The sequence below is a fragment of the Empedobacter sp. UBA7611 genome, from assembly GCF_002484365.1.
GTDB classification, from domain to species: domain Bacteria; phylum Bacteroidota; class Bacteroidia; order Flavobacteriales; family Weeksellaceae; genus Empedobacter; species Empedobacter falsenii_B.
Window position 1 is genome coordinate 1 of record NZ_DLJR01000003.1, and the last position, 57,671, is coordinate 57,671.

Below are 57,671 nucleotides of genomic sequence, written 5' to 3' on the forward strand. Positions count from 1 at the left end.
AGACAGCCTCTTTTTTATATTTATTTGCAAATTGTATTAATCACAATTTCCGTCTACATCACAAGAAGCACCATTTTGTGGTTGGTCCAAATGATCTTTTTCGTAAGCTTGTGTCAAAGCAGAAACGAAATACTCGACTGGTTGAGCACCAGAAAGTGCATATTTACGGTCAATTACGAAAAACGGAACGCCAGAAACACCAATATTACGCGCATCTAAAATATCCGAAGCAACTTCAAAAACATTTGCATCAGAATTTAGCATTTCAAGAACTTCGGTTTTGTTCAAACCAATTTCTTCTCCCAATTCAGCCAAAACTTCATAATCAGCTACATTTTTACCTTCTGTAAAATACGCTTTAAAAAGTCTTTCTTCTGCTTCCGAACCTTTTCCATTCGTTTGCGCAAAATGAATCAATCGATGAGCATCACCCGTATTGACAACTTTAGAATTTTGTTGTTGAAAATCAATTCCAACAGCTTTTCCCATTTCAGCCAATTGATTATTCATTGCCGAAACTTGTTCTTCCGAAATTCCTTTTGTTTTGATTAAATAATCATTGACAGAAGTAATTTCAGTTTTTGATAAATCAGGATTTAACTGAAAACTTTTCCATTCAACCTGTATTTTATCTTGATAAGGAATTTGCGTTAAAGCTTGTTCAAAATGTTTTTTTCCGATATAACAGAACGGACACATTACATCCGACCAGATTTCAATTTTCATTATAGAAATTTTTGGTGTAAAAGTTTGTAAAAATACGCTTTTTATTTGAATGGATTCGGTTATTTTTCGGTTAATTTTATCTTGAAAAATTATTAACAAAATCTTGAAAAATAATCGTGCTAAATTGAGTTTTAAATTTGTTTAAGACAAGGTTTAAATTACCTTTGCAGTGAACCAAGAAAAGATGATTAGTTTCATTTTTATTCCAAATCAAATAACGAACAAACAATATGTCAACACACGTAGTAGTCGGTCTTCAATGGGGTGACGAGGGAAAAGGAAAAATTACAGATGTATTAGCCGAAAAATCGGATTATGTTGTACGCTACCAAGGTGGTAACAACGCTGGTCATACGGTATATGTAGGCGATGATAAATTTGTCTTACACTTATTACCTTCTGGAGTTTTACAATGCAAAGGAAAATGTATTATTGCGAATGGTGTCGTAGTAAATCCTGAAGCTTTTTTTGCAGAAACTGAACAATTAGAAGCAAAAGGTTTATCTACAGATCACGTTTTTATCTCGAGAAGAGCGCATATCATCATGCCTTATCACATTTTGTTAGACGAATATCGTGAAGAATTTGCAGGAAAAGATAGTCAAATTGGTACAACAAAACGCGGAATTGGTCCTTGTTATGAGGATAAAGTAGCGCGCGTTGGTATTCGTGCAATTGATTTATTAAATCCTGAAGTTTTAGCAGAAAAAATCAAAGAAAATTTAGTGGTTAAAAATGCTTTATTCGAAAAATTATTCAATAAAGAACCATTAAAATTCAAAGACATTTACGAAAAATATTTAGCTTATGGTGAGCGTTTGAAAGAACGTATCTTAGATTCTGAGTTAGAAATTAACCACGCAATTGACGAAGGTAAAAATGTATTATTCGAAGGTGCTCAAGCATTAATGTTAGACATCGATTTTGGTACATATCCATTCGTTACATCATCTTCTCCAACAACAGGTGGAGTTTGTGTTGGTGCTGGAGTTCCTCCTACAAAATTGAAAAATTTGATTGGAGTTTCGAAAGCATATTGTACACGCGTTGGTAACGGTCCTTTCCCAACAGAATTGGACAACGAATTAGGAGAACAAATTCGTCAAGTTGGTCACGAATTCGGAGCGTCGACAGGTCGTCCACGCCGCACAGGTTGGTTAGATTTAGTTGCATTGAAACACGCTTGTATGATTAATGGAATTACACATTTAGTAATTACTAAATTAGATGTAATGTCGAATATTGATACAGTAAAAGTTTGTACAGGTTACAAAACAGAAGACGGAAAAATCATTGATTATTTCACTTCTTCTACAACTAAATTAGCTGATTACGAAGCGCAATACGACGAATTACCAGGATGGAAAGAAGATATTACAAACGTAAAATCTTTTGATGAGTTACCGCAAACAGCGCAAGATTACATTCACTACATTGAGAAATACTTAGGAATCGAAGTCTATTTAGTTTCGGTTGGACCAGAGCGTTCTCAAAACATTATTAGAACAACTTTATTTTAATAAATTAAATAGTATAGCCTGACTTTTGTTGGGCTATAACTTTATGAGATATTTTTATGAACGAGATTTTAGAACGATTAAAACAATTGAATTTAGGTATAGATTCTATCGTCCCGATGAAAGGTGGTGATATTAACGATGCTTTTCGATTAGAATCGTTTGATAAAAAATATTTTTTAAAGGTAAATTCCGCAAACAACTTTCCTCATCTTTTCAAGAAAGAAGCACGTGCTTTAGAAACCATCAAAAAGACCAAAACATTTTCGGTTCCGAAAGTGGTAAATGTTGGCGAAGCTGGAAAAGATTTTCAATATTTATTATTAGAATGGATGGAAACCTCTACTCCAACTGTTGTAAATTGGGAAAACTTAGGAAAAAATTTAGCAAAACTTCATCAAAATACTAGTAAACAATTTGGTTGGTCAGAAGATAATTACATTGCAATTGTCGTTCAACCAAATAGTTTAACAGATTCTTGGAGCGAATTTTATGCAAAAAATCGCATCATGCCAATGATGAAACTATTGCAAAACAAACAATTAATCAATTCAAAACAAATAAAATCTGCAGAGAATTTATGTAAACAATTGAATTCGATATTTCCAGAAGAAAAACCTGCTTTATTGCACGGAGATTTTTGGAATGGAAATATTTTAGCCAATAAAAAAGGCGAATTCTCGGTTATAGATCCTGCAATTTATTATGGTCATCGCGAAATGGATTTGGCTATTGCAAAGCTTTTCGGAGGATTTGATGATGTATTTTTTGATGCTTATCACGAAAATAATCCTTTAGCACCAAATTTCGAAGAGCGTTTACCGATTGCGCAATTATTTCCATTGCTGATACACGCTTACCTTTTCGAAGGTTATTATGTGAAAGATGTGCAAACCATTTTGAAAAAATTTTAAAAAACAAAACAAACAAATACAATGAACAAGTATCAAAATCCTTTAGAATCGAGATATTGTAGCGACGAAATGCTATATATCTTTTCTCCTGAGAAAAAATTTACAACATGGAGACAGCTTTGGATTGCTTTGGCAGAAATTGAAAAGGAACTTGGATTAGATATTACAGACGAACAAATTCAAGAGTTAAAAGATAACGCAACAAATATTGATTATGTTGTTGCTGCGGCTTACGAAAAGAGATTTCGTCATGATGTAATGGCTCACGTGCATACGTACGGAGATGTTGCACCAAGCGCAAAAGCGATTATTCACTTAGGTGCAACTTCAGCTTTTGTTGGCGATAACACAGATTTGATTCAAATTCGTGATGGATTTCAACACGTAAAAGGACAATTAATCAATGTGATTGATGGTTTAGCAAAATTTGCACGTCAATACAAAGATTTACCAACTTTAGGATTTACACATTTCCAACCAGCGCAATTAACAACAGTTGGTAAACGTGCAACACTTTGGTTACAATCTGTTTTATTAGATTTAGAAGAATTAGAATTCAGAATAGATACATTACGTTTTCGTGGAGTAAAAGGAACAACTGGTACAGCGGCTTCTTTCAAAGAATTATTTGATGGCGATTACCAAAAAGTAAAAACATTAGACAAAAAATTATCTGAACGTTTCGGATTCAAAAATGTTTTTGCAGTTTCAGGACAAACGTACGATCGTAAAATAGATGCACAAGCATTAGAATTATTATCAAACATTGCACAATCTGCACATAAATTTACAAACGACTTACGTTTATTACAAAATTTAAAAGAGATTGAAGAACCTTTCGAAAAAAATCAAATTGGATCTTCTGCAATGGCATACAAACGCAATCCTATGCGTTCAGAACGTATCGCTTCATTAGCGAAATACGTGATGTCTTTGGCAACTTCTCCTGCAATGGTTGCTTCTACACAATGGTTCGAAAGAACATTAGACGATTCTGCCAACAAACGCTTAGCAGTACCTCAAGCATTTTTAGCGATTGATGCAATTTTAATCATTTGGAACAATATTTTAGATGGTTTAGTCGTTTATCCTAAAATCATCGAGAAACATATCGCGGAAGAATTACCATTTATGGCAACCGAATATATTATTATGGAAGGTGTTAAAAATGGTGGAGATCGTCAAGAATTACACGAAATTATCCGTACACATTCTATGGAAGCTGCAAAACAAGTGAAAATGGAAGGAAAATCTAACGATTTAATTGAACGTATCATTGCCGATGATAATGTGAAAATTGATAAAGAAAAATTAGTCGAATTATTAGATCCGAAAAACTTTACAGGATTTGCTTCTGAACAAACAGAAGAATTCTTAAAAGATTTGGTTGATCCAATTATCGAAGAAAATAAAACACTTTTAGGCGCTCATACAGACCTTAAAGTGTAAACACGCTTAAGACAAACACATGAAACAAAAAAAGACTTCCGAATTGGAAGTCTTTTTTTAATTTTAACCTTTAATCAATTATAACCAATGAGAAAATTCTTTCTGTTTTTTGCACTTATTTGTTCTTTTCACGTAGTTGGACAAATCAAATATATCACGAACAAAGAATTTATTGTACAAGGAAAAGCCTTTGATAATACACCTTTTTACCATAGAATCGATACCAACAAATACGCAAATCTTCCTGAAAAAGTAAAAGGTTTGTTTACTGCTCCCGCTGGATTATATGTTACATTCAAATCGAATACTTCACAAATAAAACTGGATTGGACAACTCGTTCTACTTATTTGGGCGCGAATACAACTGGAATTATGGCGCGTGGGTTGGACTTGTATATCAAAGAAAACGGAAAGTGGATTTTTGCAGGTGCAGCTTTACCAAATCAACAAAATATCAAAAGTGAATATGATATCGTCAAGAATTTATCAAAGGCAGAAAAGGAATTCATGCTTTATTTGCCACTTTGGAACGAAATTACAGATTTAAAAATAGGAATTGATGCTTCTGCTAGTTTTATCAATCAACCGATTGCGTATAAAAAGAAAGTAGTAGTTTATGGTTCAAGCATTGTGCAAGGTGCTTCGGCAAGTCGTCCTGGAATGAATTATCCTTCTATTTTAACACGAAAAACAGGTTATGAATTCATTAATCTTGGTTTAAGTGGAAGTGCAAAAATTGAAATTGAATTGGCTGAAATGATTAAAGATATTCAAGAGGTTGATTTGTTTATCTTGGATTGTGTTCCGAACAGTTCACCCGAAGAAATCAAAAGTAGAACAATTCCGTTCGTCAAATTACTCCGAAAACATCATCTAAAAACTCCTATTTTGATGGTTGAAAGCTTAATTCGACCAATGAGTAAATTTGATTTAACCGCTCATGAAGATATGACAAGACAAAATCAAACCTATCGAACCCAATACGATACGTTGATAAAAGAAGGTGTAAAAGATTTGTATTTATTGAAAGGTGATAATTTAATCGGTTCGGATAACGAAGGTTCTACAGACGGAATTCATCCAAATGATTTAGGTTTTAGCAGATTATCAGAAGCTATTGAGAAAAAAGTAAATGAGATTTTGAGTAAGAAATAATTCAATACTTTATACCAACTTTTCTCAAAATAAAACCTAACAACCAAATAGGTCCAACCAACAAAAATTGTAAATCTTTGAGAAAACTTGGCTTTTTCCCTTCTATTTTGTGACCTACAAATTGTAAAATCCACGTGATAATAAATACTACCAGATAAACTAACCAAGATTTTGAACCGAATTGAAGATTGCACAACGAAATAAAATATTCCATAATCAACATCAAAAAAATCATAATGAAACCAACGACAACCGATAATCTAAAATAAAATATTGAAACAATAACCAATGCAATGAATGACTAAACTGATATAACAAAAGTTCTGAACATACAAATGCGGTGTTGGAATGTAGGAAATAAAACCAAGAATCGTCCAAAAGATTAATGGAACACATATCCAATGAATGGTTTTGTTTGTTCCATTTTGATGACTTTCTCCATATTCACTAAAAAGTTGTTCTATTTTTCTCATATTGGATGATTTTAACTTAAATATAGGTTGAATTTGAATAAATTATAAAATCTAATCGTTAAAATATTTTAATACCTTTAATTATTTCCACCACAAAAACTGATTATACCAAAAAGCCAACTTAAATTTAAGTTGGCTATTTTATTTACTTTGGATAAACGACTCGCGAAAAGAAACACGAAGTGTTGATCTATTATTTTTTAAATTATAATTATATTAAGCTTGCATCACAAAAATAGCAGGACGTTTATGAAAATCATACTTTTCATTTTTCCATTCTTTAATAGATAATGTTCGGATATCTTCGTCCTCTAATGTAATATGACACGCGACACAAATCTTAGTTTCGGCACGAAGAATCTTCGTTAAATCTTCCACCATTTGATTGTTACGATAAGGCGTTTCCATAAAAATTTGAGCAATTCCAGTCTTCGAACTTTCAGCTTCTAAATGTGCTAATTTCTTTTTACGTTCGGTCTTATCGATTGGTAAATAACCGTGAAAAGCAAAGTTTTGACCATTCATTCCAGAAGCCATTAACGCCAACAAAATAGACGATGGACCAACCAAAGGCACAACCTGAATACGTTTCTGTTGCGCAACTTTTACCAGCTGTGCACCTGGATCTGCAACCGCAGGTAAACCAGCTTCGGAAATAATTCCGATCGTTTTGTTTTGATCCAATAATTTGATCAAATCTAACATTTCTTCTGGCTCTGTATCTTTGTTTAGAATGTAAATATCTAAATCGGCTTGAACTTTTTCAGGGCAAACTTGTTTGATAAATTTACGAGCAGATTTTTCGTTTTCTACCACAAACGTATCAATTGCACGAATAACGTCAAGATTGTATAAAGGCAATACTCTACTGTGTTCGCTTTCACCTAAAAGTGAAGGAATCAAATAAACTTTAGCCGTTTTCATTGTATAATTTTAAAGATTGTATTTTTTGATGANNACATTTTGCGTTTGCCCTATTCCATCTTTCAAGATCAATTTAATTTTGCTTTGCTCTTCTTCGTTTCGAGTCAATTGTTGCAAATCGATTAAATTTTGTTCATCCATTGCAAAGATTAAATCAAACTCATCGAAAAAAACTGGATTGAAATGCATGGCACGTTGATCAGAAATATCAACACCATATTTTTTAGCAACCGCAACCGAGCGTCTATCTGGTTGTTCACCAACATGCCAATCACCCGTACCAGCAGAATCTACCAAATGATTGTCGCCAACCTTTGCTTGTAAAATTCCTTCTGCCAACGGAGAACGACAAATATTACCTAAACAAACCATCAAAATTTTCATTGAAAAAATATTTATAGATTAATCTGCAATTTTACGTGAAATATCTTCGATATAACCACGGAATTGCTTGTCCGTTTCTTGTAAATTCTTCACTGTTTTACAAGCGTGTAAAACTGTTGCGTGATCACGTTTACCAATTTGTGTTCCAATACTTGCCAAAGACGCTTTTGTATATTGTTTTGCAAAATACATTGCTAATTGACGCGCTTGCACCACATCACGTTTACGTGTTTTAGACTGAATATCTTCAATCTTCACTTTAAAGTATTCACAAACTGTTTTCTGAATATAATCAATCGAGATTTCTTTGCGAGCTGTTTGTACTAATTTTGATAACGTACGCGCAGTTAAATCTAACGTAATTTCACGTTTATTTAATGTTGCTTGCGCAATAATAGAGTTTAATGAACCTTCTAATTCACGCACATTTGTATCAATATTTTGTGCAATATAATCCATTACTTCATCAGGAAATTCGATACCATCGTTTTCTAATTTTTGTTTCAAAATAGAAAGACGTGTATTATAATCAGGATTTTGTAAATCGGCTGATAATCCCCATTTGAATCGAGAAATTAATCGATCTTCCATATCTTGAATATCTGCTGGAGATTTATCCGAAGTCAAAATGATCTGATTTCCTCTTTGATGTAAATGGTTAAATATATGGAAGAAAACTTCTTGCGTTTTTGCTTTTCCAGATAAAAACTGAATATCATCCATAATCAAAACATCAATCATTTGGTAAAAGTGAATGAAATCATTTTGATTATTATTTTTTACAGCTTCTATAAATTGTTGTGTAAATTTCTCAGTTGAAACATACAAAACAGTTTTATCTGGATGCAAATCTTTTACTTCTAAACCTATCGCATGCACCAAATGAGTTTTTCCTAACCCTACTCCACCATAGATGAATAGAGGATTGAACGAAGTCCCTCCTGGGCGTTTGGCAATCGCACGACCAGCCGCACGAGCTAATCGATTTGATTCTCCTTCGATAAAATTATTGAATGTATAATTATGATTTAATTGCGAATCAATTTTTAATTTTTGCAATCCTGGAATAACGAAAGGATTCATCATTTTACCAGCTTGCAAATTAATTGGCGCTTCTACCTCTTGTGGGCGAGGTTTTTCTTTGTTCGAACTTGGAATACGTACCGTAAATGGTTCACGTCCTTGCGACTTTTGATCCATCAAAATACTGTATACCAATTTTGCATCAGAACCTAATTCTTTTTGTAAGGCACTTTTTAAAATTTTGATATAATGTTCCTCTAGCCATTCGTAAAAAAATTTACTTGGTACTTGTATTGTTAAAACATTATTATTTAGTTTGCCCGGACGTATCGGTACAAACCAAGTATTGAAGGCATCTTCTGCAATGTTATCTTTTATAAAAGACAAGCATTTTTCCCACACAGAATTTGCAGTTATCGTCATAATATTGTCCAAAAGTGCTTAAGTTTTAATGTAAAATATTGAAAGTCAATGTTAAATTTTCATCAACACTTCTCTACAAAATTGTGAACAAATTTTGAATAAAAAAAATGATTTAGGTATTGATATATTAAAAAATACTTTGTATAATTCAAAATAATCAATAAGTAGTTTTAGACAAAATAAAAGTACTGCAAAGATAATCTTTTCGGACATATTTTGGCTTATAAAACTATTAATTCTTATTTTTGTATTACTATGGAAATTACACAAGAAAAAATTGACTTCGCAATTATCAAAGTAGAAAATCATTTAAATGATTTGGGCATCAAAAATAATTTTTCTCTTTTACGAATTGAACAAGGTGAAGAAGAAAATGTAAGGACTTTTTATTATGAAATAGCAAATCCCACTTTCAAAACGATTATTCAAATTCAATATGATTTTTTAAAAGAAGAGCAAAAAGATTCTTCGCAAACTTCTTTTAGTTGGATGGATTACAAAAAAATTACTGAATAGACTTTTTCATTTTTTATATAATTAATGATAAAGTCTTTTTTTTGTTCTCTACTTTTGAAGATTAAAATGATGTTTTAGAAAATTATGGAGAAGATAGAACAAACCGAACAATTAAATGTTTTTCGCACCAAAACTCGTATTCTATATAAACACACCGATCAAATGAAAGTGGTTTATTATGGAAATTATCCTGAGTTTTATGAAATTGGTCGTGTAGAATTGATGCGTGAGCGTGGTTTTCCTTATGCCGAATTGGAAGCAATGGGAATTCAGATGCCAATTATTGAAATGCATACCAAATATATTGGTAGCGCTTTGTACGATGAATTAATTGAAATTGAAACAACAGTTCATGAGCGCGACAAAGGTGTTCGCATTCGATTTGATTATAATATATATAATGAAGCGGAAAAAATAATTAATCAAGGATACACTATTTTATGTTGTATTGATGCCGAAACTCGTCGTCCTGTTCGTATTCCAGAACGTATTTGGACAAGTTTAGGTTTATAATATTATTTAGAATCATTAATTATTCGTTAAAACAAATTCTTGCAAATGATTTCTCATTAAATTTGTTCCTTAACAAAACATGATTAAAAACGAATGTCAACACTTCAAGAAAAAATCAATCAAACGATTGTAGACGTTATCGATTTTCCAAAAGAAGGAATTGTCTACAAAGACATTACTCCATTGTTCTTAAATTCTGAACTTTCGAATGAAATTGTAGACGCTTTTGTAGAAAAAGCAAAAGGTAAAGTGGATATTGTTTGTGGAATTGAAAGCCGTGGATTTTTGTACGGAATTCAGATTGCACAAAAATTAAAAGTTCCTTTTGTATTAATTCGTAAAGCTGGTAAATTACCTCCTCCAACAATTAGTCAATCTTATGATTTGGAATATGGACAAGCAACTATCGAAGTAAATTCGAATTACATCAAAGATGGCGCGCGAGTTCTAATTCACGACGATGTTTTAGCAACTGGTGGAACTGCCGAAGCTTGTGCTAAATTAGTAGAAAAATGTGGTGGAAAAACAACACAGTTTTCTTTTATTGTTGATTTGACTTTCTTAAACGGAAAAGATAAATTAACATCTTTTACAACTGATATTGTTACTTTAACAGAATATTAAACTAAAAACTCCGCTCAAAATTTTGAGCGGAGTTTTTTTTATTTTTTAGGCGCTAGAATCACTTCTGGCGCTCTTTCATTCCCAATATCCAACAAAGCTTTTATATTCGCTAAAATTTCTCTAAAACTCTGTTTACCTTCCGTTTTATAAGGTCCGCTATCCGCATTATATCCAATACAATCCAATCCGAAAACTTTTCCTAAGAAAAGCGCTCTTTTGAGATGATAAGATTGAGAAATTAAAATCACTTTATCAAATTGATAAATATTTTTGGTTCTGTAGATTGTGCTATATGTATCCAAACCTGCTCCATCTAGATAAGTATCTTCAATTTTGACACCTCTATCCAACAAGTATTTTTCCATCACATCAATTTCATTAAAATTTTCGTGAAGTTTTTCTCCAGAAAGTAAAATCACATCCACTTGATCTTCCTTATAAAGTCGAATTGCAGCATCCAAACGATCTTTTAGAAAACGCGTTGGTTGTCCATTAGCTTGCACTTTTGCACCAAAAACAACTGCCACACGATAATTTGACGGAATATTTCCTTGATAATTGTAAATGTAATACGAAGTAAAAACTTGAATAATCAATGCAACGATCAAAGTAAAAACCGCTATTAATCCAACGACAAACATACTTTTACGCATTACAAATCTTCCTATTTTGACAAGTTTACTCAACTATCTTTTGTTTTAAAAAATTTTAACATTCAAAAGTCTATAAGTTTAGTGATATTTAAAAATTATAAATGTGAAAATTATTTTAAATTTTTCATCGTAATTTTAGAAAATGAATGAGATTGAGTTAAGAACAGTTACCGTTGAACGCTATTTGCAACCTTTACGCGAAGGAGGTTCTTTGCCTGCACTAGCTGATGCAGATGACGGTTTTAAATATGTTTTAAAATTTAAAGGTGCTGGTCATGGTCCTCGCATGTTGATTTCCGAATTGTTAGGAGGAGAAATTGCACGTGTTTTAGGATTTAAAGTTCCTGAATTAGTTTTTGCAAATTTGGACGAATATTTTGGTCAATCCGAAGCTGATGAAGAAATTCAGGATTTGTTAAAATTTAGCGAAGGAACTAATTTGGCTTTGCATTATTTATCTGGTGCAATCAATTATGATCCTGCTGTAATGAAAATTGATGATAAATTATCTTCTCAAATTGTTTGGTTAGATGCTTTTTTGACGAATGTTGATCGTACTTTTCGCAATACAAATATGTTAATGTGGCACAAAGAATTGTGGTTGATTGATCATGGTGCTTCCTATTATTTTCATCATTCGTGGGACAATTGGGAAAAAGCAGCTCTTGCTCCCTTTACGCCAATTAAAGACCATGTTCTATTGAAAAATGCTACAAAACTTGAAGAAGCTGATGCAGAATTTAAAGTGATTTTGAATGATGAAATCATTGATAAAATTGTCGATTTGATTCCTGATGAATGGTTAGAAACAGAAGTTACACATGCTACTCACGAAGAAATGAGAACGGTTTACAAAACATTTATCAAAACACGATTACAACATTCCGAACTTTTTATAAACGAAGCGAATAATGCCAGAAAAAATCTTATATGAGTATGCAATTCTTCGTTTGGTTCCTAAAGTTGAACGCGAAGAATTTATCAATGTTGGAGTAATTTTATTTTCGAAAAAAGAAGATTATTTGAAAGTAAAATATTTTATTAATGATAGTAGAATCAATGCTTTTTGCCACGAATTAGATCTTGATTTTATTGACAGTAATTTGAATGCTTTGTCTAAAATTGCCGAAGGAATTCATCCCGAATCTGCTGTATCTAATTTCGAAACCCCTGAACGTTTTCGTTGGTTAACAGCTGTCAGAAGTTCGTCTATCCAAAGTTCTCGTCCGCATCCTGGTAAAACAACAAACCTTGATAAAACCTTGGATCAATTATATAAAGAACATGTTTTATAAAAGTTAAACGCTTAAAAACGAATGTTTTAAAAATATTTTCTTAAATTTGGTCATACATTAATTTTAAATTATTTATCGCCATGAGTACATTAAGAAACAAAGTTCAGCTAATTGGGAATGTTGGTAGCAATCCTGATGTTAAAACATTAGAAAACGAAAAGAAGTTTACAAAATTTAGTCTAGCAACGAACGAAAGCTACACAAATAGCAAAGGTGAGAAAGTTCAGCAAACGACGTGGCACAATTTAGTTGCTTACGGACCAATTGTAAATGTGATCGAAAAACATGTAGAAAAAGGGAAGCAACTTGCTATAGAAGGCAAATTGACTTACCGAGATTATCAAGATAAAGATGGTCAACAAAAAACGATTACAGAAATTATAATTGATGAAATTGTACTTCTTTAGCGTTTAAAATAAAAGGGAAACAGTGATGTTTCCCTTTTATTATTTTATAAGATTCCAAAATAAATTTGGAATATGAATTATCCTAACATTCGAATCGCGGTTTTTAGACCTTCAATAAATGTATCTATTTCTTCTTTTGTATTATAAACAGCGAATGAAGCTCGTACCGTTCCCGGAATATTGAAATGCTGCATAATTGGTTGTGCACAATGATGACCAGTACGAACAGCAATTCCTTTTTTATCCAAAATCATTCCGACATCAGATGAATGAACGCCGTCAAATTTTAAGTTGAAAGAAACTGCGCCAGAATGTTCTGCATCTTTTGCATAAATCTCCACTTCATCAAATTCTGATAGACGTTGAATTGTATAATCTACCAATTCTTTTTCGTAATCGTGAATCGTTTGCATTCCAATAGAATTGATAAAATCTACCGCAGCTCCAAGTCCGATAATTCCTGCAATATCTGGTGTACCAGCTTCGAATTTGAAAGGTAAACAAGCGTATGTTGAAACCTCCATTGTTACATCTTTTATCATCTCTCCTCCTCCGTGGAAAGGTGGTAATTCATTCAAAATATCTTCTTTTCCATACAAAATACCGATTCCAGTTGGACCGTACATTTTATGACCAGAAAAAACCAAGAAATCACAATCCATTGCTTGAACATCAATTGCAGTATGTGGAGCAGATTGTGCCGCATCAATCAAAACCCAAGCACCTTTTGCATGCGCTTTTTCGATAATTGTTTTGATCGGATTTACAACACCTAATGCATTTGAAACTTGATTAACACAAACTAATTTGGTTTTATCTGTCAATAAATCATCCAACTTCTCAATATCCAAAATACCTTCTGCAGTTAACGGAATATATTTTAGTTTAGCACCAGTTCGCTGACACAACAATTGCCAAGGAACGATATTAGAATGATGCTCGATTTCGGTAATAATAATTTCATCATCGGCTGATAAAACATTACGAAGTGAATTAGAAACTAAATTAATTCCTTCCGTCGTTCCACGCGTAAAAATAATTTCGTAATCGTGTTTCGCATTGATAAATTTCTGAATCTTACGACGCGATTCTTCCATCAAATCTGTTGCTTCTTGACTTAATGTATGAATTCCACGATGTACATTTGCATTGTACTTTTCGTAATATTCGTCCAAAACATCTAAAACAACTTTCGGTTTTTGAGAAGTTGCACCATTATCTAAATAAACCAATGGTTTTCCGTTGACTTCTCTATTTAAAATTGGAAATTGACTTCTTATTTGTTGAATATCTATTGACATTTTTTTAAGTTTTGAGTAATGAGTTATGAGTGATGTGTAATAAAAAAGTAAGTATTCAAAATAGTTTCAAATACTTACTTTATATTTCAAAATAAGTTCAACTTAAAACTTATTACTTATAACTCAGAACTATATTTTATAATTCGAAATCTAAACTAACTCCTAATTTTTTTGCAATTATAGAGTTAACTCGATTTGAGATTTGTGGAATTTGTACATGTCGCAAAGCGTCTGCAGCAAAGGCATACAATAACATTGCTTTCGCTTCTTTCTTTGGAATACCACGTTGTTGCATATAGAACAAAGATTCTTCTTCTAATTGTCCAACTGTACATCCGTGCGAACATTTTACATCATCAGCAAAAATCTCTAATTGAGGTTTTGTATTAATTGAAGCTCCATCAGATAATAAAACATTATTATTTTGTTGGAATGCATTCAATTTTTGCGCTTCTTTGTGAACATAGATTTTACCATTGAAAACTCCTTGCGCTTTCTCATCATAAATTCCTTTGTACAATTCGTGCGACTCACAATTCGGGAAATTATGCTCCACAAATGTATGATGATCGATATGTTGTTTTCCATCAATCACCGTAATTCCGTCCATTACAGAGTTACAATTTTCTCCATTTTGGAAGAAATTCAAATTGTTACGTACAATTTTTCCTCCAAAAGCAAACGTAAATACATTGGCACGAGAATCTCTTTCTTGATTGATGTATGTATTATCAACTAAAGAAGCATCGTTAGAATCATTTTGGAATTTGTACCAATGAATCTCAGAATTACGTCCAACATTCACCTCCGAAACAACATTTGTTAAGTTTGCTTTTTCGTCTAATGTTTGATGTCTTTCGATAATTTGAACTTGCGCATTATCTCCAACTACAACCAAATTACGTGGTTGATACATCGCTTCTTGAGAAGCTCCTGTTGAGAAATAAACAATCTGAATTGGCTTAGATAAAATTACATTATTTGGAACATAAATGTAAGCTCCATCTTTTGCAAAAGCTGTATTTAAAGCAACTAAACTTTCACCTTTTTTCGCAATTTTTCCGTAATAATTCTCAATTACAGCTTGATGAGTTGTTTTATGCATTGCGCTTGACAAGACACAAATATCAGCTTCATCATGTGTTGTATTTGACAAAAACGAAGAATATTTTCCATTAATGAATACGATTGTGTACGTATCGATATCATTAATCAAATATTTCTTGATGTCTTTGTACTCAATTGCAACTTCGTCTTCTGGGAACAATTTGTAATCCACCTTCAACAAAGGAGCAAGATTTGTATATTTCCATTCTTCGTCTTTACGTGTCGGAAAACCTTTTTGATTAAAGATTTCGATGGCTTCTTGACGTAAACCTTCGATTTCTTTATTCACTTTGTTTTTTTCGTTGAACACTAAATGACGAGAAACTAAATTTTCTTTTAAATCAATCATCTTTATAAGATTTTAGATTTTAGATTTTAGATCTTAAATTTTAGACTTCAGATTTTAGATTTTAGATTCTGGATTTAAAAATATTTTATAACCACTTTCTAACTTCTAATATCTAATATCTAACTTCTAATATCTAACTTCTAAATTAATTAGATTCCTGCTTCTTCTTTTACCCAGTCGTAACCTTTTGCTTCTAATTCTAAAGCTAATTCTTTACCACCAGATTTAATGATTTTTCCGTCTGCTAAAACGTGTACAAAATCAGGAACGATATAGTCTAATAAACGTTGGTAGTGTGTAATTACTAACACTCCATTGTTTTCATTTTTGAATTCGTTTACACCATCCGCAACAATACGTAAAGCATCAATATCTAAACCAGAATCAGTTTCATCTAAGATGGCTAATTTTGGGTTTAACATTAACATTTGGAAAATTTCGTTACGTTTTTTCTCACCTCCAGAGAAACCTTCGTTAAGCGAACGAGATAAGAAATCTTTTTTGATTCCTAATAATTCAGCTTTTGCACGAATTTCTTTCAACATTTCAGAAGCTCCCATTTCTTCTAAACCTTGCGCTTTACGCGTTTCGTTGATAGAAGTTTTGATGAAGTTTGTTACAGAAACTCCAGGAATTTCGATTGGATATTGGAAAGACATAAAAATTCCTTTTTGTGCTCTTTCTTCTGGTGCTAATTCTAAGATTGATTCATTATCAAACTCGATATCACCATCGGTTACTTCGTAATCTTCTTTACCTGTAATAACGTTAGATAAAGTTGATTTTCCTGCACCATTAGGTCCCATAATCGCGTGAACTTCACCTGGATTAATTTGAAGGTTTAAACCTTTTAAAATTTCGCGCTCTTCGATACGAGCATGTAAGTCTTTTATATTTAATAACATAATCTAATTTGTAAATTAGTTAATGTGATAATTTTCTAATTATCTTGATTTTGATGTACTTATTATTTTATTCACAATTTTAGAAATATTAACCAATTTTTCGGTTAAATACTCTGAATTGGGATAATTCTTTGATAATTGACATAATTCTAACCAATACATAGTTTCGTCAATTTCTTTTGCTGAAATTTTGAATTTATGAATAAAATCGTTCATACTCTCAGCGTTTTGAGCTTCTCTAATATTTGCTCCTATTGAAGTTCCTGATTTTAATAATTGATTTGAAATAACAAATTTCTTATCCAATTCAAGTTCTTCACAATATTCTATAATTAATAGTGAAAATTCTAAAGTTAATTTTAAAATGATATTATCTTTTTCCATCATTAACTCATTAACAAATTATCACATCAACTCATTATTAATAACTATCCTACAGAACCTTCTAATGAGATTTCTAATAATTTTTTCGCTTCAACGGCAAACTCCATTGGTAATTTGTCTAATACTTCGCGGCTAAATCCGTTTACGATTAATGCAATCGCTTTTTCAGTATCGATACCACGTTGATTACAATAGAACAATTGATCTTCACCAATTTTAGAAGTTGTTGCTTCGTGTTCTAATTGAGCCGATTTATTTTCGATTTCGATGTAAGGGAAAGTATGCGCACCACACTCGTTACCCATCAACAATGAATCACATTGAGAGAAGTTACGTGCTCCTTCAGCGTTTTTCATCACTTTCACCAAACCACGGTAAGAGTTTTGAGATTTACCAGCAGAAATACCTTTCGAAATAATTGTCGATTTCGTATTCTTACCGATGTGAATCATTTTTGTTCCTGTATCCGCTTGTTGATAATTATTTGTTACCGCAATTGAGTAAAACTCACCTACCGAATTATCTCCTTTTAAGATACAAGATGGATATTTCCATGTTACCGCAGAACCTGTTTCAACTTGCGTCCACGATACTTTTGCATTTTTCTCGCAAACTGCACGTTTTGTTACAAAGTTGAAAACTCCACCTTTTCCTTTATCATCACCAGGATACCAGTTTTGTACAGTAGAATATTTGATCTCAGCATCATCCATAATGATTAACTCAACCACAGCAGCGTGTAATTGGTTTTCATCACGCATTGGCGCTGTACAACCTTCTAAATACGAAACATAAGCACCTTCGTCCGCAATTAATAAAGTACGCTCAAACTGTCCTGTTCCTGCAGAGTTGATACGGAAATACGTTGATAATTCCATTGGACAACGAACACCTTTTGGAATATAACAGAATGATCCGTCCGAGAAAACTGCCGAGTTTAAAGCTGCATAAAAGTTATCTGTTGGCGGAACTACTTTACCAATGTATTTTTTCACCAATTCTGGATGTTCTTTAATTGCTTCCGAAATTGACATAAAAATAATTCCTTTTTCTGCTAATGTTTCGCGGAAAGTTGTTTTTACTGAAACTGAATCAAAAACCACATCAATCGCAACTCCAGACAAACGTTTTTGTTCATCTAAAGAAATTCCTAATTTCTCGAAAGTTTTTAATAATTCAGGATCAACTTCGTCTAAACTTGCTAATTCTTTCTTTGGTTTTGGAGCTGCATAATACTGAATAGCCTGAAAATCTGGCTTTTCGTAAGTTACGTTTGCCCATTCTGGTTCTTCCATTTTAACCCAAGCGCGGTAAGCTTCCAAACGCCATTCCGTCATCCACTCAGGCTCCTCTTTTTTGGCTGAAATAGCACGCACGATATCTTCATTCAATCCAACTGGGAATTCTTCATATTCCATTTCAGTCGTCCAACCAAACTCATATTGCTTTTGGCTAGCAAGATCTTCACGTAGATCGTCTTCTGTATATTTTGTGTTACTCATCTTATTATTTATAAAATGTATAGGTAAAATTAAACTGTAAAGGTTGCTGTTTATCAGCTTTATTTCCTAAAAATTTGAATTCTTTTAATCGTTGATTTTGATCTAAAATCACCTCAAATTGTGGTTGATTATTTTTCGAAATCTGATATTTATTTTGAGCAATTAATTTAATTTCTGACCAAGGTCCTTCTACCAAATTAATTCTTTCTGTTTTTGGCGCAACATCTGGCGTATATTCTTTTATTTTGAATGGCACCTTAAATGTTGAATTGCTATAACAAATCTTATTAATGTCTTGACCTAATGATTTTGTAATTCTACAATCATGCATTAATCGGTCTTCGAAACCAATTTTCTGCTCCATATAGGTTTTCTTCAACATCACATCTCCTTCTAACCAAATGATATCAAAAAGTTTATTTCCGTTTTTGACATACATATTTTCTTGGTCGTAAAAGAATTGATTTGTTTTTGCTTCACTTCCTTTTCTTGCTATTGTTTCGGCAGAAATTAAACCATCTTTGTACGTATAACTTACTTTAGTTGGTGTTGCGACCTCATCTGTCAATTCAAAATCAAGAAGATTTCCTGTCACATCATAATTTGCTTTGTACGCAACTTTTTTGTTTGATGCATTGGTAATGGTGATTGTTTTGATTTTTGATTCGTCTAAATCTAACGCTTTTATAAAAGGTTTTACATTAAACAAACCGAAAAACAGTTGTTCTGAATAGGCTTTATTCAACTTTTTTGAAGATTCAGTTGGTTGAAAAACCATCAAATCTTTTTCTACAATTGTATTTTGTCCAAAAGCGACGAAACCAATCAAAAACGTAACGAATAAAGCTATTTTTTTCATCTTAAACTGCAAAACTTTCTCCACAACCACACGTGCGCGATGCATTTGGATTATTGAATACGAAACCTTTTCCATTCAATCCTCCCGAATATTCTAATGTCATTCCAACAAGGTATAAAAATGATTTTTTGTCAACCAAAATTCTTACACCATTGTCGTCAAACAATTTGTCATCTGCATTTTGTTCTTTTGTAAACTCTAAATTATAGTTTAAACCTGAACATCCTCCACTCGTAACTCCTACACGAACAAAAGATTCTTCGATAGAAGTTCCTTCTTCTTGTAAAAGTGAAATTATTTTATTTTTTGCTGATTCTGAAACCTTAATCATTTGATTCTAATTTTATATTGCAAAGATACTTATTTAAAATGACTTCAAATAATGAACGATATAAATATTAACAATCGCTTAAGTTATATTATTTATCGCCAACTTACAATTGGATCAAATTACTTCAATCCCAATTTGTTTCGTGTACGTTTCAATACTTTTTGTGCAACACCTCTTGCTTTCAATGCTCCATTTTCTAAAAATGCATCCAAAGTCACTTTATCATTCATCAATTCATCAAACTTAGTACGCGCATCAGCATATTTCTCTAAAATCAATTCGTATAAAGCCTGTTTTGCATGACCATATCCGTAACCTCCATTCAAATAATTTTGACGCATTTCCTCTATCTGTTCTGGTGTTGCCAATAATTTGTATAAAGCAAAAACATTATCTGTATCTGGATTTTTTGGATCTTCTAATGGCGTTGAATCCGTTTCAATCGACATTACTTGCTTGCGCAATTGTTTTTCTGGTAAGAAAATATTGATGAAATTATTTCTTGATTTAGACATCTTATGACCATCAGAACCAGGAATCAACATAATATTTTCGTCGATTGCAGCTTGCGGTAAAACAAAAGTTTCTCCCATTTGATGATTGAATTTTTCGGCAACACTACGTGTAATTTCCAAATGTTGCAATTGATCTTTACCAACTGGTACAACTTCTGCATCATACAATAAAATATCCGCAGCCATCAAAATTGGATACGTAAATAATCCAGCATTTACATCTGCTAAATAATCTGCTTTATCCTTGAAAGAATGCGCTAAAGTAAGACGTTGAAATGGAAAGAAGTTCAATAAATACCATGTTAATTCTGTTGTTTCAGTCACATCAGATTGACGATAAAAAACTACTTTCGAAGGATCTAAACCTAATGCCAGCCAAGTTGCAGCCACTTCGTACGTATTTTGTTTTAACACTTCCGCATCTTTTATTTGCGTTAAAGCGTGTAAATCAGCAATAAAAATGAAAGAGTCATTTCCTTCTTTCTCCGTTAATTCGATTGCTGGAGAAATTGCTCCTAAAATATTTCCTAAGTGCGGAGTTCCAGTAGCTTGAACTCCTGTAAGTATTCTTGGCATTTGTTTAAAAATTTAAGGAGCAAAGATAAACTTAATCAACGAAATGCACCAATTGTAACGAGAAGTTTATTTGAATTAATTGACAAGAATGACGAAAAACATATGGATCAACTAAAAAATCTTCCCAATTTGTCGAAATGGCCAAGTGATTGTGCGACCTATTTTTCTAAAGAAAAGAGATTTCTTATGATAAACAACTTCACCTAAAAGAACATCTCCAGTTTCTGTTTTTATATTTTGACACACAGAAGGGTTTGTAAAAGTAAATTCTTTAATTCCAAAACTACCATATTCTAATGTATAAGAATCTTGGTTTTTCGGAACTTTTATTTTAAACTCACCATTTTCATTTGTATATACAATATTTTTCGAATTTTTAAGGTTCACAGGAATATCATATTCTGGAAAACCATTACCATCATTAATAATTCCTTGTACAATAATCGAATCATTTTCGGTTTGTGCTTTTGTGATAGTTGAAAAACTTAAAAATCCAACTAAAGAAGAAAGTTGCAACCATCTTTTGGATTGATTAGAAATAGATTTTGAAGCTTCGTACGAATTAAATTGTTTTAAATTTCTGGTTTTAATTTTTACACAAGCGGCAGGATTATCATTCAGAAAAGTTTTTAATTCTTTGAATGAATAATGATCCAAATCGTGAACACATTTAGAACAAACATCACAAAACTTTTATTGCGAATCTGCATCCTTCATTTCGTCCCAATTCTGATTACATTTTTTATCAATTTGTAACTGCATAAAAATCTACTTTGTAATAAAATTAAACTTTTTTCGAAAATTTTTCAAACCTCAACCAACCTTTTTGCAAAAAGATGAATCTATAAAGAAAAAGATTCATTAACCTTAGATTATATTGATATGAGTAACAAAGCTTTTTTAGACATTCTTTTCGAAAATCGAAACAAAGAATATGGTGCTTATCAACTGAGACAAGTTGCAAGCCAAGATTTGATGAAATCTCTTTTTGTAGGGATTGGTATTGTTGCATTAATTACTGGTGGAACTATTTATGCAAATAATAGAACAATGAATAATGAAATAACAAAAAAAGGTGATGGTGTAATTGTTATTTTAGATGATGTAACTCCTCCTCCTCCCGATAAAAAAGTTGAAGAAGTTGTTCCTCCAAAAGAAGATCCACCGATGGAAGAAAAAACAATTCAATTGAAAACAGATCAGGCGAAACACATTATTCCGACTCCAACAGAAAGTCCGAAAATTGAAGAAACTATAAAATCTGTTGACGAACTGAAAAAAGTAGATTTAGGTCTTTTTAATAGAGATGGAGATCCTTCTAAAGGTCAAGTTGGCGGTGGTGAAGAAAGTCCTGAAGGAAATAAAATAGGTAAACAAAATACGGACATTCCAGAAGGACCAAAAACTCTAGAACTTAAAAAACCTGATGTTGCAATTACAGCGAAAAATGCTGCGGTAATGGCTATTTATCCGGGTTGTGAAAGCGAAAGCAAAAAAGGAAATGCTGCATTGACAAAATGTATGAGTGATAAAATCTCGAAAGAGTTGGGTGGAGAATTAAGTGATTTTGCCGAAACTGCTTCTCTGAAAAACCTAGGCACAGCCGTTGCTAAAATGCAATTTATTGTGAACAAAAATGGAGAAATATCGCAAGTAAAACCATTGAGCGGAAGTAATCAAGATTTAGGGAAAGAAGCTAAATCTGCGTTGGAGCGAATTAATAAACAAATTCTAAGAAAAGGTAAAAAAATAACGCCTGCAAAATTAGAAGATGGTTCTGATGCAAATTTAATTTTCTCAATTCCGGTTAGATTTCAAACAAACGAATAATTAATAATACTTTTCTTTCTGAAACCATTGCATTCATTTTTTTGAGTGTGATGGTTTCTATTGTTTAAGAAATTGAATATCTATTCAGAAAAAGTTCCTTTAAATGCATATTTGTCGTATAAAATTTAAGTTTTAAGTCAATCTTAACACAATAAAATTGTAACTTCGTCGCGAATTATGAATAAGAATATTGTTTACGGATTGATTGGTTTCGGTTATTTTTTGATCGGAATTTTTACTTGGAAATATCAGTTTTTCATCATCAAATTAGATGAAACAAAAGCGATGTTATTGGGTATTTTATTTATTGTTTATGGCGCTTTTCGTGTTTATCGCGGTATAAAATCTTATAAAAATGATCAAGAAAATTAGTTTACTTTCACTTTCGGCCTTTCTTATTTTTTCTACTTTTAGTTGTAAAGACAAGGAAAAACCAACAAAAGCAGAACAAAAAACTGCTGTAAAGCGCGCTTTGCACGAATATGGAGATTTGCCAATGACGGTAGATCCAAGTTTTAAAAATTTAGCGCAGTCGTTGGCAGATATGTACATGGTTGATTATCCAGATGTGAAAATTACGATTAACGAAGAAATTGAAGAAAAAGCAATCAAAGATTTTTACGAAGGTAAAATCCCTCTGTTAATGGTAAGTAAACCGCTTACAAAAGCACAACAACAACATTTATTCAACAAAACAACAACCAAATATATTTCGTCTGTAATTGCTTTGGACGCTACAGTTTTTATTACTTCTGTTGATAATCCAATCAATTCTATTACGGTAAATAATATTAAGGACAATTTATACAAAAAAGATCCGAAAATAACGTTTGTTTACGATCATCCAAACTCAGCGAATTTCAATACAATAAATGATAAACTAAAATTATCTGTAGAAAATGGAGCGAAAGTAACAGCGATGGGTGATGCTGAAAAAGTGATTGACTTTGTGCAAAAAGATAAAACTGCAATCGGAATTATTGGATTAAATATTTTGAGTGACAAAGGAAATCCAAAAGTTGAAGAATATCTTAAAAAGGTAAAAATATTATCAATTGCAGATGATAAAGGAAATTTAGCATTGCCAACTATTCCGAATTTGAAATATGGTGTTTATCCTTTTTATCGTCAAATTTATATTTTGAAAAATGAAGTTGGTTTCGGAATTGGAGCTGGTTTCACAAGGTTTGCAGGTTCGCAACGTGGACAAAAAATTGTAACACGCGAAAGTCTTCAACCTTATTATATTTATAAACGTGAAGTTCAAATTAATAATCTAGAACAACCCTTACAATAAAAACAGAAAACCTTCCGAAATGGAAGGTTTTTTTGTTATTAAAACGAATATTAAAATCGTAATTTATAAATTTTATAATCATCAATTTATGGTGAAAAATTCTTATATAATTCTTTTCATTAATCAAATCTTGCTCCCCACGGATTTTGCAAATCGAACCCTAAACTAAATAACATTCCGTTCTTGCGACCATCAACTTGATAATCTGACAAGCCAATATCGTAAGAAATTCCAGCTTTTAAAGAACCAACTTTAAACTTTAGAATTGGAGAAACAAACAACGGATTGCTATTTTTAGAATCCATTCCTTGCTTGTACCCTACTCCAATGTCTACACCTTGATTATTGTCTCCAAAACCAATATGCGACATCAAATTGATATCCAAATGACGCTCCGAATTCGAGTTCAAATTATACACCAAAGAAGGTTCTAACGCAATTCCTTCGGAAACGTTCCATTTATATCCAACATTGAAATAATACCACGTTGGCAAAGGTTCTACATTGTTAATATAATACACATTTTGGCTCAATGGAATATCCAAAACCGACACTCCTGCAGAGAAACCAGCATATTTGAAAGACAATCCCAAATTCGCAAAATAAGTAGAATATTTATCTTCTTGTAAAGCAGGATCATTTGGATCTTCCGCAATAATTTTTGAATAATCAAAACGTTGCGAAACATTAGAAGCTCCAACTCCAAACGAAAAAACATTGATTTCGTTTCCATCATAACTTCTGTCATCAATAGGAATGTGATAAGCCGCATTAATTCCGAAACCAGTCATCTTAACTGCTCCATTTCTATCGTTGAAAAATTGCATTCCCAACGCCAAACGATCTACAATAATTCCGTGAGCACTTACCGTTTGTGTACTTGGACTTTCAGGTAAATCGTCCCACTGATTGCGATGCGTTCCTGTTATAGAAATCACATTCGGGTCTTGTCCTGCGTACGATGGATTGATTAACATTCTATCGCTCACCAAATAATGATTGTAAAACGGTAACCCTTGTTGTGCTTCTATTTTCGAAAGTGAAAATAGTGTTAATATGAATAGTGTTATTTTTTTCATAAATATTTTTCAATCAATTATTTGATTTTACGTTTTACTAATATACTTCCAGAATATAAAACTTGCAAATCATCTGATTGCTTCGAGAATTCTAACAAATACCAATATGTCCCATCTGCAACAGGTTTACCATTTAGCGTTCCGTCCCATTTTATAATATCTGTTCCTTCTTGTGTCAATATCTGTTTTCCGTAACGGTCAAAAATAATCAATTTGTACGAATTTGATGTATCGGTAACTTTACCATCTTTTGTCATTGGTTGCCAAATATCATTAAAACCATCATTATTTGGTGTTACAACATTTGGTAAAGCAAGGTAAATAACATTTTTACGCTCCGAAACTCCACAATTATTCAATCTTACTCTTACTGTAAAATTATTATTTTTGATATTATCTGGAATAATTAATTCATTCTTTGTTTGCCAATCTACAATTACTTTTCCATCAGAATCAAACAACGCATATTCTAACTTTCCATTTCCTTTTGCAGAAACAATTATACTTTTTTCGTTGATTGTAATTTTATCAATTGTAGGCAATACTGAAAGAGAAACAACTAACGTTTTAACAATAGAACAACCCGATAATTTATCTTCAATTGTAATTTTATAATTACCTGCATCAAGCTCAAAAATATATGTTCCTAAAATTCTAGTTCCATCTTCTTTTTCTACCTCATAATAATACTTATCGTAATCTGTTTGAGTTGTAAAATCTAAATTGTACAAGTCTCCTGAACAAACTTCTCCAGTTGGTGAAACTGTTATTGTTGGCAAAGTATTTATTTTGTAATAAAACTTAATCGTTGCAATACCACAATAATTTGGATCATTAAAAACAACCTCAACAAAATCGTTATTAGACGTAAATTTTGCATAAATTTCGTCAACAGAAGATTGCGTAACTAAAGTTGGATAGTTTAATTTGATATAATCTAAAACAGATTGAATTTGATTTTTTGCAGTAGTAGGATTATCTTCACAATAAATGATTTCATGATCTTGTGTATGCATTTCTACAGCAAGAACATCAACAATTAAATCTTGTTTTTCATTGATAATAATTTCTTTTTCAACAAAACACGAATTGTCTAATTTATTTTTAAAACGAACTTTAATCGTTGCTTTTCCACCTACAAAAATTAATGGCGTTGAATTATTATGCAAAATTTCGGAGTCATAATCTATGATAGAATTTGCTCCAAACAAATTACTTAATACTTTAGCGTCTATTGTAATTTTATCATCACAATCCGCTTGTAATTCACCTATTGCTTCTCTAACATTTGGTTTTGTAATAACTTGCAATTTCAATGTCATTTCCTCTGACCAACAAGGTTCTCCATTTATTTTTACTTGAAAAGTAATTGTCTTCGACTGATTATCTACAAGAAATTCATCTATAATTCCATTAAAAGTAATATCTGTTCTACCAAAATATTTTTTTAGATAACTCTCTATATCAGCTTTCGCAAACATATAACCTGCTCCTACTTCAGCACATGTAGAATTTAAAGTTGGAATATTATCAACTTTTATAAAAGTTGATTCATCCAAAGAAAAATTTAACTCAACATCTGTATCACAAATTGTATTTCCATTATCAACCGCCAAAGCTTTTACGATGATTTTACCATTCATTTTTTCTTTAAGATATTCATATAAATCTGACATTTGAGCTTCAGTCCCATCCATCAAATAATATCTCAAATTATAATTGTTTCCATTTTGAATTCTATTTACTGCTATTCCAATTTGAGTTGGCGTAAACGCAGGATCATTTATACAGAAATCTTTAATTTCAGTTCCAACAATAGTTGCAGGTTGAGTTTTAGTAACTACGAAATTAACTTCATCACTTTCGCAACCTCCTCCTGTTCTTGATTTTATTTTAACTTTATACGTTAAAGTTGTAGTAATTGCAGTTGGTTGTCCATCAGAAATCGGTAAACCGCCTAAGGTTACAATTAAATCAAAAGCATTTTTATCTTTTCCCAACTTAGAATAAATTCGATCAAAATTTATTTTATAAGAAGAATCACAAGTTGTATCATAAATATCTCCACTCAAAGTTGGTTTTCCTTGAGCTAAAGGAATTGAAACTTCATTAGAATCTATAGGACAACCAACACTGTAATGAACTTTTATTTTCATCGAAGTTGTTTGACCTACTGTTAAATTTACAGTTTGTCCAGGTGTATAATTTGTTCCATCTATAACAATTGAAGAAATCGAATAATTTCCATCTACAACATCAAAAAGTTTCGTCAATAAATCTATTTGACTTGGAATTGTATAAGTTGGTGTACATGCATATTCTGTTTCAATATTACTTTTAAAATTAAATTGATATTCTGGAATAAAAGCTATCGGAATTGTATAAATATATTTTAAAGCTCCTGAAGCATCTCTTACTTGTGCGTAAATGACAGTATCTGAACTTATACTAGTTCCAATCGGGATCTCGGTATTAAATGTATTATCTGTAAATAATTTTATATCATTATAGCCAGAATCACTTTGTATAGCATTATAAATTTGACTTGCTGTATAAGATTGACCAAAACATAAATTATTAAAAGTTGTTAGATTCTTCTCTTTAGCAACATTTACTTTTATATCAAAAGTATCCGTATTATTTATTCCATAAACTGCTATTACAACTGTTTCATCTTTTTTTAATAATTCTGAGCCATTAAATGAATTTACATAACCATTACCATTTTCATATTCACACCTATCACTTTCTCCGTCTTTCATTCCTTTTATCAGTTTTGTTTTATCATAAACTGATCTGTCTGCAGGAATTGTTCCTCCTTTATCAAAAATAGCTGTTGGTTGTTTATCTGAAGATAGTTTCCAAACTATAAAATTAAAATCAGGTTCATTAGAAATTAAATCAAAAGCAAAAACCAGATCAAATCCAGCCTTAAAAGAAAAGTACTTATAAGATGTACTAAATTGAAATCCACATCCGGGCGGTGTTGTTGCTGCAAAAACCTGTGTATTATTATCTAAAGTTTGTCCTGTAAAAGTAAAACCACCTGTTAACGGCTTAATATTAGGTTGCCCCCAAACAATCCCACTAATCATCAACAATAAAAAGTAAAATATCTTTTTCATACGTCTTTCGTCAACTATTTTTAGAATAACGCAATTTACTTTAGAATATTCTATCAACCATAATGTTTCTAATTTTCGTGAGATAAACTATCTTTGCAACCTGAAAATTTGATTAAGATGTCTTTAGAACAAGAAATAAATAAAAGAAAAACCTTTGGAATTATCGCCCATCCCGATGCTGGTAAAACAACTTTAACAGAGAAGTTATTACTTTTTGGAGGCGCAATTCAAGAAGCTGGTGCCGTAAAAAGTAACAAAATTAAAAAAGGAGCAACTTCCGATTTTATGGAAATTGAACGCCAACGTGGTATTTCGGTTGCTACTTCAGTTTTAGCATTCGAATATAAAGGAAAAAAGATTAATATCTTAGATACGCCTGGTCACAAGGATTTCGCCGAAGACACTTTCCGTACCCTAACTGCCGTAGATTCTGCGATTGTGGTAATCGACGTTGCAAAAGGGGTTGAGGAACAAACAATCAAATTGGTAGAAGTTTGTCGTATGCGCAAAATTCCGATGTTGGTTTTCATTAACAAAATGGACCGCGAAGGAAAAGATGCGTTTGATTTAATGGACGAAGTAGAACAAAAACTAGACTTACAAGTTACACCACTTTCTTGGCCGATTGGTATTGGAGCAACTTTCAAAGGAATTTATAATATTTGGGAGAAAAACATCAATATTTTTTCTGGAGATAATAAACAAAAAATTTCTGAAACAACGAAAGTTGAGGATTTATCAAGTCCAGATTTAGACACATTAATTGGAACAACTTACGCCGAAAATCTTCGTAATGAGATTGATTTGATTGATGGAGTTTATCCAGAATTTGATATGCAAGAATATATGGACGGAAATTTACAACCTGTATTTTTTGGTTCTGCTCTTAATAATTTTGGTGTTCGCGAGTTGTTAGACGCATTCGTTGATATCGCTCCAACGCCTCAATCTAAAGAAACAGATTTGAGAATTGTCGAACCTTACGAAAATAAATTTTCTGGCTTCGTGTTCAAAATTCACGCAAATATGGATCCTAAGCACCGTGACCGTTTAGCGTTTATCAAAATCGTTTCTGGAAAATTTGAGCGTAACACAAATTACTTCCATGTTCGTCAAGGTAAAAACATGAAATTTGCTGCGCCAAATGCTTTCTTTGCTGATAAAAAAGAAGTGGTTGACGAATCTTTTGCAGGTGATATTGTTGGTTTACACGATACAGGAAACTTTAGAATTGGTGATACATTGACAGAAGGTGAAAAATTCTCTTTCAAAGGAATTCCAGCTTTCTCGCCAGAACATTTCCGTTACATTAACAATGCTGATCCAATGAAAGCAAAACAATTAGAAAAAGGAATTGATCAATTAATGGACGAAGGTGTTGCGCAGTTATTTACATTAGAAATGAATAATCGTAAAGTTATTGGAACGGTTGGTGCGCTACAATACGAGGTTATTCAATATCGTTTGGAGCACGAATATGGTGCAAAAGCAACGTACGAACCTTTCTCTGTTCACAAAGCGTGTTGGGTAGAGGTTGAAGATGAAAAATCAGAAGAATTCTTAGAATTCAAACGTGTTAAACAACGTTATTTAGCAAGAGATAAATTCAATCAATTGGTATTTTTAGCTGATTCTGCTTTTACAATACAAATGACACAAGACAAATTTCCATCAGTGAAATTGCATTTTGTAAGTGAGTTTTAAATTTTGGTCAGATAATTGAATTAAGGACTAAAATATTTTTTAGAAAAAATCTTAATGAAAAAGATCATATTAAGTTTAACATTGATTTCAGCGTTTGTAGTAAATGCAAAAGCACAAGATTTACAATCAATTTTTGGAACATTAAAAAAAGAAGTCGAAAAAGTAAATACTCAACCGACAACGCAAAATAATTCAACTGTAAAAGTTGTAAATAGTTCAACTGAATCTAAAACAATTTCTGCTGAATCTTTAACAAAGTTAAATGGATTATCTAACGCAACAGTTGCTTCTGGATTGAAAGAAGCTTTGTCATTAGGATTAACGGACGGAATAAAATCATTGGGTCAAAAGAATGGTTTTTACAATAATTCAGTTGCGAAAATCTTGATGCCAGAAGAATTACAAAATGTAGAAAAAACTTTGCGTTCTTTGGGTATGGGAAGTTTGGCAGATAAAGGAATCAAACTATTGAATTCTGCTGCTGAAGATGCTGTTTCTGAAGCTGCTCCTATTTTCGTAAATGCAGTAACATCGATGACTATTACAGATGCGAAAGATATTTTAGTAGGAGGAAATAATTCGGCTACAAATTATTTAAAACTAAAAACAACATCTGATTTAACAAAGGCTTTTCAACCAAAAGTGGAAGCTTCTTTGGGAAAAGTTGGTGCGGATAAAGTTTGGAATAATTTGATTACAAAATACAATACGTTAACTGGAAACCAAATTGATCCAAATCTGAATGCATATGTAACACAACAAACAATAAATGGTGTGTTTAACATGGTTGCAGAAAAAGAAGAAGGAATTCGTGGAAATAAAGCATTGCGTACAACATCATTGTTACAGCAGGTTTTTGGAGCACAAGATAGTAAAAAGTAAGATACTTCTATTTAATAAAAAAAAGACTCGCTACAAATTGTAGCGAGTCTTTTTGGTTAACTCTTCTTCAACAACAACTTCTGAAATTCTTTTCCAATAAAAGGATTAATAATATGTTGAAAGCCTTTTTGTAAAGTAAAAACTGTAATTGTTGCATTAGTTTCTGGCGAATAAATAACATCTGTTCCCCACCAACCACCGTGATAATAAGCGTTAAAACCTAGATCAAAGTGATAAATTCCTAAACAATATTTAGATTGATCCGGAGGTAAAACATAGGTCGACATCGAATCCAAAATTTGTTTATTCTGAATAATTTCGCCATCAAACAAATACTGAAAAAATAAAGCCGATTCTTTAGCCGTCGAAGCTATTCCTCCACCTCCGTACAAATCCCAAGATGGATTCAAATCATACGAATCCCACTTATATTTATCTGAATATTGATGTGCAAGTGGAAGTGTTTGTTGCGGATATTTCTCCAAATCGATAAACCATGTTTTTGTCAAACCTAATTCTTTATACTTTAACAAATCTCGTATTGCTTTATAAAAAGGTTGATGCGTTTTTTGCTCAATAATTTCTGCTAAAAGCAAATAATTGATATCACCATAACTAAACTTTTCTCCAACTTTTTGCGGACTTCCAATTTCCATTGCACGCTTGATTTGTTCCGCCTTCGTCCATTTATATTGCGGACTCTGATTCACTAATTCAAAATAAGCATCATCTACATAATCCTGTATTCCAGAAGTATGAGACAACAAACGTTTGACAGTTATCGTATTCAAATCATAACCATCTTTTTCGAGCAATTGACGAGTCTTCTTAGACAATAAATTCTTGATTGGTTGATTGAGTGTAACTTGAGCTTTTTCTACCAAACGTAAAATTGCAGCAGCTACATAAGGTTTGGTATTACTTGCGATTAAAACTGGTTGTTGATGTTTTAAAATTTCATTCGTTTTAATATCCGAAACTCCTTTTGCATAACTCCACGAAATATTTTGTTTTGGCGCTTCAACATGAACAATAATTCCAACAGCATCTTTATTTTTCTCGTAAATCGAATCTATTTTAGATTGAAAAATGGTTTGCAGCTGCGCAACTCCAAAAAATGGAATGAATATAATACTGAGTAGAAGTGTTTTCTTCATATAATAAATTATTTATTTTGAAATCGTTTTTTATGAAATCCAAGTCCGCTTAATTTTTACAATTTTCCATTCATTATCTATTTTCTTAATCCATATATCATAACCTTGTCCACAAAGTTTCCCGCATATTACGCCTATTTGCAAAAAACCTACTGTTTTAATATCATTAAAAAAGATTCTTCTTAAACTAATTTCTACATCAAGATTTTTAAGATCTTCATATTCATCCCAAGTCTTATAATCTTTAAAAGCCTTTTCTAAATTTGGTAATTCACTTGCTTTAATTAATGTATTATTTGCTTTGATATTAGAATTATTGATGTTAATCACAAAATTTGAACTATCAGATTTCACCCAATTTGTTCTAAAATTTTTAAATATATTTTCATCAAAATCATCTTTTCTATATCCACTTACAGTATCATAAATAGCAATCAATCTTTTTTGATTTCTAATTTTTAACATCTCATTATTGTAATCATCTTTCTCTTTTTCAGTAACATTTTCTTGAAATTCTATTGGCTCAATATTTACAACGCAACTATCTATAATTTCATGAAATATTTGTGAATAAACTTCATTCTGAAAATTATCTGTATTAGATTTTTGAGTACAATTTACTAAAGTGAATAGTAAAAATGTAATGAATAAAATTTTCTTCATTTCATGTTATTTGATTTTAAAGATAAATAAAAATTGATTAAATATTAGTGAGATCCTAAAACGGGCTCAGGAAGCAAAAAAAGAGCTAAGATTACTCTAGCTCTTTTTAGATTTATTAATTTCAATTGATTATTTAATCTCAACACGAATTCCTTCGCTTTGCGCACTCAATTCTGGTGCATACATATTCTGCATTGATGTAATTCCGTTTGAGAAATTACCTGCATTATTCGCTTTCAAATCATATTCGAAAACGTAAGTTCCTTTTCTCATATAATCCGAAAAGAAGTTTGTAGCTGCATCGCGCGTACTTTCGTAATACCCAAATTCTCCTTTCCATTTGTAACCAGAAAGTACATTCACAGGCTCGAAACCACTTGCTCGCATATCTTTAATATGTACAAATTGCATGTTACGATCAACCGAAATCTCTAATCGAACAGTTACAATATCACCCACTTTTATTGGTGTTGACGGTGTAATTTCTTTCAGAATTGGACCATTTGCAGAATTCGATTTAACAAACAATTTCTTATTGAATTTGATTCCCGTTTCGGCAGATTTTATTTTATCTAAATCTTCAAAATATTGCCAATACATCGCTCCCCAAGCAACACCTGGAGAAGTTTTCGAAACTTCAACTTTACCCATTTCAGGTTTAATTTCTTCTTTGTTCCAAGAAGTTTTTACATAACCCGAACCAGATTGCGTATTGTTATCTAAATCAATTTTTTGATTTCCGATCTTCACTTCAATTCCTTTCTCTGCATCTATCCAAGATTTCCCGAAATTCATTAAAGCATAAACCGCTTTTGTCGTTGCTTTTGTCGAATTCCATTGATTTGTTTGACGATTTTTCAATAACCAAACTTTCATTTCTTCTACTGATTTCTCGTCTTTTGTAACTTCATCAAACGCTTCAATTAACAACGATTGTGTTTCTACAGGCGCTTGATACCAAAACCAACCCGGTTGATTTTCTTTCCAATACATACCCATTTCATCCGATTCTACTGCTTTTTCTTTGATTGAATTCACAACAATTTTAGCAGCAGATTGCATTTGGAAACGATTCATCACAATTGCAGCCATTGCTTTTTGTTGCAACGATAAATCAAGTTTTGTATCATTCAAATTCTTTAACATCGCTGTTTTCATTTCTTCCAACTCTTTCGACATCGGATAATCTTCTAAGAAGAAAGAACGCGCATATAAATAATGTAAACCATCTGAATATGTAACATCCTTGAATGATTTTTGATCTTTTTTGAACTCTTTGAAACGTTTTAAATTCTCATCATCAATAAACTGAATTGCTTTTTTGATTAATGGATTTACATCTATTTCAAATGCTTTGAAATTCACGTCCATTTTCTTCATATTTCCAAAACCAGAAACGATATGCGTTGTGATATATTCGTTTGGACGACCGCCATCAAACCAAGCGAAACCACCATTTGAGAGTTGTTTATCCGATAATTTTTGGAAAGCCGATTTCATTTCCGTTTGCATTTGATTCAATTGGAATAAAACCGCAATTTGTTTCATTTGCTCTTCTTCGCTTTCCGCATTTTTTACCCAAGGCGTTTCTTCTAAAATGATGTTTTTTAAGTCTTGGTTCAATTGTAATTTCGATTTCAATTCACCGTTTTTGTTCCAATCATCAAAAACAGCTTTAATTTTTGGATTCGAATTAATCACTTTCTCCGAAATCATATTTCCATATAAACGCGAGAACACTTGCTCAGCACATTCGTAAGGATATTCGCGCAAATAAGGCAACGAGAAAATCGCATACCAAATCGGATTCGTTGTCATCTCAAACGTTAATTTGAAATTATCCAAAGAAGTCAATTTATTGTTCATCATATTCTCAAATTGGAACGATTTCTTTTGACCTTCTTTCACATAAATCGGCAACGTTTCTGTTACCATCATGCGATTTGTCAAAATTGGTAAAGCCGATTCTTCTCCATCAGAAAAATCTCCAGCCGAAGCCACCACACGATAAACAACCGCTTGTACATTTTTCGGAACATCAATTGTCCACGTCACTTGATCCGAACTTCCTTTCGCAACAGAGAAATCCTGAACTGCATTTATCAATTTAAATTGCGCATCAATTGGTTGATTGGTAAACGCATCAAACAACATCAATTTCGCAGAACCATTTAATACTTTATCTGATAAATTATTAATCTTAGATGAAACCGAAATTTGATCACCTTCTCGTAAAAAACGTGGCATATTTGGCACAACCATCAAGTCTTTTTGGGTGCGAACATTTTGCTCTAAATAACCTGTTTTAAGGTCTGGTGTATACGCAATCGCCATGAATTTCCACTCTGTTAAACTTTCTGGCGTTGTAAATTCTATAATTACATTTCCTTTTGAATCTGTTTTAAGATTTGGATAAAAGAACGCTGTTTCATTTAAATTTGTACGCGCTTTTACATTATCTAAAGCTGCGTTTGCTCCTTTTTTAGTTGTAATTACCACTACTCCATTTGCTCCTCTTGCACCATATAAAGCTGTTGCTTCTCCTCCTTTCAATATATTCATAGACTGAATATCATCTGGATTAAGTTCTGGCATTTTATCATATACGATTCCGTCTATAACATAAAGTGCAAGTGAATTATCTGCTAAATAGTAATTAGCATTACCTCTAATTACAGTTGGAGCTTCTCCTGAATTTGAAGATTTTGCTACATAAGCAACTTCAGCATCAGCAGTTTCTACTTGAATACCTGCAACACTTCCCGCTAACTCATTTTCTACATTTGCACTTGGCGCAGCTACCGATTTCATCATCCTACGATTCATACGATATTGGTTAAATCCAAAATCAAATAAATTAAGGTCTAATCCTGCATATCCTCTTGCATAAAAATCATAATTTGTACGATAATAAATTGCGCGTGAAGAATTTGTTGAATAAAATTGATAGAGATTAAATGGATTATTTCTTCTTGAATTCGTAAAATTATATACATTAAAATCTAAAGAATTCGACGCAAATTGATCCAACGAAGCATCATACATACTTGCTAAAACCTCAGCCGAAACTTTGTCTTTATTTGGTCCTTCTATTTTTAATTGCCATTTTTCTTTTGCGCCTGGCGTCAATTTATCACGTAAAACTTCAGCCGTCACTTTCAGTTGTTTATTTGTAAATGGAATTGCCAAATTAAGACTTCCTGTTTGCACATCATTGAATTTCGTCATCGCATAATTCACATAAATTCCGCCACGATATTCTTCTTTGATAGGAATTTCAACAACCGATTTTTTACTCAAATCCAAGAAACCTTTCTCAATAATTGTTTGATTCGCCTCTACTTCATAATACACAAATGTATTTTTAGAACCCGATTTGAATTCAATTTTTGCAACATCTTTTGGTTGATAAGTTGATTGATTTGGCGAAACTGCTAAAAGCGTTTTGATTTCATTTGCTTTCTTTTCATTCGAAACATAAACCAATTTATCCACCTCAACTTTTTGTGTTCCATCCATCACAAAACCTTTGATGACATAATAACCCTCTTCTAAATTTGACGCTTGATTGAATTTTATTTCATCTGAAACTTTTGTATCAAAATCACTTTCGAAAACCTTTTGATTTGTTGTCCACGTTTTTGGATTCATTTCGTCACCATAAGGTTCATTCGGAAATATTTTTTTGAATTCTTCTTTCGAATAAATATTATAATCTGTTGTAAATTTTTGACGACGAACTATTTCTTTTGGTGCATTTAACGAATAAATTTCGACGTGTCCTTTTCCATCTAATTTTTCATCATTCAAGTTTTTCACTTCAACTTTGAAAGCTTTCAAATCGTCCGCTTTTGTTTTCTCTGAAACAGCCACATTCAACGACATTCTCGTATCACCAACTTTTACCGAAGAAGACTCAGACTGCGTTTCTCCATTGATATCTGTTGCATTTACTTCAATAAAATAATTGTAGGTTCTTACCTCATCTTTCTTTTTCTCCGAAGCTGGTTTTGCTACAAATTCAAAGTTAAATTTTCCTTCCGCATCTGTTGTTGTATCTCCAAACGTAATTTCTTCTCGTTCTCCACGACCTGCTGGAATTGAGCGATACCAAGGCCAAAATGTAAAAATTTCTTGACGATAAACACGATACGAAACTTTAGCATTATCGATATTAGCACCAGAAAAAGCAATCGCCTTTCCTTCTACTTTTACCTTGTCGTTTAAACTATAAACACCTTTATTTTTCTCTATTTCTACTTTGAATTTTGGACGTTTATATTCTTCCACTTTGAATGAATAATAACCGTCTTCATTAATAGCTCTGATCGAAAAGTTACCTGTTAAAGCAGAACTTGGCAAAATAAAACTTCCATTTACAGATCCAAATTCATTAGTTGTTAAATCTATTTTAGAAAGCTCTTTATTGTTAACATCATATAAAGCAATCGTCAATTTAGAATTTGGAATGATATTTCGAGTTTTATCTTTCGATAAATAATAAATTCCTTTGAAATAAACCGTTTGTCCAGGACGATAAATCGCACGATCTGTGAAAATCTTGACAGAAGAATCATCATCTTCATCATCACGATCATAATCGTAGTAATACGTTGAATAAATAGTATGTTCGTCTTTCACACGATATTGAAGATTTCTCCAGCCCGAAGGAATTGTTATTATTCCATCTTTATCCGATGTTAAAGTTTTTGTTTCCTTTTTATTATAATTTGTCAAATTAGAAAACTCAACCGCAACATTACTTTCTGGTTTTCCAGTTTCACGATTCACAACCGACAATTTATCATTTAAAGAATTTATCGCATATTTCGAAACCATTACATCTAAATAATCAATATCGTCTTTTGTGTTGATTCTGAATTCAGAATTATTCGAAAATAGGACAATATAACGACCAGATTTTAGTGGATTTAATTTAACAATTGTCGAATGATTTTGATAATCTTCAAACGATTTAACATCAATTGCATATTGATCAACAACTTGTAAACTATTCAGAAATTTTTGCGCTTCTGCAATTTTATTTTCGTTGTAAACATTTAACGCTTGTACTTTATCTTTTCCATCAAAACCTTCATTATAAGCGAAAATTCTCACAAAAACTTGCGACAAATTTTTATGCGTTAATTGAATTGGTGTATTCTGATTTTCATTAATATATCGCTCTGCTTGTACACTTAATTCTTGCGATTTTATCTTCGAAACTAAATTATTTATATTCTCTAATTCCTCCGAATTTGGATAAAGCTTCGCAACTTTTTGTTGTAGTTCAAAAATCTTATTTACGTTCGCCAATTTATCTTCTTGCAAACCATAATAATCTGTCGCTAAAGTTGCATACACATAAGACGAATACCAGGCTTTTGGATATTTTGTTGCTAAAGATTCTTTTTGTTTAATAATTTCTTGAACCGAAGTCGAACCGCGGTTTGAATCAATTAAAATCAATTCATTGTACAAAACAGCATTTTCGTTATTCTTTTGTTTATTAATCTCAACTAAATCAGAAAGCAATTGATTTGCTTTATCTTTTTCATCATTCTCATTCAGATAATTGATATAATTTCTTGCTAAAACATCATACAATGTTGGCGTTAAATCAAATTGTTGTTGCGCATTTTTCTTATCATTTGCAATATTCAAAATCATTTTATAATCTTGAGATTTTGCATTTATTAATTCATTTTTTGGTTGAATTGATTTCGAAAAATAATCATTAATTGTTTTCTTAAAAGTATCTTCTGTCCAAAATCTCACATCATTTGTAGCTTGATTTTCGACATTTGTACGACTATTGATTTTCCAACGATTTTCGTTGTAATACAATTGATATAACTCAGCTAAATATGAATAAACAATCGCATTATTTACAATTGATTTTTCATCTAAATCCTTTTTAAACAAATCAAAAACGAAGTTTACATCATCTGTTTCATCAGAAGTTGCAACTTTTATTTTTGCTTCATAAAACAAAGCTTTCAGATAACTTTGTTGATTATTTTGCTTTTTTGATAACGTTTTAAGTTCATCAATTTTTGGTTGGATAGATTTGAATTGACCATTTTGCATTTGCTGGTCAATTTCTTTCCACTTTTGATCAATCGTTGGGGATTGAGCCATAAGCATCGAATTGGTTAAAATTAATAATAAAAACAGTAGCTGTTTCATAGATTCTTTCTTTTATCAGTAGATGCAAGTTACGGAAAAATGGTTGGTTCTGGAAGTAAAAAAATTATCAAATGGTTGATATATAGCACAAAAAAAAATCTGAATGTTGCCATTCAGATTTTTTGATATATAAGTTGATTAGTTGTAGTTTTTATAAATCGTCTACGTCTAAATCTTCGTCGATTTGTAAATCATTTAATTCAGCATCTTCTGCAAAATCAATATCTTCTTCATCGTCTAAATCAACCATCATGTCTTTTTTAGGCGCTTTAAGAGGCATTGAACCGAAACGGTAAACCGTTAATGGATAATTAAGAACAGCTGGTTTATCTTCTACAGAAATTAATTCAGCCACAAATGTCCACATTTCCATAAAATCATATACAAAAGCCATACGATCTCCTTGATTAGCAAAAGCTTCTTTGATATAAAAATCAGCCATTGTTTCATCAGTTCCATCATCAGACATATCCTCTAAAGGAATTTCTTTTGTTTGGTTTCCATCTTCATCTACTTCATAGAACGACGCCAACTCCTCACCTTGTAAACTAAAAGCACTAATAATACCTTTGTACAATGTGAATAATGTTTGCTTCTCTTTAATTTCTATGTCTCTAAAAACATCCTCTTTTGCATCAAGGAATACACGAATTTTATATATCACTTTCTAAATATTTTTCGGTTCCAAATTTAAATCTTTTCCCATATTAATTACAAATTCTAATGCAGAATTATAATTATTTTCTACTTCGCCTTCTAAAATTGCTTCTTTAATGGCATTTTTTAAGATTCCAATCTCTTTTCCTGGTTGAATATCAAATATTTTCATTATTTGTTCACCTGTAATTGGTGGTTGAAAATTACGTACTTTATCACGTTCTTCAACATCTTTTATTTTTTGTTCTACAACTTCAAAATTTTGTTTGAAACGTTTTTGTTTACGTTCATTTTTTGTTGTAATATCAGCTTTGCAAAGCGTAATTAAATCGTCGAAATCTTCTCCAGCATCAAACAATAATCTGCGTAAAGCTGAATCTGTTGCGTCATCTGTTACAACTGCAATTGGACGAGAACTCATCATGACTAACTTCTGAACATATTTTACTTGCGGTCCTAATGGTAATTTTAATCGTCTGAACAATTTTAATACCATTTTTGATCCAACAAATTCATGCGAATGAAATGTCCAACCTACATTTTTATCAAAACGTTTAGTAACCGCTTTTCCAATATCGTGCAACAACGCCGCCCAACGCAACCAAACATTATCTGTGTTGACAGAAATATTATCAACGACTTCTAATGTATGATAAAAATTATCTTTATGTTTTTGACCTTCAACCTCTTCAATTCCTTTTAATGCAACCAATTCTGGTAAAATATGTTGCATTAATCCTGATTGTTCCAATAACAATAATCCGACCGAAGGTTTATCCGTCATCATAATTTTTTGAAACTCATCCATTACGCGTTCAAAAGATACGATATTAATACGTTCAGCATTATCAATTATTGCCTGAAAAGATTTTTTTTCTATTTCAAAATCCAATTGAGCTGCAAAACGAATCGCACGCATCATGCGTAAAGGATCATCAGAATAGGTAACATTCGGCTCTAAAGGAGTTTTGATGATTTTATTATTCAAATCTTCAACTCCATTGAAAGGATCAATTAATTCACCGAAATTCTCTTTATTCATCGAAATTGCCAATGTATTGATTGTAAAATCACGACGTTTTTGGTCATCTTCCAACGTTCCGTCTTCTACATGTGGTTTTCGACTATCTTCTGAATAACTCTCTTTTCGTGCACCTACAAATTCCAAATCTGTGTCTTTATATTTGAACATTGCTGTTCCAAAACGTTTAAAAACTGAAACTTGTGATGTATGTCCTAATTTATTAGCTAATTCTTTAGCCAATAAAATTCCATTTCCTACTGTTACAAAATCGATGTCTTTTTTCTGACCACGATTCAATAAATAATCGCGTACAAATCCACCAACTACATAAGTTTCTTGATTGATTTCATCAGCAACTTCTGCTACATTTTTAAAAATTGGATTTGATACGGCTTCTAAGATTTTCATTCTGCAAAAGTATATGTTTTGAAATAAAAAACTACTCTCTAATAACTTTTACTTCGTTATCTAGACCTAATTTAATTATCGTTGATGCAGTAAACTGAGGCACAAAGGTTTTTGTCTCGTCTGGATAAAAGTCAACACGCTCTAAAATAGTAGGATTAACTTCCGAAAACACTTTTGGAGAAGGTTCTCCTGATAAATTAGCCGATGTAGACACAATTGGTCCACCTAATTTCCCTATGATTTTCTTACAAAACAAATCGTCTGTTAATCGAATAGCAATTGTATTGTCTTCTGCAACTAACGATTGTGGTAAACCTTTTGGATTATCGTAAATAATTGTAAGAGGTTTTTCATTCAAATCAATCAAATCCCAAGCTAATTCTGGCACCTCAACAATATTTTGTAACATGCGTGGTGAGTCAACTAAAATAATCAACGATTTTGATGAAGGGCGATTTTTTATCTGATAAATTTTTTCGATTGCAGCCTCATTCTTCGCATCACAACCCAATCCAAGAATTGTATCTGTTGGATAAAGCATTGTTTCTCCTTGTTTTAGTTTGGCTACAATTTCGTTTATATCTGACATTTTATTTGTTTTATAAATTTGAGTGCAAAGGTATTGTAGGAAAGTTGAAATGAGAATATTATTGATTTAAAGTTTTATAATAATTTAAATAATTTTCTTCTAAATTTTTTAAATCAAACTTTGTAGATACTAATTGATATGCATTTTCAATAATATTATTCCTTAACTCATCATTTAATAAGATTAATATTACTTTTTTAGCTAAATCATCTACATCTTTAATTTCAGATACAAAACCTGTCTCATTATTTTTAACAACTTCGGAAATCCCACCAGCTTTTGTTGATACAATAGGTACTCTACTTGCGAAAGCTTCATAAATAGACAATGGTAAACCCTCTGTTAATGAAGTTATTAACAAAACATCTAATTCTGGTAATAATTCATCAACATTATCTCTAAATCCTAAAAAATAGACTTTGTCATTTAATCCTTTTAATTCTGAATACTCTTTCAAATCATCTTTTAAAACTCCATCACCAATTATTACAAATGCAATTTCTTCGTTATAATTTTCAATAATTACCTTTGCAGAATCAATAAATGTCTTTACATCTTTCTGTTTCGTTAAAGAACAAATATTTCCGACAATCTTAGTTTCATTAGAAAGATTCAACTCTTTATGAATAATATTTTTTGAAATTTGATTTGAAAACTTCTGAACATCAATAGCATCATAAATTGTAACTAGTTTATTAGGACTTACATTAACATCATGATATATTTGTTCTACAGCTTTAGAAACGCAAACAATTTCTTCTACATATTTATTATCATATTTTAGTTTACTAAAAAAATTGTTCTTTATTCTATTATTTCTCTTACGGCTATAGATAATCCTAACATCCCTACAACTAAGAATTTTAGCTAAAATTGATGCAGATAATGCACTTGAATCATGAACATGTAAAACATCTATGTTTTGATTCTTTACAATTTGTTGTATTGGTTTTATAAGACTTTTAATTTTACTTTTTTTATTATAAGTAAAATAACTCGCTTTATCAGCTTCACATTTTTGAGACAATATTGATGTATCTGGACATAATATAAATTGTTCTATTTCATCATATTTTTTTAGTAGATTATATATAGTATACATTTGAGCATCTCCTCCTCTCCAATCTTCAATAGAAGTAACATTTAAAATTCTCATATCTGTTTTTAGAAATAGTTAGGCTTTCTCCACAAAAATAAACATATCTTTGACAGATTAAAATGAAATATAGAAAATCTATATTAAATATTAAGAATTCAAGAAAATGACACAAAAAATTGTCGTAAACCAACAATTTCCTACTACAAAAAATGAAATCAAATCTATTATTGACAATTTTGATTTGATTGATGATTATATTGCAAAAGGTACGAGAAACTCTATAAAGAAAAAGAAATTAGAGTCGGGTAAAATTGCTACGATTAAATCATTCAAAATTCCTAATGTTGTTAACAAATTTGTTTATAGATTTTTTAGAAAATCAAAAGCAGAACGATCTTATGAATATGCAAAACGATTGATTGATTTAGGTTTTTTGACACCATATCCTATTGCATTTGTAGAAAATAAAACTCCTATAAGTTTTAATAATAGTTACTATTTCTGTGAATTAGTTGAAGCTGATTTAACTTATCGTGAATTAGTTGAAATTCCAACTTGGGAAAATCGAAACGAAATCTTGAAACAATTCACAAAATTCACATTTGATTTGCATGAAGCTGGAATTGAATTTTTAGATCATTCTCCTGGAAATACTTTAATTAAGCAAGTTGGTGAAAATCAATATGAATTTTATTTAGTTGATTTAAATCGTATGAATTTTCACAATTCAATGAGTTTTGATATTCGAATGAAAAACTTTTCTCGTCTAACTCCTCATAAGGAAATGATTGAAATTATGGGAAAAGAATATGCGAAACTTATTAATAAACCAGAACAGGAAGTTATTGAAGCTATGTGGAATAAAACGCAAGAATTCCAACAAAAATTTCAGACAAAACAAGCTCGAAAAAAGAAATTAAAATCCATGATTGGTAAAAAATAATAACAAAAAAGCAGATTTAAAATCAAATCTGCTTTTTTGTTATTTTATCATTTCAGAAAATGGAATAATTATCTCATATCCTTTTTCTTTAAAATAATCGTGCATTCCTTCTCTATAGGTCACCAAAACAAAATCTCCTCCCCAAGCTCCAAGACTTTTTACAGTTCCTAAATACTCTGGAAAATATAATTCTTTAACTTGCGGAATTTGCATAAAATCACTTAATCGCTCTTGATATTCATCCAAAATAGATTTTAAATCAGATAAATGTTCAACTTTAGTTGCTTTTACAACCAAATCAGAAAGATCCTGAATCATTTTCCAATCTTTTGGTTTGTTTTTGTAATGATTTCCCACAACGGCTTGCGTATCTTGCTTTTGATTAAGATAAACAAAATAAAGTTGATCTTTAAAATTCCAATTCAATTCTAAATCTTCTACTTCAATTGGATTATTCGAAAACAAAATCGGTTGATGACGATGTGCACAAGCAATATCATAACCACTTGTATTGAAGGTTAATTGATTCAATTCAAACGGATTTATTTCAATCCATTGGCTAATCAAATCAATCAAAGTCGAGCTACTTCCCAATCCCCATTCTTGCGGATATTCTAACTTCGTTAAACATTGATAACTATTATTAGAATTGAAAAAATCAGGATTTAACGATTTAGCTTGCTTTAAAATCATTTGTAATGATTGACTTAATTTATCATTTGTAGAAGAAATTATTTCTAAATCATTCAATCTAATTTCAGCTTCAAACCAAATAGAATTATCAAATTTTGTCGCTTTCCAAGTGATTAAATTTTCTGTTTCTGATGAATTTTCTACAAACAAACATTGCCCATATTTCGTGGGCAATGCAAATGCTTTCGCTCCATCAATTACAATATATTCCCCGATAAGGAATAATTTTCCATTGGAACGGTATGTTTTCATTTATTTTAGATTTGTGCCGAAGAAGTCGCAACCTCTCTGTTTATTTTCTTCACTAAACCTTGTAAAGTGTTTCCTGGTCCAACCTCAATAAATTCAGTCGCACCATCAGCAATCATATTTTGTACAGATTGCGTCCATTTTACAGGAGCAGTTAATTGTGCAATCAAGTTTTTCTTGATTTCTGCAGGATCTGTAACGGCAGTTGTACTTACATTTTGATATACTGGACAAATTGGCGTATTGAATGTTGTTTCTTCAATGGCTTTTGCTAATTCTTCTTCCGCAGGTTTCATTAAAGGCGAATGAAAAGCTCCACCAACAGGTAAAACTAAAGCACGTTTTGCGCCTAATTCTTTCAATTTTTCACATGCTACGTTAACCGCTTCAATCTCTCCAGAAATCACTAATTGACCTGGGCAATTGTAATTTGCAGCAACTACAACTCCATCAATTTCTGCACAAGCATCTTCAACAATTTTGTCTTCTAATCCTAAAATTGCAGCCATTGTTGATGGATTAGCTTCACAAGCAGCTTGCATTGCTAAAGCACGTTTGTACACTAATTTTAATCCAGATTCAAAATCTAACGTTTCATTTGCAACTAAAGCAGAAATTTCTCCTAAAGAATGTCCTGCAACCATTTCTGGTTTAAAATCTGGTAAAGTTTTCGCTAAAATAACAGAATGTAAAAAAACTGCAGGTTGCGTAACTTTTGTTTGTTTTAGGTCTTCTGCAGAACCTTCAAACATAATTGATTTTATATCAAATCCTAAGATTTCGTTTGCTTTATCAAATAATTCTTTTGCGATTTCAGAATTTTCGTACAAGTCTTTACCCATTCCAGAGAATTGAGCACCTTGTCCTGGAAAAACATATGCTTTCATTGTATTATTTTTAATGTATGACAAATGTATAATAAAATCTTAAACTTCTTTATTTAACCTAAGTTTTGATTTTCTTTTCTATAAATTTCGTCTAAATATTTATAACGATTTGCAACAGAAATTGCGTGTAATTTTGCAATTGTATAACCATCTTTTCCATCTAAAAAACCAAGTCTCATTACGAAATAATTTAAAAAACGATAAGCAGGTTTTATGGTATAATGATAAAATGATGGTTTCAAATTTTTAAGACGAAGTTCTTGTGCTCGCAAACGTGAATAACTATTCAGTTTATCTAAATATTCTTCTTCATTATCAAATGTAAAATGATCAAGTTTGTTTGTTAAATAACCTGTTCTACCATTACATTCTATAATCTCATGAACCATTCTATCTGATTTATATTGAGATTTAGATTTTTTAAAAATTCGAACAGCTTTATCATTTTGCATGCCCGAATATTTAATATGCTTCTTCTTAAAAAAGAATTTTCGATAAACAAAGTATGCATCAAAAGTAGGTTGCTGATTAAAAACCGAAACAATTTCTTTTTTTAATTCTAGTGGGATTCCTTCATCTGCGTCAAAAAAAGTAACCCAATCATTTTTTGCTAAAGAAAGTCCGTAATTACGTTGATTCGTAAAATTATCAAACTTACGTTTTACAAATTTAGTTTTAGGATTTTGACGAGCAATTTCTTCTGTTTTATCGGTACTAAAAGAATCAATAATAATAATTTCATCAGCAAAATCTACATCATTTAAATAACGATGTAAATTTTTTTCTTCATTATAAGTAATCAGTAAAGCTGAAATTTTAGTAGACATTGATTCTATAGAATATTCTTTTTTAGTTTCTATTTCAACGTTATTATTACTTATTAATTGCCTATCCAATGAGTTATTGTTTAGAAAATTTTCTAACTTTTCTTTAAACAACTCGAAATCAAATATTGAATAAAATTCATTTACTTGTTTTTTTATTTGACGATTGTTTAAATCTCCAAGTTTTTCAGGAAAATAATCTTTCAAATGAACACTTGTGTGATTAATTCCATCTTCGAAAGTTGCCCAAACTTTTTTATCAATCCAAGGAGAAAAAATAATAAATGATTTTTTCCCTAAAGCTTTGGACATATTAATTGCACCTCCATCATTTCCAACAATCACATCACATTCATTTGCAATTGCAATAAACTCGCGCAAATCATTACCCAACAATTCAAAATAAACTTTCGATTTGGTTTCATCAGATAATTGATTATATACTTCTTTTGCTTGCGGTAACTGTTTCGGAAAATAATTGAATAAAATATTGACATTATAATGTTGACCAATAAAATCAACCATTTTTGCCATTTCATTCAACGGATAAGTTTTTGAAAGATCAGAACCAAGCAAACTAATCATAACTGTTTTTCGCGTTGTATCAACTTGATGTTTTGTGAATAAATCTTTCGCAAAATTTATTTCTTCTTCTGTTAAATATAATTTTGGTTCTGTAGCCAAAGGCGTTTCAATTCCTAAAGGCTTCAATAAAGACAAACGATGTTCGATTGCTAAACCTAAATATGAATTTGGTTCGTCATGTTTTTCTACATTATCTGTATACAAAAACGTTCTTCCAATCTTTTTGTACGATATTTTTTTCGGTGCATTATTGATAAAAACATCTACCCAACTCTGTAATTTTGAGTAAGCATCAATGACAACATCATATTTATTTTGATTAACTTTTTTAGAAAATTTAATCAAATTCATCAAGCCTTTGTTTTCTTTTTCGTCAAAAACAATTTTATGATTGATGTACGGATTATTCTCTAAAACAGGCAAAGTATTACTATTGATTAAATAATCAACAATAGCATTTGGATAAGCTTTTTTGATATTTTCGCACAACAATGATGTGATTAAAACATCGCCTATCATCTTGTGTTGGATAATCAAAATTTTCATAAAACATAGTTATAAAGCAAAACTACTAAAATATGTTTGATTCGAAAATAAAAAAATCCTCAACAAAACTGCTGAGGATTATATTTTATAAAATTTTATTCTAATTAAACCGCTACATTATGCTCACGCAATGCATCGTTTAATGAAGTTTTTTTATCTGTAGACTCTTTACGAGTTCCGATGATCAAAGCACAAGGAACTTGGTATTCACCTGCAGCAAATTTTTTCGTGTAAGAACCTGGAATTACAACTGAACGAGCAGGAACATAACCTTTAATTTCAATTGGTTCGTCACCTGTTACATCAATAATTTTAGTCGATGCTGTTAAAACAACATTTGCTCCTAAAACCGCTTCTTTTCCTACGCGAACTCCTTCTACAACGATACAACGAGATCCAATGAATGCATTATCTTCGATAATTACTGGAGCAGTTTGCAATGGTTCTAAAACTCCGCCAATTCCTACACCACCAGATAAGTGAACATTTTTCCCAATTTGAGCACAAGAACCTACAGTAGCCCATGTATCAACCATTGTTCCTTCATCCACATACGCACCAATATTTACATAAGAAGGCATTAAAATAACTCCAGAAGAAATATACGCACCATAACGAGCAACAGCATTTGGAACAACACGAATTCCTTTTTCAGCATAGTTACGTTTCAATTCCATTTTGTCATGGTATTCAAAAATTCCAGCTTCTAACGTTTCCATTTTCTGAATTGGGAAATACATTACAACTGCTTTCTTTACCCATTCGTTTACTTGCCAATCTTCTCCAACTGGTTCCGCACAACGTAATTGTCCGTTATCGATTAACTCAATTACTTCACGAATTGCAGCTTGTGTTGCATTATCTTGTAACAATTCTCTATTGTCCCAAGCTTTTTCTATGATTTGTTTTAAATTCTCCATCTTTATTAATAATAGCCACAAATATAAAAATTATAATCAAGGGATTTCATAGAGATTATTTATTATTGAATCGTTTTTTTAAATTTGCCAAATGTCACGAATATTAGCGTTAGATTACGGAGGAAAAAGAACAGGCGTTGCCGTAACCGATGAATTGCAAATTATAGCTTCGCCAGTTGATACAATTGATACATCAAAATTGATGGATTTCTTGAAACAATATATCGAGAAAGAAAACGTTTCTGACCTTGTAGTTGGATTATCTGTTCGTTTTTCAGGAGAATTAAATGAGATTGAAAATCAAATTCAACCTTTTTTGAAAAAATTTTCTGAACAATTTCCGTTGATTAAAATTCATCGTGAAAATGAGATGTTTACCTCAAAAATGGCTTCGCAAGCAATGTTTGCTGGAGGAATGAAAAAGAAAAAACGTCAAGAAAAAGGAATGGTCGATAAAGTGAGTGCCGTAATAATTTTACAATCATTTTTATCACATAAACTATAACAAATTGTATCTTTGCCGTTAAATTAATAAAAAAAGATCAGAAAATGGTATTACCAGTTGTAGCTTACGGAGATCCTGTCTTACGTAAAGTTTCACAAGAAATCGATCAAGATTATAAAAATTTACAAGAACTGATCCAAAATATGTTCGATACAATGTACGACTCTAACGGAGTTGGTATCGCGGCGCCACAGATCGGAAAAGATATACGTTTATTTATTGTAGATTGCTCTCCTTTTGAGGAAGATGAAGATTATGAAGATATACAGAATGAGTTGAAAGATTTCAAACGTGTTTTCATCAATCCAAAAAAAATCGGTAGTTCTGAAGGTGATGAATGGGCTTTTACAGAAGGATGTTTGAGTATTCCTCACATTCACGAAGATGTAACACGTCCAGAATCGGTAACTTTAGAATATTTTGATGAAAATTGGGTAAAACATACCGAAACTTTTTCGGATATTCGCGCTCGAGTTATTCAACACGAATACGATCATTTGGAAGGAAAGCTTTTTATTGACTATATTTCGAGCTTTAAAAAGAAATTAATAAGTAATAAATTAAAAAATATAACAAAAGGGAAAGTAAACACGAGTTACAAAATGAAATTCCCTTCATAGACCCTTAAACATAATAGAATATGGATTTATCAAGAGTTATCGCAATTTCAGGAAAACCAGGATTATACCGTTTAGTTTCTCAAACAAGAGGTGGTTTTGTTGTTGAAGATTTAGAAAAAGGTAAAAAAATCTCAATCGCTTCTAACTACAATGTTAGTTTATTAGACAACGTTGCAATCTACGGAGTATCACAAGAATTTCCTTTGGCTGAAGTTTTCTTCAGAATTTACAAAAAAGAAAACGGAGGAGAAACGATCGATTACAAAACTTCTGGTGCAGAATTGCGTAAATATATGGAAGAAGTTTTACCAGAATATGACGATTCAAGAGTTTATGATTCTGATTTGAAAAAATTATTCCAATGGTATAATATCTTACACAAAAACGGATTATTAAACATCGACTTAGCTGCTGTAGAAGCTGCAATGGCTGCTCAACAAGCGCAAGAAGCTCCTGTTGCTAAAGTAGAAGCTACAGAAGAAGTTGCTGTGGAAGAAAAACCAAAAAAGAAAGCTCCTGCTAAAAAGGCTGCTGACAAAAAAGACGCTGAAGAAAAACCAGCTAAAAAAACTGCTGCTAAAAAAACAACAGCAAAAAAAGATAAAGACGCTGAATAATTAGAGATGAATACACGTAAAGATCAATTACAGGCTTTCGAAAGATTGTTGGATATAATGGATGAATTACGTGAAAAATGTCCGTGGGATCGTAAACAAACAATGGAAACGCTGCGTACGTTGTCTATCGAAGAAATTTATGAACTTTCGGATGCTATAATCGAAAAAGATTCGGATGAAATAAAAAAAGAACTAGGTGATGTTTTTCTTCACCTAGTTTTTTATTCTAAAATCGCATCAGAACAAAATAACTTCGATATTGCTGATGTTTTAAATGGTATTTGTGACAAATTAATTCATCGTCATCCACATATTTATGGCGATGTAGAAGCAAATACAGAAGAAAAAGTACTTCAAAATTGGGAACAAATCAAGCTAAAAGAAGGTAACAAATCTGTACTTTCTGGCGTTCCTACTTCACTCCCAGCAATGGTAAAAGCGTATCGAATTCAAGACAAAGTAAAAGGTGTTGGATTTGAATTTGAAAATTCTGATCAAGTTTTTGATAAAATTATCGAAGAAATTAATGAATTTAAAGAAGAACAAAATCCAACAGATAAAGAGATGGAATTTGGTGATATTTTGTTTTCTTTGATTAATTATGGACGATTTAATGGTATCAATTCTGAAGATGCTTTAGAAAGATCGAACAAAAAATTTATCACACGTTTTCAGAAATTAGAAGAAATCGCGAAAGAAAATGGTCAAAACATAGCTGATTTAACCATTTCTGAATTAGATAATTTATGGAATTTAGCGAAAATTCGCTAGTGTAAACTAGACACTATAAATTTTATTCAAATTCACGAAAACGTTGTAATCAGACGTTTTAACACTATTATAAATAACTTTTATCGACACCAATAAAACAAAGTATTACAAATTATTGTGCACGCACAGAAAACCGACATATATTTGCAATGGTTATAGCGGGCAATAGCTTGTAATAATGGAAGGAAGTTTGTTTACTAAGTAAACAGTTTTCTCATTTTTTTGTGGTTTTGATGAAAAGGTGACTTAAAGTCGCCTTTTTATTTTTTATCAACTTCTATTTAAAATCACAATTCATAACAACCCTTTTTTATCTGAATAATTTGTAAATTTGTGAAATGCAGTTTCAATTAAATTCTGAATTCAAGCCAACCGGTGATCAGCCAAAAGCTATTGAAGAATTATCAAATGGTATTCTAAATAATGATCGTTATCAAACACTTTTGGGTGTTACAGGTTCTGGTAAAACATTTACAATCGCGAATGTTGTGCAAGATGTGCAACGTCCAACTTTGGTTTTGGCGCATAACAAAACGTTGGCGGCGCAGCTGTATATGGAATTCAAAGAATTTTTTCCGAATAATGCTGTCGAATATTTCGTTTCATACTACGATTATTATCAACCAGAAGCTTACATTCCTTCATCAGGAACCTATATCGAGAAAGATTTATCAATTAATGAAGAGATAGAAAAGCTTCGTTTAAGTACCACTTCTTCCCTACTTTCTGGTCGTCGCGATATTTTGGTTGTGGCTTCGGTTTCGTGTTTATATGGTATTGGAAATCCAACAGAATTTCATAAAAATGTGATTCAGATTGAAACGGGGCAAATTATTTCGAGAACAGCTTTTTTACATAAATTGGTTCAAGCTCTATATTCGAGAACAGAAGGTGCTTTTCAACGTGGAAATTTTAGAATTAAAGGTGATACATTAGATATTTTTCCTGCTTATGCGGATGATGGAATCAGAATTAATTTCTTTGGTGATGAAATCGAAGAAATCTCTGTTTTCAATGTTGAAACAGGTAAAACTTCAACTAAATTAGATAAAATTAATATTTATCCAGCTAATCTTTTTGTGACTTCTAAAGATACATTGAATGGCGCAATTGCTGATATTCAGATCGATTTAGGAAAACAAGTTGAGTATTTTCATGAAATAGGAAAACATCTCGAAGCAAAACGTTTGCAAGAACGTACTGAATTTGATTTGGAAATGATTAAAGAATTAGGTTACTGTTCAGGAATCGAGAATTATTCGAGATATTTAGATGGTCGCGATCCAGGAACTCGCCCGTTCTGTTTATTAGATTATTTCCCAGAAGATTATTTGATGGTGATTGATGAGTCGCACGTTACAGTTTCTCAAGTTCATGCAATGTATGGTGGAGACCGTTCGCGCAAAGAGAATTTAGTAGAATATGGTTTCCGACTTCCTGCTGCGATGGACAATCGTCCGTTAAAATTCGAAGAATTTGAAGCTTTACAAAATCAAGTGATTTATGTTTCAGCAACACCTGCGAATTATGAATTAGAAAAATCGGAAGGAGTTGTTGTAGAGCAAGTCATTCGTCCAACAGGATTATTAGATCCAATTATTGAAATTCGTCCAACACAAAATCAAGTCGATGATTTGATGGAAGAAATCAATAAACGAGTAGAGTTAGACGAACGTGTTTTGGTCACTACTTTAACGAAACGAATGGCGGAAGAGTTAACGAAATATTTGACAAAATATGGCGTTCGATGTCGTTATATTCATTCTGATGTGGATACATTAGAACGTGTTCAGATTATGGCTGATTTACGCGCTGGATTATTTGATGTTTTGGTTGGAGTTAATCTTTTGAGAGAAGGTTTAGATTTACCTGAAGTTTCTCTAGTAGCAATTTTGGATGCTGATAAAGAAGGTTTTTTAAGAAGTCATCGTTCTTTAACGCAAACGGTTGGTCGTGCAGCGCGTAATGTGAATGGTTTGGCAATTATGTATGCAGATAGAATTACGGATAGTATGCAATTAACAATTGATGAAACGAATCGTCGTCGTGAAATTCAGATGCAATACAACAAAGATCACAATAAAGTTCCGCAAGCTTTAAATAAAAAAATCACGAAACTAAGTTTAGCTGCAGCAGATTTTGAAGAAAATCCTTACGAACAAAAACATTTGATACAACAAGCAGCGGAGATTAACGAAAATTATTCGACACAAGATAAAGAGAAATTGGTACAGAAATTGCAGAAAGAAATGGAAAAAGCTGCAAAAAATTTAGATTTTATAAAAGCAGCCGAATTAAGAGATCAAATTCAACTTTTAACTCAAGATTAATACGTTTTTTTCAACATTTCAATGAAAATTTTTAAGAATACATTTTTTTTAACTCTATCGTTTTTTACCATTTTATCATCTTGTAATACACAGATTTTAAAATCATCTTCAAATAATGAATTGCTTGAAAATGAAGAAAGTAGTTTAGTTCATACACGTGAATTAAAGATTTTCAAGAGATTTGATACTCCTGAAAAATTTAGTAGAAATCAAAATTATACGGGTTTTGGAAAATGGTTAAATAATTTATCCTTAAAAAATAACAATACGCCTGTTTATTCTTTTGATGGTCAAAAAAAATCTAATCCAAATATATATGTAGGAGTTTTAGATTTAGAACAACCCAAAAAAAATGTACAGTTTAATGCAAATGCGATGATGAGTTTGCGTTTAGAGTATTTCTTCCGTTCGAAAAAATACAATGAAATAGATAAATTGTCTAAAATTTCTACAAAGCCAATTCCTTACACTGACTATGTAAAAGGAGATTATTCTCATACGAAATACATGCAATATTTGATCTATTATTTAGAAAATACAAATTCAAATACAATTGCTGAATTATTAAAACCAATCTCTATCAAAGAGATTCAAATTGGCGATGTATTTTTTCAAAAGGGAAATATAAAAAGTCATGCTGTAATGGTAATTGATTTAGCGAAAGATAAAAATGGGAATAATATATTCATTTTGGCTCAAAGTTATTATCCAAGTCAAGACATTCATATTCTTTCTAATCCAAGCAACGATTTAATCTCACCATGGTATATTGCAAAAGAAGGCATACTTCTTACACCTGAGTGGAGATTTTTGTCTTCGGACTTGATGCGTTTTAAATAACATTTTACTTTTTCAATCCTTACATTTTACTTAAATTTGTTGTTCAAAACCTCAAAGTAAACAACAATACAGTAAATAATCGATAATGCAAAGAGTATATTTAGACAATGCAGCAACCACAGCAATTCGTCCAGAAGTAGTTGACGAAATGGCAAATGTGATGAAAAATGTTTTCGGAAATCCATCTTCTACCCACGTTTTTGGTAGAGAAGCCAAGGCACTTATAGAAATGGCTCGAAAGAACATTGCGCAGCGTTTAAATATTTCTCCTGCCGAAATTTATTTTACTTCTTGTGGGACAGAATCTAACAATACGATTATACGTTCTTGTGTAAATGATTTAGATGTTACACGTATCATTACTTCGGATATGGAACACAAATGCGTACAAGAAAGTATCAAAGATTTAGAATATCGTGGAAAAGTTGAAGTAATCCGCATCAATATTCAAAAAAATGGAGACATTGATTATGCTCAATTAGAGGAATTAGTTAAAGATCAATCTAAAAAAACATTGGTTTCTTTGATGCATGCTAATAACGAAATTGGAAATTTAACAGATATTAAACGTATTTCGCAATTGTGTCAAGAAAATAATACATTGTTCCACACAGATACGGTGCAAACAGTTGGTCATTACGATTTAGATTTCCAAGATTTGGGAATGGATTTCGCTTCTTGCTCAGCACACAAAATTCATGGACCAAAAGGTGCTGGATTTTTATATGCAAAAAAAGCTTCGCATTTAAAAGCCTTGATTGCTGGAGGAGGACAAGAAAGAGGAATGCGTTCTGGTACCGAAAACGTATACGGAATTGTTGGACTTTCAAAAGCTTTTGATTTAGCAATTGATGAGTTAGAAGCTCATGTTAATCACATCAAAGAAATTAAACAATATACAATCGATCAATTAAAAGCAGCTATTCCAGGCGTTTCTTTCAATGGATTATCAGATGATTTAGACAAAAGTTTGTATGCATTATTAAGCATCAAATTACCATTTCATGATGCCTTAATCGGATTCGAATTAGAATTAGCTGGTATCGCTGTTTCACAAGGAAGTGCTTGCAGTTCTGGTGCAGCAAAAGTTTCATTAGTTATGCAAACATTGTACACAGAAGAAGAAATTGATCAAATGACGCCTTTACGTGTATCTTTTTCATACGAAACAACTAAAGAAGATATTGATGTCTTAGTTGGAACATTGAAAAAAATCGCTGAAAAACATCAATTACAAAACGCTTAATGACTGATTTCAATCAACTTGATATTCTGATTTTAATTGCGTTAGCTTTTGGTTTTATCAACGGATTTTTCAAAGGTTTTATTTCTCAATTAATTGGGTTAGTCGGTTTTTTTGTAGCAATTTGGTTAAGTTTTAAATTTTATCAAATCATCGAAGTTTATGTCGATTCTTACAACATTGTTGCAGATAGCTTAACTTCTTTGGTTGCGTTAGTTATTACATTTGCAATTGCTTTTTTCACAATAAAATTAGCGTCAAGTTTAACACAAAAAACAGTAGAAGCAGTTGGTTTAGGAATCATTAATCGATTTGGTGGAGCGGCTTTAGGATTAATAATCTCTTTACTTTTAACATCAAGTATTTTGTATTATATCGATCCGATTTTAGAATTAGGATTTAAAGAAACAAAAGACGAAAGCCAGATTTTACCAATTTTGAACGAAAGTTCTCAAATCATCAAAAATTCTATCTTCGAAACAAAAGATAATTTAAGGACAGAATCCCAAGATTCTATTCATTTATAATCATACAAAGACAGCTTTTTTCAAGCTGTCTTTTTTCTTAACATTAATTTTATAAAAGGCACAAAAATTATCTAAAGAGATCAAAACAATTAATTTAAGATGAAAAACGATTCTTAGAAGTCGTTTTTTTATGATTTTATTTTTAATAACGACATATTGTGTCGTATAAAATCGTTCCTTTGTTTAAATTTTAAGATTATGAACAGCGCTATCATACTTTCATCCATCCTTTTTTTTATCATTGGAGCCGTTATCAGTTTTTTATATTCAAAGTCGAAAGCAAATTCAGCCATAATTGGAAATGAAATAAAACACCAAGAACTTCAGAAACAATATGATTCGCTAAAAAATGAATTTATCGAAATAAAAGATGATGCAAATTTCAATTTGGATCAATGGCAAAAAGAGCGCGAAAAAAATACAGAATTAACGGTTCGCCATCAAGAAGCAATGAAAGCTGTGGAGGAGCAAAAATCGTTTATGCTCGAAACCAATGAACGATTAAAAGAGCAATTTGAAGCACTTTCAGCTCAAGTTTTGAAAAGTAATAACGAACAATTTCTTGATTTAGCGAAAACAACATTGGATAAACATTTTTCTAATTCTCAAAACGATTTAGAAAAACGTCAACAAGCGATTGATTCGTTAATCAAACCATTAAATGAAAGCTTGAATAAATTTGACGGAAAAATATCCGAAATAGAAAAAGCTCGAGAAGGCGCTTATTCAGAAATTAAAGTTTTCTTAGATTCAATGCGTGGTACAACTGATAAATTGCAAAAAGAAACCAATACATTAGTTTCTGCTCTTAAAACTTCACACACAAGAGGAAAATACGGAGAAATTGGATTGCGTCGTGTCGTTGAATTTGCTGGAATGTCATCTTTTTGTGATTTTGAAGAACAAACTTCTGTTCAGTCCGAAAATGGTTTGCTTCGCCCGGATTTAATCGTTAATCTTCCTGGAAATCGAAAAGTTATTGTCGATTCTAAAGTTCCGTTAAACCAATATATGCTTGCGTTCGAAACGGAAGATGAAAATTTGAGAAAACATCATTTGCAAATGCACGCGAAAGCTGTACGCGAACATTTAAAGAATTTGAGTTCTAAGGCTTATTGGAATCAATACACAGAAGCACCCGATTATGTGGTGATGTATCTGCAAATTGAAAGTTCTTTTGGTGCTGCGTTAGAATTGGAGCGAACTTTGATAGAAGATGCACTAAACAATAGAATAATTATTGCAACACCAACTACTTTGATTACAATGCTTCGCACAATTGCGTTTAGCTGGCAACAATTAAATGTTGCGGAAAATATATATCAAATGCGAGATGCTGGAATAGAGTTATACAATCGTGTGAATGTTTTAATACAACATTTGGCTACGGTTGGTCATAACCTAAACCAAGCAACCCAAAGTTACAATAAAGCTATAGGTTCGCTAGAAAATCGATTTATTCCGCAGGTTAAAAAGCTGAAAGAAATCGGTGGAACTTTAATGGAAAAAGAAATTTCGGAAACTAAGCCAATTGATACAATGATTCGTTCAATAAATAACTTGGATATTCAATAATCATTCTATATTTGTACAACTTTTAGAGAGAATGAAAACAAGCCTATTTACCTTGATTTTACTATATTCTCCTGCTATTTTTGCGCAGGTGAATTTTGAAGAAAAATCTGTACAGGTAAAACCAAATTTAGAATTAAACAAAATATATAACTACTCATTTACAGATCGTAACTTTTCGATATCTGTAAATGACACGGTGTCTAAAGTCATCAACCAATCAAATAAATCGATGGAATTGGTTGACAAGAATGATTTTGCCAATAAGTATACATTTGTAAATGGTAAAAATCAATCCAATGATCCTGACGAATTTTACCGCGATTTTATCAATAATTCTGAAGGAATAGAATACGAATTCACAACAAATCCTTCTGGAGAATTTTTAGAATTATTAAATGTTCCTCAGATTGAAGAAAAATTGCTTAAAATAACAGATAAACTTGGCAAACAGCGCAAAAAATCTGATGA

At 31.5% G+C, this 57,671-nt stretch carries 55 protein-coding genes (1 of these 55 running past the window's edge); 26 read left to right on the forward strand and 29 right to left on the reverse strand.

Going from position 1 to position 57,671, the window contains the following annotated elements; genetic code table 11:
- Window positions 1-36 precede the first annotated feature (36 nt).
- Window positions 37-726, reverse strand: coding sequence for a DsbA family oxidoreductase (locus B3R94_RS00305; RefSeq protein WP_219034681.1), 690 nt, complete (start codon window positions 724-726; stop codon window positions 37-39).
- A gap of 230 nt (window positions 727-956) precedes the next feature.
- Here B3R94_RS00305 and B3R94_RS00310 point away from each other — a divergent pair, with 230 nt between their 5' ends.
- The 4 genes from B3R94_RS00310 to B3R94_RS00325 all read left to right on the forward strand — a co-directional run bounded on the left by B3R94_RS00310 (window position 957) and on the right by B3R94_RS00325 (window position 5,761).
- On the forward strand, window positions 957-2,246 hold the full coding sequence (locus tag B3R94_RS00310) for an adenylosuccinate synthase (RefSeq protein ID WP_291097838.1): 1,290 nt from the start codon (window positions 957-959) through the stop codon (window positions 2,244-2,246).
- 56 nt (window positions 2,247-2,302) lie between these two features.
- The gene (locus tag B3R94_RS00315) at window positions 2,303-3,157 is read left to right on the forward strand and encodes a fructosamine kinase family protein (protein ID WP_125349081.1); all 855 of its coding nucleotides are present in this window, start codon (window positions 2,303-2,305) and stop codon (window positions 3,155-3,157) included.
- A gap of 21 nt (window positions 3,158-3,178) precedes the next feature.
- Window positions 3,179-4,606 carry an adenylosuccinate lyase gene (gene purB, locus B3R94_RS00320; RefSeq protein WP_291097841.1) on the forward strand — a complete coding sequence of 476 codons (1,428 nt, stop codon included), beginning with the start codon at window positions 3,179-3,181 and terminating at the stop codon, window positions 4,604-4,606.
- 87 nt (window positions 4,607-4,693) lie between these two features.
- Window positions 4,694-5,761, forward strand: coding sequence for an SGNH/GDSL hydrolase family protein (locus B3R94_RS00325; protein WP_291097844.1), 1,068 nt, complete (start codon window positions 4,694-4,696; stop codon window positions 5,759-5,761).
- A gap of 1 nt (window position 5,762) precedes the next feature.
- On the opposite strand, the gene B3R94_RS14220 is transcribed toward B3R94_RS00325, so the two are convergent.
- From B3R94_RS14220 to dnaA, 5 genes are all read right to left on the reverse strand, one after another.
- Window positions 5,763-5,996 carry an Mpo1-like protein gene (locus B3R94_RS14220; protein ID WP_414647248.1) on the reverse strand — a complete coding sequence of 78 codons (234 nt, stop codon included), beginning with the start codon at window positions 5,994-5,996 and terminating at the stop codon, window positions 5,763-5,765.
- 25 nt (window positions 5,997-6,021) lie between these two features.
- Window positions 6,022-6,234, reverse strand: a complete 213-nt coding sequence (locus tag B3R94_RS00330; protein WP_291097847.1) for an Mpo1-like protein — start codon at window positions 6,232-6,234, stop codon at window positions 6,022-6,024.
- 216 nt (window positions 6,235-6,450) lie between these two features.
- Window positions 6,451-7,158, reverse strand: a complete 708-nt coding sequence (locus B3R94_RS00335) for an SAM-dependent methyltransferase (protein WP_125349078.1) — start codon at window positions 7,156-7,158, stop codon at window positions 6,451-6,453.
- Between the two features lie 9 nt (window positions 7,159-7,167).
- Window positions 7,168-7,542, reverse strand: a complete 375-nt coding sequence (locus B3R94_RS00340) for a low molecular weight protein-tyrosine-phosphatase (protein ID WP_291097850.1) — start codon at window positions 7,540-7,542, stop codon at window positions 7,168-7,170.
- Between the two features lie 18 nt (window positions 7,543-7,560).
- The gene (gene dnaA, locus B3R94_RS00345; protein ID WP_291074518.1) at window positions 7,561-8,988 is read right to left on the reverse strand and encodes a chromosomal replication initiator protein DnaA; all 1,428 of its coding nucleotides are present in this window, start codon (window positions 8,986-8,988) and stop codon (window positions 7,561-7,563) included.
- Window positions 8,989-9,243: 255 nt separating this feature from the next.
- Between dnaA and B3R94_RS00350 the strand changes: the two genes are divergently transcribed.
- The 3 genes from B3R94_RS00350 (at window position 9,244) to B3R94_RS00360 (ending at window position 10,641) form a co-directional block, all read left to right on the forward strand.
- On the forward strand, window positions 9,244-9,504 hold the full coding sequence (locus tag B3R94_RS00350) for a hypothetical protein (protein ID WP_114999876.1): 261 nt from the start codon (window positions 9,244-9,246) through the stop codon (window positions 9,502-9,504).
- 84 nt (window positions 9,505-9,588) lie between these two features.
- Window positions 9,589-10,017 (forward strand): acyl-CoA thioesterase, encoded by a 429-nt coding sequence (locus tag B3R94_RS00355; RefSeq protein ID WP_114999874.1) that lies wholly within the window; start codon window positions 9,589-9,591, stop codon window positions 10,015-10,017.
- A gap of 93 nt (window positions 10,018-10,110) precedes the next feature.
- The gene (locus tag B3R94_RS00360) at window positions 10,111-10,641 is read left to right on the forward strand and encodes an adenine phosphoribosyltransferase (protein WP_038333586.1); all 531 of its coding nucleotides are present in this window, start codon (window positions 10,111-10,113) and stop codon (window positions 10,639-10,641) included.
- A gap of 38 nt (window positions 10,642-10,679) precedes the next feature.
- Here B3R94_RS00360 and B3R94_RS00365 read toward each other — a convergent pair whose 3' ends face one another.
- A complete protein-coding gene (locus tag B3R94_RS00365; RefSeq protein ID WP_280037656.1) occupies window positions 10,680-11,327 on the reverse strand; it encodes a SanA/YdcF family protein in 648 nt (215 codons plus the stop codon).
- A gap of 109 nt (window positions 11,328-11,436) precedes the next feature.
- On the opposite strand from B3R94_RS00365, the gene B3R94_RS00370 reads away from it, so the two are divergent.
- The 3 genes from B3R94_RS00370 (at window position 11,437) to B3R94_RS00380 (ending at window position 12,996) form a co-directional block, all read left to right on the forward strand.
- Window positions 11,437-12,228 carry a HipA family kinase gene (locus B3R94_RS00370; protein WP_125349074.1) on the forward strand — a complete coding sequence of 264 codons (792 nt, stop codon included), beginning with the start codon at window positions 11,437-11,439 and terminating at the stop codon, window positions 12,226-12,228.
- The gene (locus B3R94_RS00375) at window positions 12,206-12,589 is read left to right on the forward strand and encodes a DUF3037 domain-containing protein (protein WP_125349073.1); all 384 of its coding nucleotides are present in this window, start codon (window positions 12,206-12,208) and stop codon (window positions 12,587-12,589) included. Before B3R94_RS00370 ends, B3R94_RS00375 begins: the two co-directional genes overlap by 23 nt.
- 80 nt (window positions 12,590-12,669) lie before the next feature.
- Entirely contained in the window at window positions 12,670-12,996 is a 327-nt protein-coding gene (locus tag B3R94_RS00380; protein ID WP_125349072.1) for a single-stranded DNA-binding protein, read from the forward strand.
- A gap of 77 nt (window positions 12,997-13,073) precedes the next feature.
- Here the strand turns inward: B3R94_RS00380 and B3R94_RS00385 are convergent, their stop codons facing one another.
- The 9 genes from B3R94_RS00385 to B3R94_RS00425 form a co-directional block, all read right to left on the reverse strand.
- Window positions 13,074-14,297, reverse strand: a complete 1,224-nt coding sequence (locus B3R94_RS00385; RefSeq protein ID WP_257468255.1) for an aminotransferase class V-fold PLP-dependent enzyme — start codon at window positions 14,295-14,297, stop codon at window positions 13,074-13,076.
- Between the two features lie 136 nt (window positions 14,298-14,433).
- Entirely contained in the window at window positions 14,434-15,753 is a 1,320-nt protein-coding gene (gene sufD, locus B3R94_RS00390; protein WP_219035198.1) for a Fe-S cluster assembly protein SufD, read from the reverse strand.
- Between the two features lie 149 nt (window positions 15,754-15,902).
- On the reverse strand, window positions 15,903-16,658 hold the full coding sequence (gene sufC, locus B3R94_RS00395) for a Fe-S cluster assembly ATPase SufC (RefSeq protein ID WP_219035199.1): 756 nt from the start codon (window positions 16,656-16,658) through the stop codon (window positions 15,903-15,905).
- A 39-nt stretch (window positions 16,659-16,697) separates the two neighbouring features.
- Window positions 16,698-17,042, reverse strand: coding sequence for a four helix bundle protein (locus B3R94_RS00400; protein ID WP_291097854.1), 345 nt, complete (start codon window positions 17,040-17,042; stop codon window positions 16,698-16,700).
- A 44-nt stretch (window positions 17,043-17,086) separates the two neighbouring features.
- Complete coding sequence (gene sufB, locus B3R94_RS00405) at window positions 17,087-18,544, reverse strand: Fe-S cluster assembly protein SufB (protein WP_114999857.1); 1,458 nt, start codon at window positions 18,542-18,544, stop codon at window positions 17,087-17,089.
- A gap of 4 nt (window positions 18,545-18,548) precedes the next feature.
- Window positions 18,549-19,403, reverse strand: coding sequence for a hypothetical protein (locus B3R94_RS00410; protein ID WP_219035201.1), 855 nt, complete (start codon window positions 19,401-19,403; stop codon window positions 18,549-18,551).
- A gap of 1 nt (window position 19,404) precedes the next feature.
- Window positions 19,405-19,734 carry a HesB/IscA family protein gene (locus tag B3R94_RS00415; RefSeq protein ID WP_125349067.1) on the reverse strand — a complete coding sequence of 110 codons (330 nt, stop codon included), beginning with the start codon at window positions 19,732-19,734 and terminating at the stop codon, window positions 19,405-19,407.
- A 119-nt stretch (window positions 19,735-19,853) separates the two neighbouring features.
- Window positions 19,854-20,825: a tryptophan--tRNA ligase gene (gene trpS, locus B3R94_RS00420; RefSeq protein ID WP_291097857.1), complete on the reverse strand. Its 972-nt coding sequence runs from the start codon at window positions 20,823-20,825 to the stop codon at window positions 19,854-19,856.
- 111 nt (window positions 20,826-20,936) lie between these two features.
- Window positions 20,937-21,482 (reverse strand): hypothetical protein, encoded by a 546-nt coding sequence (locus B3R94_RS00425; RefSeq protein WP_291097860.1) that lies wholly within the window; start codon window positions 21,480-21,482, stop codon window positions 20,937-20,939.
- 225 nt (window positions 21,483-21,707) lie between these two features.
- Here B3R94_RS00425 and B3R94_RS00430 point away from each other — a divergent pair, with 225 nt between their 5' ends.
- The 3 genes from B3R94_RS00430 to B3R94_RS00440 all read left to right on the forward strand — a co-directional run bounded on the left by B3R94_RS00430 (window position 21,708) and on the right by B3R94_RS00440 (window position 23,952).
- On the forward strand, window positions 21,708-22,655 hold the full coding sequence (locus tag B3R94_RS00430; RefSeq protein WP_280048963.1) for a hypothetical protein: 948 nt from the start codon (window positions 21,708-21,710) through the stop codon (window positions 22,653-22,655).
- A 177-nt stretch (window positions 22,656-22,832) separates the two neighbouring features.
- A complete protein-coding gene (locus tag B3R94_RS00435) occupies window positions 22,833-23,027 on the forward strand; it encodes a hypothetical protein (RefSeq protein ID WP_038333573.1) in 195 nt (64 codons plus the stop codon).
- Window positions 23,011-23,952 (forward strand): PstS family phosphate ABC transporter substrate-binding protein, encoded by a 942-nt coding sequence (locus tag B3R94_RS00440; RefSeq protein WP_280037651.1) that lies wholly within the window; start codon window positions 23,011-23,013, stop codon window positions 23,950-23,952. The genes B3R94_RS00435 and B3R94_RS00440 overlap by 17 nt, the downstream gene beginning before the upstream one ends.
- A gap of 119 nt (window positions 23,953-24,071) precedes the next feature.
- On the opposite strand, the gene B3R94_RS00445 is transcribed toward B3R94_RS00440, so the two are convergent.
- Window positions 24,072-25,031, reverse strand: a complete 960-nt coding sequence (locus B3R94_RS00445; protein WP_291097864.1) for a PorP/SprF family type IX secretion system membrane protein — start codon at window positions 25,029-25,031, stop codon at window positions 24,072-24,074.
- Window positions 25,032-25,048: 17 nt separating this feature from the next.
- Window positions 25,049-28,156, reverse strand: a complete 3,108-nt coding sequence (locus B3R94_RS00450) for a T9SS type B sorting domain-containing protein (protein ID WP_291097867.1) — start codon at window positions 28,154-28,156, stop codon at window positions 25,049-25,051.
- Between the two features lie 117 nt (window positions 28,157-28,273).
- Between B3R94_RS00450 and B3R94_RS00455 the strand changes: the two genes are divergently transcribed.
- Together B3R94_RS00455 and B3R94_RS00460 are read left to right on the forward strand one after the other, a co-directional pair.
- Entirely contained in the window at window positions 28,274-29,860 is a 1,587-nt protein-coding gene (locus B3R94_RS00455) for a peptide chain release factor 3 (protein WP_038333563.1), read from the forward strand.
- A 54-nt stretch (window positions 29,861-29,914) separates the two neighbouring features.
- Entirely contained in the window at window positions 29,915-30,742 is an 828-nt protein-coding gene (locus tag B3R94_RS00460; protein WP_291097870.1) for a DUF4197 domain-containing protein, read from the forward strand.
- A gap of 56 nt (window positions 30,743-30,798) precedes the next feature.
- On the opposite strand, the gene B3R94_RS00465 is transcribed toward B3R94_RS00460, so the two are convergent.
- The 7 genes from B3R94_RS00465 to B3R94_RS00495 all read right to left on the reverse strand — a co-directional run bounded on the left by B3R94_RS00465 (window position 30,799) and on the right by B3R94_RS00495 (window position 42,585).
- A complete protein-coding gene (locus B3R94_RS00465) occupies window positions 30,799-31,899 on the reverse strand; it encodes a serine hydrolase domain-containing protein (protein ID WP_291097873.1) in 1,101 nt (366 codons plus the stop codon).
- Between the two features lie 30 nt (window positions 31,900-31,929).
- A complete protein-coding gene (locus tag B3R94_RS00470; RefSeq protein ID WP_291097876.1) occupies window positions 31,930-32,562 on the reverse strand; it encodes a hypothetical protein in 633 nt (210 codons plus the stop codon).
- A 129-nt stretch (window positions 32,563-32,691) separates the two neighbouring features.
- Entirely contained in the window at window positions 32,692-38,751 is a 6,060-nt protein-coding gene (locus B3R94_RS00475) for an alpha-2-macroglobulin family protein (protein ID WP_291097879.1), read from the reverse strand.
- Window positions 38,752-38,902: 151 nt separating this feature from the next.
- Window positions 38,903-39,415 (reverse strand): IS1096 element passenger TnpR family protein, encoded by a 513-nt coding sequence (locus B3R94_RS00480; RefSeq protein WP_038333549.1) that lies wholly within the window; start codon window positions 39,413-39,415, stop codon window positions 38,903-38,905.
- A gap of 3 nt (window positions 39,416-39,418) precedes the next feature.
- Complete coding sequence (locus tag B3R94_RS00485; protein WP_291097881.1) at window positions 39,419-40,840, reverse strand: CCA tRNA nucleotidyltransferase; 1,422 nt, start codon at window positions 40,838-40,840, stop codon at window positions 39,419-39,421.
- A gap of 31 nt (window positions 40,841-40,871) precedes the next feature.
- Window positions 40,872-41,429, reverse strand: a complete 558-nt coding sequence (locus B3R94_RS00490) for an L-threonylcarbamoyladenylate synthase (RefSeq protein WP_221627900.1) — start codon at window positions 41,427-41,429, stop codon at window positions 40,872-40,874.
- A 58-nt stretch (window positions 41,430-41,487) separates the two neighbouring features.
- Window positions 41,488-42,585 carry a glycosyltransferase family 4 protein gene (locus B3R94_RS00495; protein WP_219034734.1) on the reverse strand — a complete coding sequence of 366 codons (1,098 nt, stop codon included), beginning with the start codon at window positions 42,583-42,585 and terminating at the stop codon, window positions 41,488-41,490.
- Between the two features lie 106 nt (window positions 42,586-42,691).
- On the opposite strand from B3R94_RS00495, the gene B3R94_RS00500 reads away from it, so the two are divergent.
- A complete protein-coding gene (locus tag B3R94_RS00500) occupies window positions 42,692-43,471 on the forward strand; it encodes a lipopolysaccharide kinase InaA family protein (protein WP_291097884.1) in 780 nt (259 codons plus the stop codon).
- Between the two features lie 39 nt (window positions 43,472-43,510).
- Here B3R94_RS00500 and B3R94_RS00505 read toward each other — a convergent pair whose 3' ends face one another.
- The 4 genes from B3R94_RS00505 to B3R94_RS00520 form a co-directional block, all read right to left on the reverse strand.
- Window positions 43,511-44,416 (reverse strand): GYDIA family GHMP kinase, encoded by a 906-nt coding sequence (locus B3R94_RS00505; protein ID WP_286475542.1) that lies wholly within the window; start codon window positions 44,414-44,416, stop codon window positions 43,511-43,513.
- A gap of 5 nt (window positions 44,417-44,421) precedes the next feature.
- Window positions 44,422-45,300: an ACP S-malonyltransferase gene (gene fabD, locus B3R94_RS00510; RefSeq protein WP_280062458.1), complete on the reverse strand. Its 879-nt coding sequence runs from the start codon at window positions 45,298-45,300 to the stop codon at window positions 44,422-44,424.
- A gap of 53 nt (window positions 45,301-45,353) precedes the next feature.
- On the reverse strand, window positions 45,354-47,228 hold the full coding sequence (locus B3R94_RS00515; protein ID WP_291097886.1) for a glycosyltransferase: 1,875 nt from the start codon (window positions 47,226-47,228) through the stop codon (window positions 45,354-45,356).
- 131 nt (window positions 47,229-47,359) lie between these two features.
- Window positions 47,360-48,175: a 2,3,4,5-tetrahydropyridine-2,6-dicarboxylate N-succinyltransferase gene (locus tag B3R94_RS00520; protein ID WP_286475546.1), complete on the reverse strand. Its 816-nt coding sequence runs from the start codon at window positions 48,173-48,175 to the stop codon at window positions 47,360-47,362.
- Between the two features lie 91 nt (window positions 48,176-48,266).
- Here B3R94_RS00520 and ruvX point away from each other — a divergent pair, with 91 nt between their 5' ends.
- The 10 genes from ruvX to B3R94_RS00570 form a co-directional block, all read left to right on the forward strand.
- Window positions 48,267-48,680, forward strand: coding sequence for a Holliday junction resolvase RuvX (gene ruvX, locus B3R94_RS00525; RefSeq protein WP_038333513.1), 414 nt, complete (start codon window positions 48,267-48,269; stop codon window positions 48,678-48,680).
- Window positions 48,681-48,724: 44 nt separating this feature from the next.
- Entirely contained in the window at window positions 48,725-49,300 is a 576-nt protein-coding gene (def, locus tag B3R94_RS00530; RefSeq protein WP_286475547.1) for a peptide deformylase, read from the forward strand.
- 20 nt (window positions 49,301-49,320) lie between these two features.
- On the forward strand, window positions 49,321-49,917 hold the full coding sequence (locus B3R94_RS00535) for a DUF5606 domain-containing protein (RefSeq protein ID WP_291097888.1): 597 nt from the start codon (window positions 49,321-49,323) through the stop codon (window positions 49,915-49,917).
- A 6-nt stretch (window positions 49,918-49,923) separates the two neighbouring features.
- Window positions 49,924-50,688 (forward strand): nucleoside triphosphate pyrophosphohydrolase, encoded by a 765-nt coding sequence (mazG, locus tag B3R94_RS00540; RefSeq protein ID WP_291097890.1) that lies wholly within the window; start codon window positions 49,924-49,926, stop codon window positions 50,686-50,688.
- A 338-nt stretch (window positions 50,689-51,026) separates the two neighbouring features.
- Complete coding sequence (uvrB, locus tag B3R94_RS00545) at window positions 51,027-53,018, forward strand: excinuclease ABC subunit UvrB (protein ID WP_291097892.1); 1,992 nt, start codon at window positions 51,027-51,029, stop codon at window positions 53,016-53,018.
- A gap of 21 nt (window positions 53,019-53,039) precedes the next feature.
- On the forward strand, window positions 53,040-53,858 hold the full coding sequence (locus B3R94_RS00550; protein WP_291097894.1) for a DUF4846 domain-containing protein: 819 nt from the start codon (window positions 53,040-53,042) through the stop codon (window positions 53,856-53,858).
- 85 nt (window positions 53,859-53,943) lie between these two features.
- Window positions 53,944-55,104, forward strand: a complete 1,161-nt coding sequence (locus B3R94_RS00555; protein WP_125350150.1) for a cysteine desulfurase family protein — start codon at window positions 53,944-53,946, stop codon at window positions 55,102-55,104.
- On the forward strand, window positions 55,104-55,628 hold the full coding sequence (locus tag B3R94_RS00560) for a CvpA family protein (RefSeq protein WP_114999807.1): 525 nt from the start codon (window positions 55,104-55,106) through the stop codon (window positions 55,626-55,628). Before B3R94_RS00555 ends, B3R94_RS00560 begins: the two co-directional genes overlap by 1 nt.
- A gap of 198 nt (window positions 55,629-55,826) precedes the next feature.
- Window positions 55,827-57,203 (forward strand): DNA recombination protein RmuC, encoded by a 1,377-nt coding sequence (gene rmuC, locus B3R94_RS00565; RefSeq protein WP_286496433.1) that lies wholly within the window; start codon window positions 55,827-55,829, stop codon window positions 57,201-57,203.
- Between the two features lie 31 nt (window positions 57,204-57,234).
- Window positions 57,235-57,671: the start of a hypothetical protein gene (locus tag B3R94_RS00570; protein ID WP_114999803.1), read on the forward strand. Its footprint extends 502 nt past the window's final position; 437 of the gene's 939 nt are visible here — the first part of the coding sequence; the start codon lies at window positions 57,235-57,237; its stop codon lies beyond the right edge, outside the window.

Bases quoted from the DNA above. Each gene is read 5' to 3' on its own strand.
- B3R94_RS00305 (WP_219034681.1), bottom strand. From the start codon at position 726: ATGAAAATTGAAATCTGGTCGGATGTAATGTGTCCGTTCTGTTATATC.
- B3R94_RS00310 (WP_291097838.1), top strand. From the start codon at position 957: ATGTCAACACACGTAGTAGTCGGTCTTCAATGGGGTGACGAGGGAAAA.
- B3R94_RS00315 (WP_125349081.1), top strand. From the start codon at position 2,303: ATGAACGAGATTTTAGAACGATTAAAACAATTGAATTTAGGTATAGAT.
- purB (WP_291097841.1), top strand. From the start codon at position 3,179: ATGAACAAGTATCAAAATCCTTTAGAATCGAGATATTGTAGCGACGAA.
- B3R94_RS00325 (WP_291097844.1), top strand. From the start codon at position 4,694: ATGAGAAAATTCTTTCTGTTTTTTGCACTTATTTGTTCTTTTCACGTA.
- B3R94_RS14220 (WP_414647248.1), bottom strand. From the start codon at position 5,996: ATGATTTTTTTGATGTTGATTATGGAATATTTTATTTCGTTGTGCAAT.
- B3R94_RS00330 (WP_291097847.1), bottom strand. From the start codon at position 6,234: ATGAGAAAAATAGAACAACTTTTTAGTGAATATGGAGAAAGTCATCAA.
- B3R94_RS00335 (WP_125349078.1), bottom strand. From the start codon at position 7,158: ATGAAAACGGCTAAAGTTTATTTGATTCCTTCACTTTTAGGTGAAAGC.
- dnaA (WP_291074518.1), bottom strand. From the start codon at position 8,988: ATGACGATAACTGCAAATTCTGTGTGGGAAAAATGCTTGTCTTTTATA.
- B3R94_RS00350 (WP_114999876.1), top strand. From the start codon at position 9,244: ATGGAAATTACACAAGAAAAAATTGACTTCGCAATTATCAAAGTAGAA.
- B3R94_RS00355 (WP_114999874.1), top strand. From the start codon at position 9,589: ATGGAGAAGATAGAACAAACCGAACAATTAAATGTTTTTCGCACCAAA.
- B3R94_RS00360 (WP_038333586.1), top strand. From the start codon at position 10,111: ATGTCAACACTTCAAGAAAAAATCAATCAAACGATTGTAGACGTTATC.
- B3R94_RS00370 (WP_125349074.1), top strand. From the start codon at position 11,437: ATGAATGAGATTGAGTTAAGAACAGTTACCGTTGAACGCTATTTGCAA.
- B3R94_RS00375 (WP_125349073.1), top strand. From the start codon at position 12,206: ATGCCAGAAAAAATCTTATATGAGTATGCAATTCTTCGTTTGGTTCCT.
- B3R94_RS00380 (WP_125349072.1), top strand. From the start codon at position 12,670: ATGAGTACATTAAGAAACAAAGTTCAGCTAATTGGGAATGTTGGTAGC.
- B3R94_RS00385 (WP_257468255.1), bottom strand. From the start codon at position 14,297: ATGTCAATAGATATTCAACAAATAAGAAGTCAATTTCCAATTTTAAAT.
- sufD (WP_219035198.1), bottom strand. From the start codon at position 15,753: ATGATTGATTTAAAAGAAAATTTAGTTTCTCGTCATTTAGTGTTCAAC.
- sufC (WP_219035199.1), bottom strand. From the start codon at position 16,658: ATGTTATTAAATATAAAAGACTTACATGCTCGTATCGAAGAGCGCGAA.
- B3R94_RS00400 (WP_291097854.1), bottom strand. From the start codon at position 17,042: ATGGAAAAAGATAATATCATTTTAAAATTAACTTTAGAATTTTCACTA.
- sufB (WP_114999857.1), bottom strand. From the start codon at position 18,544: ATGAGTAACACAAAATATACAGAAGACGATCTACGTGAAGATCTTGCT.
- B3R94_RS00410 (WP_219035201.1), bottom strand. From the start codon at position 19,403: ATGAAAAAAATAGCTTTATTCGTTACGTTTTTGATTGGTTTCGTCGCT.
- B3R94_RS00415 (WP_125349067.1), bottom strand. From the start codon at position 19,734: ATGATTAAGGTTTCAGAATCAGCAAAAAATAAAATAATTTCACTTTTA.
- trpS (WP_291097857.1), bottom strand. From the start codon at position 20,825: ATGCCAAGAATACTTACAGGAGTTCAAGCTACTGGAACTCCGCACTTA.
- B3R94_RS00430 (WP_280048963.1), top strand. From the start codon at position 21,708: ATGAGTAACAAAGCTTTTTTAGACATTCTTTTCGAAAATCGAAACAAA.
- B3R94_RS00435 (WP_038333573.1), top strand. From the start codon at position 22,833: ATGAATAAGAATATTGTTTACGGATTGATTGGTTTCGGTTATTTTTTG.
- B3R94_RS00440 (WP_280037651.1), top strand. From the start codon at position 23,011: ATGATCAAGAAAATTAGTTTACTTTCACTTTCGGCCTTTCTTATTTTT.
- B3R94_RS00445 (WP_291097864.1), bottom strand. From the start codon at position 25,031: ATGAAAAAAATAACACTATTCATATTAACACTATTTTCACTTTCGAAA.
- B3R94_RS00450 (WP_291097867.1), bottom strand. From the start codon at position 28,156: ATGAAAAAGATATTTTACTTTTTATTGTTGATGATTAGTGGGATTGTT.
- B3R94_RS00455 (WP_038333563.1), top strand. From the start codon at position 28,274: ATGTCTTTAGAACAAGAAATAAATAAAAGAAAAACCTTTGGAATTATC.
- B3R94_RS00460 (WP_291097870.1), top strand. From the start codon at position 29,915: ATGAAAAAGATCATATTAAGTTTAACATTGATTTCAGCGTTTGTAGTA.
- B3R94_RS00465 (WP_291097873.1), bottom strand. From the start codon at position 31,899: ATGAAGAAAACACTTCTACTCAGTATTATATTCATTCCATTTTTTGGA.
- B3R94_RS00470 (WP_291097876.1), bottom strand. From the start codon at position 32,562: ATGAAGAAAATTTTATTCATTACATTTTTACTATTCACTTTAGTAAAT.
- B3R94_RS00475 (WP_291097879.1), bottom strand. From the start codon at position 38,751: ATGAAACAGCTACTGTTTTTATTATTAATTTTAACCAATTCGATGCTT.
- B3R94_RS00485 (WP_291097881.1), bottom strand. From the start codon at position 40,840: ATGAAAATCTTAGAAGCCGTATCAAATCCAATTTTTAAAAATGTAGCA.
- B3R94_RS00490 (WP_221627900.1), bottom strand. From the start codon at position 41,429: ATGTCAGATATAAACGAAATTGTAGCCAAACTAAAACAAGGAGAAACA.
- B3R94_RS00495 (WP_219034734.1), bottom strand. From the start codon at position 42,585: ATGAGAATTTTAAATGTTACTTCTATTGAAGATTGGAGAGGAGGAGAT.
- B3R94_RS00500 (WP_291097884.1), top strand. From the start codon at position 42,692: ATGACACAAAAAATTGTCGTAAACCAACAATTTCCTACTACAAAAAAT.
- B3R94_RS00505 (WP_286475542.1), bottom strand. From the start codon at position 44,416: ATGAAAACATACCGTTCCAATGGAAAATTATTCCTTATCGGGGAATAT.
- fabD (WP_280062458.1), bottom strand. From the start codon at position 45,300: ATGAAAGCATATGTTTTTCCAGGACAAGGTGCTCAATTCTCTGGAATG.
- B3R94_RS00515 (WP_291097886.1), bottom strand. From the start codon at position 47,228: ATGATAGGCGATGTTTTAATCACATCATTGTTGTGCGAAAATATCAAA.
- B3R94_RS00520 (WP_286475546.1), bottom strand. From the start codon at position 48,175: ATGGAGAATTTAAAACAAATCATAGAAAAAGCTTGGGACAATAGAGAA.
- ruvX (WP_038333513.1), top strand. From the start codon at position 48,267: ATGTCACGAATATTAGCGTTAGATTACGGAGGAAAAAGAACAGGCGTT.
- def (WP_286475547.1), top strand. From the start codon at position 48,725: ATGGTATTACCAGTTGTAGCTTACGGAGATCCTGTCTTACGTAAAGTT.
- B3R94_RS00535 (WP_291097888.1), top strand. From the start codon at position 49,321: ATGGATTTATCAAGAGTTATCGCAATTTCAGGAAAACCAGGATTATAC.
- mazG (WP_291097890.1), top strand. From the start codon at position 49,924: ATGAATACACGTAAAGATCAATTACAGGCTTTCGAAAGATTGTTGGAT.
- uvrB (WP_291097892.1), top strand. From the start codon at position 51,027: ATGCAGTTTCAATTAAATTCTGAATTCAAGCCAACCGGTGATCAGCCA.
- B3R94_RS00550 (WP_291097894.1), top strand. From the start codon at position 53,040: ATGAAAATTTTTAAGAATACATTTTTTTTAACTCTATCGTTTTTTACC.
- B3R94_RS00555 (WP_125350150.1), top strand. From the start codon at position 53,944: ATGCAAAGAGTATATTTAGACAATGCAGCAACCACAGCAATTCGTCCA.
- B3R94_RS00560 (WP_114999807.1), top strand. From the start codon at position 55,104: ATGACTGATTTCAATCAACTTGATATTCTGATTTTAATTGCGTTAGCT.
- rmuC (WP_286496433.1), top strand. From the start codon at position 55,827: ATGAACAGCGCTATCATACTTTCATCCATCCTTTTTTTTATCATTGGA.